General features: G+C 38.8%; 45 protein-coding genes. 24 read left to right on the plus strand and 21 right to left on the minus strand.

Translation table 11 applies throughout. The annotated features are described in order from the left end of the window. Nucleotides 1–106 precede the first annotated feature (106 nt). Genes ACY10D_RS01265 through ACY10D_RS01275 form a run of 3 tightly spaced genes read left to right on the plus strand, consistent with a single transcriptional unit; the run spans nt 107 to nt 1,371 of the window. Entirely contained in the window at nt 107–394 is a 288-nt protein-coding gene (locus ACY10D_RS01265) for a hypothetical protein (RefSeq protein WP_486999000.1), read from the plus strand. A gap of 20 nt (nt 395–414) precedes the next feature. Beyond that, a complete protein-coding gene (locus tag ACY10D_RS01270) occupies nt 415–882 on the plus strand; it encodes a hypothetical protein (RefSeq protein WP_486999001.1) in 468 nt (155 codons plus the stop codon). Nucleotides 883–924: 42 nt separating this feature from the next. Beyond that, nucleotides 925–1,371, plus strand: a complete 447-nt coding sequence (locus ACY10D_RS01275; protein ID WP_486999002.1) for a hypothetical protein — start codon at nt 925–927, stop codon at nt 1,369–1,371. Between the two features lie 163 nt (nt 1,372–1,534). Here ACY10D_RS01275 and ACY10D_RS01280 read toward each other — a convergent pair whose 3' ends face one another. From ACY10D_RS01280 to ACY10D_RS01320, 9 genes are all read right to left on the minus strand, one after another. Beyond that, nucleotides 1,535–2,332: an alpha/beta hydrolase gene (locus ACY10D_RS01280; RefSeq protein WP_486999003.1), complete on the minus strand. Its 798-nt coding sequence runs from the start codon at nt 2,330–2,332 to the stop codon at nt 1,535–1,537. Next, a complete protein-coding gene (locus ACY10D_RS01285) occupies nt 2,332–3,753 on the minus strand; it encodes an SGNH/GDSL hydrolase family protein (protein WP_486999004.1) in 1,422 nt (473 codons plus the stop codon). The genes ACY10D_RS01280 and ACY10D_RS01285 overlap by 1 nt, the downstream gene beginning before the upstream one ends. Before the next feature lie 36 nt (nt 3,754–3,789). Then, nucleotides 3,790–5,247, minus strand: coding sequence for a hypothetical protein (locus ACY10D_RS01290; protein ID WP_486999005.1), 1,458 nt, complete (start codon nt 5,245–5,247; stop codon nt 3,790–3,792). 26 nt (nt 5,248–5,273) lie between these two features. Beyond that, nucleotides 5,274–5,750 carry a hypothetical protein gene (locus ACY10D_RS01295; protein WP_486999006.1) on the minus strand — a complete coding sequence of 159 codons (477 nt, stop codon included), beginning with the start codon at nt 5,748–5,750 and terminating at the stop codon, nt 5,274–5,276. A gap of 80 nt (nt 5,751–5,830) precedes the next feature. Beyond that, nucleotides 5,831–7,225, minus strand: coding sequence for an alpha/beta fold hydrolase (locus ACY10D_RS01300; protein ID WP_486999007.1), 1,395 nt, complete (start codon nt 7,223–7,225; stop codon nt 5,831–5,833). A 17-nt stretch (nt 7,226–7,242) separates the two neighbouring features. Then, entirely contained in the window at nt 7,243–8,730 is a 1,488-nt protein-coding gene (locus tag ACY10D_RS01305; protein ID WP_486999008.1) for an RHS repeat domain-containing protein, read from the minus strand. A gap of 87 nt (nt 8,731–8,817) precedes the next feature. Beyond that, on the minus strand, nt 8,818–12,798 hold the full coding sequence (locus tag ACY10D_RS01310; protein WP_486999009.1) for an RHS repeat domain-containing protein: 3,981 nt from the start codon (nt 12,796–12,798) through the stop codon (nt 8,818–8,820). A gap of 112 nt (nt 12,799–12,910) precedes the next feature. Beyond that, the gene (locus ACY10D_RS01315) at nt 12,911–14,371 is read right to left on the minus strand and encodes an RHS repeat domain-containing protein (protein ID WP_486999010.1); all 1,461 of its coding nucleotides are present in this window, start codon (nt 14,369–14,371) and stop codon (nt 12,911–12,913) included. A 9-nt stretch (nt 14,372–14,380) separates the two neighbouring features. Then, a complete protein-coding gene (locus tag ACY10D_RS01320; protein ID WP_486999011.1) occupies nt 14,381–14,878 on the minus strand; it encodes a hypothetical protein in 498 nt (165 codons plus the stop codon). A gap of 283 nt (nt 14,879–15,161) precedes the next feature. Between ACY10D_RS01320 and ACY10D_RS01325 the strand changes: the two genes are divergently transcribed. Together ACY10D_RS01325 and ACY10D_RS01330 are read left to right on the plus strand one after the other, a co-directional pair. Then, on the plus strand, nt 15,162–15,545 hold the full coding sequence (locus tag ACY10D_RS01325) for a hypothetical protein (protein ID WP_486999012.1): 384 nt from the start codon (nt 15,162–15,164) through the stop codon (nt 15,543–15,545). Between the two features lie 209 nt (nt 15,546–15,754). Continuing rightward, nucleotides 15,755–17,524, plus strand: coding sequence for a glycosyltransferase family 2 protein (locus ACY10D_RS01330; protein ID WP_486999013.1), 1,770 nt, complete (start codon nt 15,755–15,757; stop codon nt 17,522–17,524). On the opposite strand, the gene ACY10D_RS01335 is transcribed toward ACY10D_RS01330, so the two are convergent. The 4 genes from ACY10D_RS01335 to ACY10D_RS01350 form a co-directional block, all read right to left on the minus strand. Continuing rightward, complete coding sequence (locus ACY10D_RS01335) at nt 17,521–18,684, minus strand: M20 metallopeptidase family protein (RefSeq protein ID WP_486999044.1); 1,164 nt, start codon at nt 18,682–18,684, stop codon at nt 17,521–17,523. The genes ACY10D_RS01330 and ACY10D_RS01335 overlap by 4 nt on opposite strands. Nucleotide 18,685: 1 nt before the next feature. After that, a complete protein-coding gene (locus tag ACY10D_RS01340; protein WP_486999014.1) occupies nt 18,686–19,900 on the minus strand; it encodes a cation:proton antiporter in 1,215 nt (404 codons plus the stop codon). Nucleotides 19,901–19,991: 91 nt separating this feature from the next. Next, nucleotides 19,992–20,720, minus strand: a complete 729-nt coding sequence (gene lolA / locus ACY10D_RS01345) for an outer membrane lipoprotein periplasmic chaperone LolA (RefSeq protein WP_486999015.1) — start codon at nt 20,718–20,720, stop codon at nt 19,992–19,994. 5 nt (nt 20,721–20,725) lie between these two features. Then, on the minus strand, nt 20,726–23,116 hold the full coding sequence (locus tag ACY10D_RS01350) for a DNA translocase FtsK (RefSeq protein WP_486999045.1): 2,391 nt from the start codon (nt 23,114–23,116) through the stop codon (nt 20,726–20,728). 373 nt (nt 23,117–23,489) lie between these two features. Between ACY10D_RS01350 and ACY10D_RS01355 the strand changes: the two genes are divergently transcribed. The 3 genes from ACY10D_RS01355 (at nt 23,490) to ACY10D_RS01365 (ending at nt 27,434) form a co-directional block, all read left to right on the plus strand. After that, nucleotides 23,490–24,683 carry a glycine C-acetyltransferase gene (locus tag ACY10D_RS01355; protein WP_486999016.1) on the plus strand — a complete coding sequence of 398 codons (1,194 nt, stop codon included), beginning with the start codon at nt 23,490–23,492 and terminating at the stop codon, nt 24,681–24,683. Between the two features lie 13 nt (nt 24,684–24,696). Further along, nucleotides 24,697–25,746 carry an L-threonine 3-dehydrogenase gene (gene tdh / locus ACY10D_RS01360; protein WP_486999046.1) on the plus strand — a complete coding sequence of 350 codons (1,050 nt, stop codon included), beginning with the start codon at nt 24,697–24,699 and terminating at the stop codon, nt 25,744–25,746. Between the two features lie 275 nt (nt 25,747–26,021). After that, nucleotides 26,022–27,434 carry a peptide MFS transporter gene (locus ACY10D_RS01365; RefSeq protein WP_486999017.1) on the plus strand — a complete coding sequence of 471 codons (1,413 nt, stop codon included), beginning with the start codon at nt 26,022–26,024 and terminating at the stop codon, nt 27,432–27,434. Nucleotides 27,435–27,539: 105 nt separating this feature from the next. On the opposite strand, the gene ACY10D_RS01370 is transcribed toward ACY10D_RS01365, so the two are convergent. Together ACY10D_RS01370 and ACY10D_RS01375 are read right to left on the minus strand one after the other, a co-directional pair. After that, on the minus strand, nt 27,540–28,424 hold the full coding sequence (locus tag ACY10D_RS01370) for a DMT family transporter (RefSeq protein ID WP_486999018.1): 885 nt from the start codon (nt 28,422–28,424) through the stop codon (nt 27,540–27,542). Between the two features lie 78 nt (nt 28,425–28,502). After that, on the minus strand, nt 28,503–29,294 hold the full coding sequence (locus ACY10D_RS01375) for an SDR family NAD(P)-dependent oxidoreductase (protein WP_486999019.1): 792 nt from the start codon (nt 29,292–29,294) through the stop codon (nt 28,503–28,505). Between the two features lie 131 nt (nt 29,295–29,425). On the opposite strand from ACY10D_RS01375, the gene ACY10D_RS01380 reads away from it, so the two are divergent. Beyond that, entirely contained in the window at nt 29,426–31,249 is a 1,824-nt protein-coding gene (locus ACY10D_RS01380) for an RNB domain-containing ribonuclease (protein WP_486999020.1), read from the plus strand. On the opposite strand, the gene ACY10D_RS01385 is transcribed toward ACY10D_RS01380, so the two are convergent. The 4 genes from ACY10D_RS01385 to ACY10D_RS01400 form a co-directional block, all read right to left on the minus strand. Next, nucleotides 31,246–31,557: a helix-turn-helix domain-containing protein gene (locus ACY10D_RS01385; protein ID WP_486999021.1), complete on the minus strand. Its 312-nt coding sequence runs from the start codon at nt 31,555–31,557 to the stop codon at nt 31,246–31,248. The genes ACY10D_RS01380 and ACY10D_RS01385 overlap by 4 nt on opposite strands. Before the next feature lie 76 nt (nt 31,558–31,633). Continuing rightward, the gene (locus ACY10D_RS01390) at nt 31,634–31,840 is read right to left on the minus strand and encodes a type II toxin-antitoxin system RelE/ParE family toxin (RefSeq protein WP_486999022.1); all 207 of its coding nucleotides are present in this window, start codon (nt 31,838–31,840) and stop codon (nt 31,634–31,636) included. A 126-nt stretch (nt 31,841–31,966) separates the two neighbouring features. Continuing rightward, a complete protein-coding gene (locus tag ACY10D_RS01395; RefSeq protein WP_486999023.1) occupies nt 31,967–33,424 on the minus strand; it encodes a MetQ/NlpA family ABC transporter substrate-binding protein in 1,458 nt (485 codons plus the stop codon). After that, nucleotides 33,402–34,454 carry a methionine ABC transporter ATP-binding protein gene (locus tag ACY10D_RS01400; protein ID WP_486999024.1) on the minus strand — a complete coding sequence of 351 codons (1,053 nt, stop codon included), beginning with the start codon at nt 34,452–34,454 and terminating at the stop codon, nt 33,402–33,404. The genes ACY10D_RS01395 and ACY10D_RS01400 overlap by 23 nt, the downstream gene beginning before the upstream one ends. Before the next feature lie 195 nt (nt 34,455–34,649). Between ACY10D_RS01400 and ACY10D_RS01405 the strand changes: the two genes are divergently transcribed. The 4 genes from ACY10D_RS01405 (at nt 34,650) to radA (ending at nt 37,771) form a co-directional block, all read left to right on the plus strand. Then, on the plus strand, nt 34,650–35,291 hold the full coding sequence (locus ACY10D_RS01405; protein WP_486999025.1) for a LysE family translocator: 642 nt from the start codon (nt 34,650–34,652) through the stop codon (nt 35,289–35,291). A 145-nt stretch (nt 35,292–35,436) separates the two neighbouring features. Beyond that, nucleotides 35,437–36,072 carry a DedA family protein gene (locus ACY10D_RS01410; RefSeq protein WP_486999026.1) on the plus strand — a complete coding sequence of 212 codons (636 nt, stop codon included), beginning with the start codon at nt 35,437–35,439 and terminating at the stop codon, nt 36,070–36,072. Nucleotides 36,073–36,074: 2 nt separating this feature from the next. Further along, entirely contained in the window at nt 36,075–36,383 is a 309-nt protein-coding gene (locus ACY10D_RS01415; protein WP_486999027.1) for a PilZ domain-containing protein, read from the plus strand. A gap of 32 nt (nt 36,384–36,415) precedes the next feature. Next, nucleotides 36,416–37,771 (plus strand): DNA repair protein RadA, encoded by a 1,356-nt coding sequence (gene radA / locus ACY10D_RS01420; protein ID WP_486999028.1) that lies wholly within the window; start codon nt 36,416–36,418, stop codon nt 37,769–37,771. A 14-nt stretch (nt 37,772–37,785) separates the two neighbouring features. Here the strand turns inward: radA and gloA are convergent, their stop codons facing one another. Further along, complete coding sequence (gloA, locus tag ACY10D_RS01425) at nt 37,786–38,178, minus strand: lactoylglutathione lyase (protein WP_486999029.1); 393 nt, start codon at nt 38,176–38,178, stop codon at nt 37,786–37,788. A gap of 161 nt (nt 38,179–38,339) precedes the next feature. On the opposite strand from gloA, the gene pheS reads away from it, so the two are divergent. From pheS to ACY10D_RS01445, 4 genes are all read left to right on the plus strand, one after another. Then, nucleotides 38,340–39,353, plus strand: a complete 1,014-nt coding sequence (pheS, locus tag ACY10D_RS01430) for a phenylalanine--tRNA ligase subunit alpha (protein ID WP_486999030.1) — start codon at nt 38,340–38,342, stop codon at nt 39,351–39,353. An 81-nt stretch (nt 39,354–39,434) separates the two neighbouring features. Beyond that, a complete protein-coding gene (pheT, locus tag ACY10D_RS01435) occupies nt 39,435–41,816 on the plus strand; it encodes a phenylalanine--tRNA ligase subunit beta (RefSeq protein WP_486999031.1) in 2,382 nt (793 codons plus the stop codon). Between the two features lie 6 nt (nt 41,817–41,822). Beyond that, nucleotides 41,823–42,248, plus strand: coding sequence for a nucleotidyltransferase substrate binding protein (locus tag ACY10D_RS01440; RefSeq protein WP_486999032.1), 426 nt, complete (start codon nt 41,823–41,825; stop codon nt 42,246–42,248). Then, complete coding sequence (locus ACY10D_RS01445) at nt 42,232–42,540, plus strand: nucleotidyltransferase domain-containing protein (RefSeq protein ID WP_486999033.1); 309 nt, start codon at nt 42,232–42,234, stop codon at nt 42,538–42,540. The genes ACY10D_RS01440 and ACY10D_RS01445 overlap by 17 nt, the downstream gene beginning before the upstream one ends. Before the next feature lie 174 nt (nt 42,541–42,714). Here the strand turns inward: ACY10D_RS01445 and ACY10D_RS01450 are convergent, their stop codons facing one another. Further along, nucleotides 42,715–43,356, minus strand: coding sequence for a phosphatase PAP2 family protein (locus tag ACY10D_RS01450; RefSeq protein ID WP_486999034.1), 642 nt, complete (start codon nt 43,354–43,356; stop codon nt 42,715–42,717). Nucleotides 43,357–43,782: 426 nt separating this feature from the next. Between ACY10D_RS01450 and ACY10D_RS01455 the strand changes: the two genes are divergently transcribed. The 7 genes from ACY10D_RS01455 to ACY10D_RS01485 all read left to right on the plus strand — a co-directional run bounded on the left by ACY10D_RS01455 (nt 43,783) and on the right by ACY10D_RS01485 (nt 57,604). Beyond that, nucleotides 43,783–44,397, plus strand: coding sequence for a hypothetical protein (locus tag ACY10D_RS01455; RefSeq protein ID WP_486999035.1), 615 nt, complete (start codon nt 43,783–43,785; stop codon nt 44,395–44,397). A 34-nt stretch (nt 44,398–44,431) separates the two neighbouring features. Beyond that, nucleotides 44,432–45,025 (plus strand): hypothetical protein, encoded by a 594-nt coding sequence (locus tag ACY10D_RS01460; RefSeq protein ID WP_486999036.1) that lies wholly within the window; start codon nt 44,432–44,434, stop codon nt 45,023–45,025. Between the two features lie 119 nt (nt 45,026–45,144). Further along, a complete protein-coding gene (locus ACY10D_RS01465) occupies nt 45,145–45,726 on the plus strand; it encodes a hypothetical protein (protein WP_486999037.1) in 582 nt (193 codons plus the stop codon). Continuing rightward, nucleotides 45,726–46,334, plus strand: a complete 609-nt coding sequence (locus ACY10D_RS01470; protein ID WP_486999038.1) for a hypothetical protein — start codon at nt 45,726–45,728, stop codon at nt 46,332–46,334. The genes ACY10D_RS01465 and ACY10D_RS01470 overlap by 1 nt, the downstream gene beginning before the upstream one ends. Next, entirely contained in the window at nt 46,334–48,319 is a 1,986-nt protein-coding gene (locus tag ACY10D_RS01475; protein WP_486999039.1) for a hypothetical protein, read from the plus strand. Before ACY10D_RS01470 ends, ACY10D_RS01475 begins: the two co-directional genes overlap by 1 nt. A gap of 16 nt (nt 48,320–48,335) precedes the next feature. Continuing rightward, nucleotides 48,336–50,909, plus strand: coding sequence for a hypothetical protein (locus ACY10D_RS01480; protein WP_486999040.1), 2,574 nt, complete (start codon nt 48,336–48,338; stop codon nt 50,907–50,909). 98 nt (nt 50,910–51,007) lie between these two features. Further along, on the plus strand, nt 51,008–57,604 hold the full coding sequence (locus ACY10D_RS01485) for an RHS repeat domain-containing protein (RefSeq protein ID WP_486999041.1): 6,597 nt from the start codon (nt 51,008–51,010) through the stop codon (nt 57,602–57,604). The last annotated feature ends 67 nt before the right edge of the window (nt 57,605–57,671 follow it).

Below are 57,671 nucleotides of genomic sequence, written 5' to 3' on the forward strand. Positions count from 1 at the left end.
TTGGAAGGCTATGTGCAGCATTTGAGTTGCTGGCACAAAAATACTGTGCATAATTTAAACCTTGATTCACATTGTAGGACCACAAGACGCACAAGTGTCCAACTTTATGGATAAGAATGCCAGGACATGCTATAACGCCAATAAGCGTGCATCATGGGTTCTTAAAACAGCAGATGGTAGTGAGGCGATTATTACCTTCAAGCATGAAGCTGTGAGGAGGGGAGTGCCCCCTGAAGTTTCTTATGATGATTGGTTATTGGTTGATGGCATTCTAATAGCAATCAAAAACAGATTGGGGGAGAAAAATTATGCTATTGAGTTTGGTGATAAATACATCATTAAAGCATTAAGTACGCAGCATATAGTTGTGACAAACAAATTTACAATAAAGTAATCAATGAAATGAGGTTGATAATGAAATTTAAACAATTAAGTACTACAATGCTATTGTCCGCTAGCGGAGGATGCTTTGCAGCAGCTTCTCATCCAATAACCTTCCAAAATGATACGAATGATACAGGCTTATCGGTCAATTACATTACAGGGCACAAGTATTCAAAATGTGTGACTTTTGTTAGACCTCAAGCATTAATGATAGCGCCAGGCGATGCTGAAATTTCTATTTTTAGGGATAAAAACAGCAAAACATGTCGCAATGCAAATAAGCGAGCATCATGGATGTTGAAAGCTGCCAATGGCAGTGAGGTTGTGCTTACTTTTAAGCATGAACCTGAGTCGAAGGATATTTTTGATGTGCATGCTTGGAAAGATTCCCTTGTTATTAATGGCGAAAAAGTCAAAGAATACGACATCATTCCTTTTGGCAATTATCAACTTAAAATCAACCATATGAATTATGTAACACTAATCTCAAAAGAGTAAAGGTTTGATTGTTTAAAATACAACACATACAGAGAGGTGGTTATGCAGAATAAACATATATTAACAGGCGGGCTGCTATTGGCAGCAGCTTTTGGTTTTGCCGCGAGCTCACATCCCGTTAATTTCCATAATGATAGAAGAGATACGGGGATCAGTGTCCAGTATTTAACAGGACATAAATATTCAAAATGTGTCTCGTACGTTCGACCATCAGCGCTCATGATTAGTCCAGGGCAAATGCAAACTTCTACTTTTAGAGATAAGGATAGTCGAAGCTGTTGGAATGATGATAAGTATGCCTCATGGTTAATCCGCACAGCAGATGATGCATCAGTTCTCGTGAAATTAATGCACCATAAAAATGGTGATAATTGGCTAACATGGATAGAGGTCGATGGAAAGGAAACACTAGATGGAAATAGTGTACCTATTAACGGTGGCAAATATGCAGTACGTGTGGATAATGAGGAGAATATTGTACTTTATTGACTTATCATGGGGCATTGGCTCGTGATGGCAGCGTGGATGAGCGTAGGGGAGTGCGCTAGATACCGCCCATAAGGCACTTTGTGGCATTTATATCATTGAACTTTAACCCTTTTGAGCGATTGATATTTTAGCAATAGCGAATGTGTTAAGAAACAATGAGTAGTTAATTTAGTGTATGTTGTAGTGTGTTTATCAGCCAAGCAATTGGTTTTTGGCTTTGTTCATCTAAAGCCACTAAATGTGATCCTAAGTGTCCACCATTAAATGTTTTGGCGATCACTGGCACCTTAGCAAGTTGCAGTTTCTCACTATACAGTTGACCTTGCTCAAAAAGAGAATCCTCGTTGTTTAGCACAATAATGCTTGTCGGCATGTTCTCAAGCTGTGCATACAAAGGAGAGTATAATGTATTCTTCAAGTCATTAGGGTCATGAATATAAGCATCGCGAAAACTTAGATATTTTCCGGGATTAACCATGTCAATGATTGGATTAATTAATATTTGTGCTTGAAGCTCCAGTTGATTTACCTCTTTATCTAATAATGCGCACACGGTTGCAATATTTGCTCCCGCGCTATCCCCAATTAGTGCTAGCTTGCTTTCATGGTGGTGAATAAAGCATAGTGCTTTGTAACATGAGTTGATAACCATGTCACTTTTATACTCGGGTGCTAAGGGATACTCTATTGAAATCACTTTACACCCGACTTTTTGTGAAAGCATACGGCATAAATTATCATGTGAGTTAATGCTGCCTGCAACAAAGCCTCCACCATGAAAAAATATTAAGGTTGTCTCTTTTAGTAAACCTTCAGGTTGATAAAGCCGTGCATTCATATGTGTGATTTGTTTATCTAGGCTAAAAGCGTTGGTAATTTCCCCTGTAAAAGGATAAACAGGGGCGTTCATGCTTATGTTTTGCACTCTTTCTCGTAATTGCGTAACGCTAGGGACTGACATTAATTCTCCTTGGTTTTAGTTTTATCTGCAGTGTTAGTAATATTCATATTATTAAGTATATATTGATAAATCGCTTTTTGAATTTGATAAGTGGGGTGGACATGATCCCAGAAAATATAATGCTCGGGATCAGGGCATAGGTTGCCTGTTTCACTCGTTGCTAAACTTGCTGTGATATCCGCGGGAAGCGTGCTTCGATTGCTTAATGTTGCAAAATTTAAGGTTTTATTCTGTAAGTGGTTGTAACTGAAATATCCGCCATGCCAACAGGATATAGTATTATTTTTGGGGTCGATTACAGTATTAAACTGTGTATTGAAAGCTTGTGGATTGTTGAGCAATAGAGCAAACATTTTATCGATGTCAATAAATTTAATATTGGTATTGGAATTGGCAAATTCTTGTAGTTGCATGTTGTGTGCTGTGCTGAGTTTTGTTAGTACTGCTTCATTACCACGCTCATGAGATTCGGGAGTGAAGGATAAATCAGGTAGTCCAACAATTAAGGTGTTTTCTGCACCAACCTCACGGATGGTATTGATAATTTTATCGGTTACTTCGTGACTTATTTGTTGTATATCTTTGTCAGACAATGACTTATCAGCAGTTAAATAATCATTAGCGCCAATAAAAAATATTGCTAGTTTTTGCTCGTTTTTACGCCAGTTTTTTTGATCCAGCTGGTAGGCTTTAAGTTCAGCGTCAAGATTATAAGGTAGTCCTAAGCTTGCCCATTCTGGTTCAAAAACAACGGTAGCGCCACCTACGGCATAATTGCTTACTTCGATATTGAAGCTTTTAAGCGTATTTTTAAGTAGTACTGACCAAGGTGCGCCATTTGAAAACATACCACGATAATAAGGTGTAGATTTAGGAATCATGCCAGCGGAGTAGTGATATAGATTTCCTTGATCACTAATACTATCGCCAAAGATAACTATACGCTGAATATCTGCTACATCACTTTTTGAGATATCATATGTTTGTTTGCAAGCAGATACAGTAAAGCTTGGAATCTCTTGTTTACCAGAGAGCGTATAGCTATGCCATGTATAGGTATAGTCGGTAGTAAGTGGCATATGCTCAATCTTGATATCACCATCTGCCTTGGTAAAGGCGGCAGTATTATTTGTGAAACCATTGTCTAACAAATAGCTAACACGACCGCTATGTTTCAAACTGTTAAATTGAATTTGAATGTTTGAGGTGGTGTGCTCAAGCGTGTTGCTATTGACGTAACTCCCAGCAAAAACATATTGATTTGGGTCAAGCTGAACTGTATAGCTTTGACCCGCCTCGTCACCATTGATGCTAAATTGCACGGGCTCAGTACAGTTATTCTCAAATGTTAGTGTTGATCGGGCATCTGCATAAAGGTTATTGGCATAACCTAAAGCGAATAAAAGCGCTATTTTTTTCACAGTATACTCCTTTCTTGTTGGTAGGTGATATAACAACTAATGTATTGTGCATTGCTGCATGCTGGTGTTGCCATTAAGTTGGTTATAGTAAAGATTACCTGTTTTGCTTAAGATTATAGGGGTGCTAGTATTGATCGATTTAAAATTACCAAAATCATCATAAATAAACATCTGCACATCACCAGGATAGTTCTCAGGGCGAGCCCAGCCAAGATAAACAAGCTTATCGTTGCCGCCAACATCAAGCCCAACACTCGAAGCACCTTGTTTGGCAGCATCTGAGAGATTGTAATAAGCTTGGGTAAATTGATCCATTGTTGGGTGAATTAATACACTGCTACAAGCAAACTTAGCGGCTTTGATATAAGTAACTAGTTTATTTCTATTATCACCTTGACATTGATTATCGCCCAGTGGGCATGTGGTATAAATACCAGTGTTATCATAGTCAAAATAATTATAGTTATTAGGATCTGTTAGATTAACGCCATTGGCATTGGTGCCAATATTTTGGGTTTGTGATGCGGTAAACGGTTCTTGACAGCCGTACATCCCAAAGTCTAGCTTGGAGACCGTTTGCCCCATGGTGTTTTTGTTGACGCGAGCGTAGACAATGTGACCAGCGCTAAGCATATTATTATGCATAATTTGATATCCCAGTGCGATATGTAAATCAAGAGAATCACTGTTGTTTTGTGGTAGTGGCAGATTAGTCTGAGTAAAGCAAGGAGCTCCACTCATCACATCACTTGGTGGCAGATTGCTATTTAATACGGCATATTGGCTAGTACTCACCGGTACGTCACCTTGCAAATCTATGCCATAGATATTCATTTGAGGCAGTTGTTGTTGCCCACGAAGTTGCACATAAAAAATCCGACTAATCGAGGTTGGAGTATCACCTAAAGCACTACGGCTAAAAAACATCATATTTTGATTGCTTGGATGCTCATAAGTACCTGTTTTAAGGTTTTGGTTTTGAATGCTGGTGACACATAGGCTTGCTTGACCATTATTGATGTTAAGCCATTGATCTGGCGTCCAGTCAATATGTAACTTAGCACTGGCGTCAGTATAGCTGCCATCTAAGAAGCTTACTCCTTCGCGCCAAGGAAAATTGTTTAAATTGCTATCTTGTAACTTACCAAAGAGATCCTGTTGGCATGCCATATTAGTGCCATTAGCATCATGTGTTAGAGACAAGTGGTATGGATTTTGCTGGTCAATGCCTTGTACATTAGTGACATATAAACCGATGCGATCCCAGATGTGCTGTTGAGTTTCTTCATCGGGCTGTCCGTCAAAGTTGAGTGTAACCAAAACTGGAAATTGCTGTAAGCCATTAGTATATCCGTAAATATTGGTACCTGTTTGCTGGTTTATGTCACTAACCGCAATACCCGTTAGATTAACATTATTAGCTTGTGCTGCGAAGCTTGTATTTGCTAAGGATAATGCTGAGATGAGGGATAATGATAATAATTTAAGTTTCATAAATTGATCCTTTGTGATTTCATCGACTAGTTGGTTGTGAAGTCAGTAATTTGACAAGCTGGGGTATTTGCCGCATCAATGCCTTGCTTGAGATTGTTATAGCAATCCTGAGGATTGCTAACAAGCAATTGTCGTGGAAAGCTACTTTTGCTGATATAGGATTTAGCAACACCATAAGGATTATCCTTTGTGAAGATGCGTACCTCAACTTGAACGGTCTTCCCGCGAGAGCCATTATATTTTTTGCAGGCAGGGACATAAATATTAAAGCTATTACTGTTCGTGATGCTCAAAATTTGACTCATATCATTATGGTTATAATGCGAGGTTCTTTTGCAGGTTCTATGGAGGTAAATGCCAGTGACCCCCAGCTCGGCAAAGGTGAAGTTGCGTACAACACCATTATTATCGGTATAATTGGGTGGTGAGATGGTAATATTTTCCCCCGCATTAGCTATGCCAAGAATAAATAAACTGCTGCAAATAAGTGTTTTTTTTAACATGGTTGTATAAGCCTCGTGTGCTGTGATTTAATGCACGGTCATCATACTTAATGTTTTTATTTTTCAAGAGTGACGTGAGGTTATTTGAGAAGATAATCGTCTGCATTTTGATCAATGGGTTTGTCTTGCGTCAAGCGGTAACTACAGTGCCCACCGCCATGATAACTCACCAATGTTGAGTGTGGAATAAGCGCATGCATGGCTTTAGCATCAACATAGGGAGTTTGCGGATCATAGTGATTAGCAAGCATTAGTATCTTAGGCGTATCACCATCAAAGCTCAGTTTCGTCGGTGCTTTCATTAAGTTTTGCCAAAGTCCGGTGCAAGGTAATGAGAAATCAATCGCCATATGTTTGGTAATGTCGTCAAAGATTGGTTGGTTTAAAAACGCTAGAAATGAATTAAAGTTAAGGTGATATGAATCCTGACAAATAACGGCAGAATAAGCCGCTTGAATGGCAAGTTGATCATTGCGACTAAAGTCAAATAGGTCATCAATGTCTTGTTTTTGCATGATTTTATCAATCAGCAGATAGATTTTGTCATAATCCTTTTCATTATTAATAAAATCCATGACTCGATAGAGAAAATCGCTTTCTAACACTTGGCGCTTGTGAGCATAAACCTCGCCAAACTTTACACGTGTCAATGCTTGGTAAAACCTTATCCATGGATTGGGATAGATAGGACAGTGTGTGTCTTTGGCACAAAGATCAAAAGCATAATCAAAGCTTTCTTTATCAGCGATAGCCAGTGTTTTATTTGCCTCATATAAATTGCGATCAGCGCCCATCACTCCATCAAGCACAAGCTTATTAACATGTTGTGGGTATTTTGCCAGATAATATTCAGCTAAATAGGTACCATAGGATTGTGCAAGAAAGTTGATCTTGCCAAGATTTAACTGTTGGCGAATTTTCTCTAGATCTTGTAGCGTGTACTCTGTGCCCATACGTGTAAACAGCTTGTTATCATGTTTTTGGCAGCTAAGGTAGATTTGATTGCGTAAATCAATAAGTCCTGTGATGGCTTGTGGTAATGCTTCAACTTTGGCAAATTGATCATAAATACGCTCATTGATGTGGCAGTTAAGCCGTGTGCTTTGTCCGAAACCACGTGGATCAAAGCCTAAAATGGCATAGTCTTTTAATAGCCGTTGGCTAAACAGTGGTTGTAGATCCAATTCACTGACGGGCAACCAAGGACCACCTGGGTTATATAATAGAACCTTTTGCGCATGATAAGGGTTGTAAAGCGTAAGATAAATATCAATATCCCCAAGCTCAGGTTGCTTATATTCCAATGGTAACTTAAGCGTTGCACAGAGATAGTCCTTTGAATTTTGATGATTGCTGCAGGCTTGCCAGTGAATGGGTGAGTCTAAGCTTTTATGATTATTACTTGCTGATAGTGATGTTAACGTAAAGCATGATAGTAATAATCCGCTCGCTAGTGAAGTGGTATGTTTTAGCATATATTAATATTACCTTGTTATGCAGTAATTAAACCAAAGGGCTTGTGAAGTGGTTGTTGTTCTGGTTTTTCACTACTTTCTACAGTTAGGTTATGGTCACCATTAATGCGCTTGAATTGTTTGTTAGGCGTTGGCACAGATCTTGGTGGTGCTGGAGGCGGGGGAGCATTTAATGCTCGAGGACTAGGCACCGGCATCGAGGTGTTGATAGCTGTTGCCGAAGCTGTATTTTTAGCTGCGTAGTAAGCTTTGAGATTATTAATATTCTTCCCGACACTCATGCTTGCTGCATTTTTAACAACTGAAATGGCATAGTTCTCCCAATTCCATTTGCTCTGATAACCAGCGCCAATCATAATACCTTGTTCTATGGCAGGTTCAGCAAATATCATACCGATGTCATATGAAAATTTTGTTTGCGTGGAAGCGCTGCTAACACCAACGGCACCGCCTGCTGCTCCAAGTGTTGTTCCTATCGCCACGCCAACATAACCGCCATTACGCATTTGTTTGGCAAAATTTTGTTTATTTAAGCCAGCATTTGTCGCTTGTGCAGCAACGGAAGCAGAGCCCCCAGCGATAGCACCACTGATGGCTGCCATCATCATCGGGTGTGCAGTGGCAGTAGTGGGTGCTAATGCACCACCACTAGCAGCGATTGCCATGCCCATCGCTGTAGCTGTGGTAACGCCAACCCCCCAAACGATAACATGTTTTGCCCAATCGGGGATATGCCCTGAAGGATCAAACGCCATAACTGGATTGTTATCACTATAGGCATAACCATGTATACCTCCTTCACTAAAAGGGGATAAGCTGTCATATTGCAGAAAGATACCTAAGCGAGGATTATACGCGCGATAGCCATTGCCTAAAAATTGATTGCCACTTATTGTATCGGTTGATATGCCATTGAAACCTTTTAGATGTTGATCTAACTCAGGTGTATGCATTAAATCATTGTTTTTATCGATATCGCTGATGAAACCAAAGGGTAGGTAACGATAATAATGATTGAGTTTTTTATCTGGGGTGATATGACTGATAATGCTGCCTAGATTATCGCTTATGTAATGCTGAGTCTCAAACATGTTACTTTGACGGCTTAATTTAAACTCCCCTCCATCAAAGTAGGATTTAAGCAAATGATGTTGCTCACTACCAATGAGTTTATTATTGACATAATAATGGTAAATAGGACTTTGGTGTTGGTGTGTTTGCGCAGTTTGTTGCCCTTTAGCATCGTAGCGATAATGGATTATTTTGCCATTGGACTGGATTGACTTGGTTAATTCATTGTTGCTGTTATAGTTAAATTGCGTGGCTTGATCATCAAGCAGTAAGTTTCCACCTTGATCATAGTTGAGCATGTTGCTTACGCCATCTTCAATGATATGAGTTAATTGCGTTGGATGTGTTGCCTTGGCGACAAAAGGGATGCTTAGCGCTACTCCGATGAGTAATATGCCAAGCCTTCGTGTAGTAATATCTGTTATGTGTTCCATTTAAGCTATCCTTCCCGATTAATTAACACATCCGACACAGTAACAATATTAAGCATTCTTTAAAGTAACCACAGGTTATTTTTGTTGTTATGCACCATAGACATATTCGGTTTTATGCTCAATGGGCTTGTTATTTGCATCATGACCTTGGGTTGTGACTAAATCAAGTCGGTTTAACGCTTTGTTGTAGCGATAACTGGCATGATTGACAATATCACCATGGCTATCTGCAGGGCAATAGAACGTATCAGTTGATGCGGCATCTTTTTCTTGACAGTCAAACGCCAATAGCTGTTGGGTATCTTTGTCATATTGATATTGATTAATCGTATGTGGTGTGATGGTTTTGATGATATTGCCATCATCATTATAGGTCATTGTATAGTCATAACGCACACTGTTATCGGGTGTTACTTGACTGAAGTAAGACAGCTGAGGTAAGCCATTGTGTCCGTTGTACTCATAGCGTTTGATCAACACTGCATTACGTGATTCAACTACTTGCCCACGATCATCGTAGCGATAGCTGCTTTTACCTGCTAGGCTGTTGGTTTTGGCAATAACCCGACCAAGATTATCGTATTCGTAATCAGTGGTTGTATGCGCCAGTGAATCCGCTGTTTGTGTCAATACCCCATAGTTATTGAGCACTTCTGTATAGGTGACTGGGATCAAATTGTCTAACGTCGTTGTTGTTTGATAAACCGAGCCATCAGGATAGTAGCTGTAATTGATTTTGCTGTTTTCGTCAGAAACTTCAGTGACTTGTGCTGGGATCGCTGGGTTATCATAGCGATAGTTGATCGTTTTATCGGGTCGAGTAATTGTAATCAGTGAACCCAGTTCATTATAACTATAGTTAAAGACATCACCTTTTGCTGTTGTTTTGGTCAGCAGATCACCTTGCGGATTGTAGGTGTAAGTAGTTGTAGCACCTTGGACGGTTTCGCTAATCAATTGTCCTAATGCATTATATTGACGTGATCCTAGGAGATAGGTGACATCATTATTCGCATGATCAATGACTGAAAGATTGGTTACCTTGCCATAAAGGGGATCATATTGATAGATAAGACTACTTTGTGTGGCTTGTTGATCTTTTTGAGTCACCTCTCCTTTATTATTGTAGTGATACGTCGTTTTGTTGCCATGTTCATCTGTAGTGTTCGCAGTGCGTCCTAGACCATCATAGTTCTCAATAGTAGTTTTATAGGTTTCATTTTGCGTAATAATGCTATCTATCGTGGTTGATAAGGTATTTGCATTTGGCGTATTGCCGTTGGCAAGCGCGCTTAATGCATTCATTAACTGTGTTTTGGTTTGTGCATTATAAAGTGCTTTGCCGTTGTCAAATTGCGCATCAGATTTAGTTAAAATGACATAGCTGTGTTTGCCTAAAAACAGAGATTGTGTTTGGTTGTTTACTTTTGTTGCAACGACATTTTGTTCACTAACATTAATTAAGTCAGCTTGGCAGCCGGTAGGTTGCCCTATGGCGTTATGGCAAGGACTATTTGGCACGTCAATCACTTGACTATTGCTATAAAGCTTAAGGCTAATGCTACGATTACGGATACGATCGTTGATAGAATAATCAGCACTGCCGTCGGGGTTGATGGTCAGATCATTATTACCTGCCACATCATAGTGATAATAAGTGGTTAACGCTTTGTTTTGGTCGATATAATTGGTTTTATCGCTTATTTGCCCAAGTGCATCATAGTGTTGCGATGCAAGCGGGCGAATACCTGCGGGCAAATCCACTGCATAACTTGTCGTGCTGTGATTTGTGTCACTGCCAGCGCGTCCAATCTCACGACCTAAACTATCGTAATATACAAAGTCAATATCACCAGTGGCAGCATTGGTTTGCTTCACAGATAAAAGCCCACGTGTTGGATCAATATGGTACTCATAGTTATTAATGATTGGATTGACGCGATTAGCAAAGGCGATGCTTTGGATCGCTCGCCCAAGTAGGTCATACTTGTAGGTCATAACATTGCCATAAGCATCTGATTCACTAATCATTTGCCCTGTATAGGCGCTAATTGTTTTTGTTTTACCCTGAACGTGCTCTTTGCCATTAGTAATAGCTTCTTGAACAGTAATGGGTGCAAATGGTGTGCTATTGTCTTGATGGTAACTTGTCGTCATGGTAGCAGCTGAGTTATTGTCATCATTGAAGCTTTTTATCTTGTATAGCGTATTTAAATTCGTTGAAGTTGTAACGGTTTCGGCTGTAGTCAACCCAAAGTCAATCGCTGTTGGATCACTACTAGACACCGTTTTTTGCACATTTAATAATGGCTGACTAGCAGATAATTGGGCGTGGCTGTTAGTAGTCGCAGTATGAATTTCTTTGCCACTGACATAAGAGCTGCTATAGCTTTGAGCGCCATTTTCACGATTAATATTGGCAATTGGATAATTGGTTGTGATGGCATTAGGGGTTGTCATACCCTGAATGGTTGCAGGTGTTGTCGTTTCACTTGAAACAATATGGTCAAAAGGACCAGCAACACTGGCAGGATAATACTGATAATCGGTACGAATGCTATTTTGATCAATCTTAAAATTCATGAGTCCAGTATTTTGATCAAAGCCTGCGTAGCTGTATAAAGTGGCACCTGCTTGTCCGCCTTGACCATTGATACCAAAGCTTCTCTCTTGCATTGCAATAGGCTGTAAGTAGCCAGCGCTAAGTCCACTGAAGTAGCCATTGCTACTTTGCTCATACGTCTGTGAGGTTTGTTTAATGAGTTGTCCATTCGCATAGATTTCGGTTTTTATCGGGCGATGAAAATGGTCATAAGTTGTTGTCGTGGTTTGTGTATTGCCATTATCATCCTTTATTGTCTGACTTGATTGATAGGTATAGCCACTTTTAACATTAACCAGCATTGGATCTTCTTGGCTTGATGGTTTTGCCCCTGAGCCAAACCCAAGATAGTTGTGTCCGCTTGGGTCGTAACTGTATTCGATAACTTGTGCAGGCTCCATCATGGTTTGACCATTTGACATCCAACTTGGATATTGGGTATTGGAATGAATAACTTGTTTAGAAACAACAGGAAGCGTTTGTCCTGTTAGGGTTTTAAGTGAGGCGTTGTAATCAACATGAAACGTTGCACCAGTAGGCAGCGTCAAATCACTAACAAAACCTAACGGATTATAGCCGATAATGGTTGTGGCTTGCTCACCATCATCGATAGGCGTTGTCATGGATATAAGTTGCTTTCCTTGGATATTAAGCGTCACATTTCTAGGTGTACCATCGATGCCTAGCGATTGTATGTTTACGGTGCTTGTTTGATAGTTTATTTTGATGCTGCGCACATTTTTGCTATTCTCATCACCGTCAGTTATGGCAACAAGCTGGTTTCCTTGATAGCTATAATTGGTGGCGTAACCTAACGCACTGACTGTCTTAACAAGATAGCCCTTTTGGTTAAAATAGCTGACATTACCATTGGCATCGGTAAAACGATAACTGCCATCTTTAGCTTGTTGGAAAGCAAATTGAGAACCTTGGAGTTTAGCATACTGTAGTTGATTCCCTGGAAGCATGCGATAACGTCCGCCACCAGGTAATAGGAAAGTCGCTGTTTGCATATCGACATAAGGGAGACTAAAGCTCCAACTAGGCGCTACAGGATAGGCACTAAAGGCATTTGCCCCTGTGTACTCAATACTTAAATCAACTTGCCCACCTTGTAGTGCGTTTGCCCATAAAGAACCGACTTTGAATGAAACGCCAAGGCTGCCGGTGCGTGGGTCAACCTCAAATCCGCCCATGCTTTTTAAGTTGTAGGCATTGGAGACAATATCATTGTTGATATCAGTAGCCGTTAAGTTAAACTCGGCATGGTTAGATGCTTTTGTTGTGGTAATGTTTGATTCAGCTAGATCATTAGTGATCTGAGGAGTTTCTAAAGATCCTGTATCAGGTGCAGTGACGATGCTACTATGATCTGTGCTAACATCTGCATAAATGGGTGAGCTCAGTAAGGTGCTTAATAATAAGCAGCTGATTTTTTTTAGTTTGAAGGTGTGTCTATCTTTCATAAGTTTCCTTGATATTAGTAGGGGTATTGGGGTGAGTAATTCAACTTTAGCAAAGGCAGGAAATGCGTGTAGTGACTTCAAGTTATTTTTAATCCGCCACTTTGTCTTGTGATTATATCAATGAGGAATAAGAAAATATGTCAAAGAGTGTAGGAGGATTTCCATTATCAATTTTATGCGCTGTCGGTATTTTTAAGCTATCTCCTTTGCGTTCATTGAGTAAATTTAGACTTTTACTATTAGGCTTTCTAGAGCTATTTTGCTGTGATGAATCTCCTTTGAGAGCATCTTCAAGTGTTGGTAATCCTGATTTTGTAGTGGCTGTTGTGATGGCTATCCCACTGTGAACAGCCGCATTAGCCGCAAAATTCATGCCAAAATTCTGTAAATTAACCCCTTTTTGTAATCCGGTAGCGATGCTTAGGCTTTCTTGAGCAATAGCGCTTGCAGCAGACTTAGCTACAACATGAGTAACAACATTTGAGGTTACTTTGCCGATGCCATATCCTGCAGCTTCTCCTGCGGCAAGGGTGCCAAGACCAACGACCACATTTTTCCAACCGGTAGAGCGCATTTGATGCGTCCAATTTTTGTGTGCCTCTGCATCGGCAATTGAGTCTGCTATAACAGGTGTAGTGACTGATAACCCTATGGCTGCTGTAGACATAAAACTTGTATAACTAGTGAGAACCATTGGGGTGGCTGCTCCTCCTGTTGCCATAATAGCTAAGCCAGAAGCAACTGCTGTAAGAGTGAGTCCAGCAATCATGTCAACTCGTTGCCATTTGCTCATATGTCCTGAGGGGGCAAATGCCATAATGGGGTTATTATCACTGTAGGCATAGCCATTAATGCCCCCTTGATCAAATGGCGATAAACTATCGTATTTCATAAATAATCGTAGTCTTGGATTATAAGCTCGATAGCCATTACCTAGAAATTGATTACCCGTGATCTGATCTGTAAGCATATCGTTGTAGCCCTTACTTGAGTCAGCTAAGTCAAACACATCAAATGTTGCGCTATCTGACTTCATGTCACTTTGATAACCAAAGGGTAAATAGCGATAGAAGTGAGCAAGTTGCTGAGATTGATCAATAAGAGTAATGATGCTACCAAAATTATTCTGCAAGTAATATGAGGCTTTTATTTGATTGTTTGTGACAGACAACTGTCCATGTTCAAGGTAGTGCGTGATATCATTAACTTGCACGTCATCCAGCAGTCGTCGATCCTGATAAAAATGGTAAAGTGGTTCACTTTGATTGAAGGATTCTACCATTTGTTGATTAAGCGCATTATAGCGGTACTTAATAGTATTGCCATTGGTTTGCAGTACTTTTATGAGCTCGTTATCGCTGTCGTAGATTAGGAGATTGGCTTGATCATCGAACGAGATATTACCATTTTGATCATATTGAATGGTTTTAACAATGCCATCTTCTATAATGCTGCGCAATTGGTCTGGATTACTGGGATAATTTAACGTGGCATATGCGTGCCCGTAAGTGTAAAGCAATAATAAAGGCGCTAAACTGAAATAGCTCAATGGTATGTGGCAATAATTTCGCATGCTATGTCCTTATCTACTTACTAGCCTCACCTTGCTGAAACTATCAAATACTAATTGGTAGTGACTGCCAAAGTTATAAGGTACGGGAAAACCGGTTGAGAAATTGTTTGAAATGTTTCTTAAAGCTATTACCTTGCCATCGACAACAATCGTGTCGACGTATGGTATATGAGTAGTCCCATCTTGCACAGCCTCATGTTTAAAAGTAAGGATAGCAGAACTGCCATCTGCTGTTTTTAATACCCAAGAAGCACGTTTATTAGCCTGATTACAGGTTCTAGCATCTTTGTCCATAAAAATAGAAAGCTCGGCATCTTGTGGATTGATATTAAGCGTTTGTGGTCTCACATACGACACACATTTAGAATATTTATGTCCGGTAATGTAGTTGACTGATAGCTGTGTGTCATTGGCATTATTTTGAAAAATCATGGGATGTGAGCCAGAAGCAAAAGCATTCATACTGCTTAGCAGTCCTAGTGTGATGCATAATTTAATGGTTCGCATAAGAAAACTCCTTGGGTTTATAAAAAACATTAAACTTGTTAATGCTCGTATTAGGCTAAAGCATAGGGATATCATAACGAGATAATGGATATACAACAGTAACCTAAGGTTCTTTGTGATTGAGTTTGGTTGGATTGCTGTTTATTTAAGAAGCATCAATGTAAAAATCCCAGATATTAACACAAACCAACTAGCCAAAGATCAGGTTTTTAGGCTACACTTTGGGTGGAAATTAAATTACAAAGATATTTCAATAATCAACCTTTAAAAGGAGTTTACATTTATGAATAAAGTAATTAGGCCAAAACGTGTGTATGCTGCCATTTGGATGCTTTATGGTGCAAGTATTTTAGGACTGCTAGATTTGCTGACCTCATCAACATTGGTTATGGTTCCAATGGAACATGTTTGGCTTGATGTGGTTGCTTATATTGTGCTCATTGCAGTTGCATTTGTTATTAGCTTAGGGGTTAAGGCGGCAAAATGGATTTATATAATCCTTGCGATTATCTGGTATGCGTTTTTAATCTTTTATTTGCCAGAGCACGCCAGTCATCCGCTTAATTTCTGGTTAGTGTTTATTGAAATTATTTTAATCATTGCCGCATTTTATATTTTGTATCAGCCAAAAGCCATGCGTTGGTTTAATAAAGCGCAAAAAATCTAAATTCTCAATCTTTAATAATTCTTTTCTCTACTTAAGTTTCACTTAATTTGATCTTGATATCGTCACGAATATTGTTTTTCTAATCCTATGCATTATTAATTATTCAGCTTTTGTTCGAAAAATAATTGCTTGATAATACATGTTTTTAACAAAACAGAATGGATATTAAGTGTAAATAATTAAGATTTAACGAAATTAAGGGGGCTTATGTGACTTACAGTAAGTGTGCACTTTTTGTGGCATTGTTAAGTGCGATTGGTTATTTTGTGGTGATCAATTCGTCTGCCATTTTATTGCCCATGCTATTTATTATGATGCTAATCGTATCGTTATTAGTATCTTTACGGTTGGCCTCTAGATCTGAGACAAGATTTAAGCAGCGTTACCAATATTTATTTGTTGTATTAAGCGCGCTGATGACAGGGGCTGTTTTATATGGGCTTCTAAAGTCATTGAATAACCCTGAGACAATATCATTCTTGATTGGCAAGATAATGATTTTTGTATCTATTCCTTTTATTTACCAGTTGATGTATAAGAGCATACTGTGCATTCATTACTTGCTGTTTCGCCCAAAGCTACCAATAGATGAGTCAGTTAATGCGACTGAACTGCCAAGTTGTAGTATTTTAATCGCGACCAGAAATGAGCCGTTTGATGTCTGTAAATTAACGTTTGATTCAGCAAATGCACTGATTTATCAAGAGGATAAAAAAGAAATCATAGTCGTTGATAATAGTGATCTGGATCATCCGGATCTTCTAAAATGGCAAAGCTATGTTGAAGAACATGCGCAAAATGGTTCGCTAACCAATTATAAATTTATTCACAGACAAGGTACGGACGGCTTTAAACCAAAGAATTTAGATATTGGTATGGCGCATATCACCAAAGATCATGTGCTATTGCTAGATGCTGATTCGACGTTAAAAGAGGATACTTTGCTTAAAACAATGCCAGAGTTTGTAAAAGACCCTAATCTGGGGTTTGCGTCACTCTTGATCAAAGGAACCAATCAATCATGTAACTTCTTTGCTAAAATCGGCTGTATTTCACAAAATATGTTGCGCTATAGCATGAGCTTAATTGGGCAGGCAGGTTTTGTGATCTTTCAAGGACATAATTCGATATGGTCTATGCAGGCATTGCAAAAAGTCGGTAACTGGCTTGAAGAGTTTCGTGGTGAACCAATGATTGTCGAAGATGTGGCTGCAGCCGTTCGCTGTTATTTTAAAGGGTCATATGGTAAAACAATATGGGTAGAGTCTGGTGAATGGGTTCCGACTTCTTTAAAAGAATGTCAATCGATGTGGATGCGCTGGACATATGGCAATATGCAAATTACGCATAAATACATTGGTAAAATTTGCCGCTCAAGATATATCAGCGTCAAAGAGAAGCTTGATATTCTTAATCAGATGTTTTCTTTTTTTACTGTGCTTACGCCGTTTATCGCGCTTTTGAGCATCTTTTTCCCAGCGCAATCAGTGATATGGCTAAGCATGTTGGCACTTAGCTTTATTCCTTCCGTGCTCTATGCCATCGGCTATGGACTTAAAAATAAATCCGAGCATAAGCAATCTATCTTTGCACGTGTTTGGGAGCTTTATTTAGGCTTCTTTGTGATGAATTCCTTTATCACCTGGGTGTCAATGAAAGCCGTTTATAATTATCTTATGGGGATATCGCAAGGTTGGAAACCAACGGGCAAAACGGCAGAAAGTGCCCAAAGTTGGGCAAGTGTATTGACAAATTATAAGAGCATTTTATTTTATTGTGCTTTTGCCATGGGGGCATTTGTAACAAAGACGACGCTTGAAATTTATAACGGTCACGAGATGATTGTGCCGCTTATTTCTCAGCTTGGTGGTTTGAGTTTTGTATTAAGTTTAGGGCTTGCTTTGCCTGTGTTTGGTCAAGAGCGCATGCAGGAAGTCGAGGAAATTAATAAAATGAGCATTGCATTTGAGATGCGTTAGTCGGCGCACGCTAAGCATAGCGCTAAGTAATACTTCACACCATAGACCATGGCATTCACAGATAAGTCAAAGGTTGGTTCATGCACCATCGAGGTGAAGCCTAAAGTTTCATTACGCACACCTAAAAATGCATAACATGCCGGAATTTCTTTGGCAAAGTAGGAGAAGTCCTCTGATGCCATCCATGGGATATGAGATAGCAGCGTGTTTTTCTCACCGACCACGTGATTGGCTGCAACAATGGATTTTTGTACGCAATTGGCATCATTTTGCGTTTCAGGATAACCAGGCAGATAATCGATATCAACCGATCCGGCATAAGTGTGGGCGATACCATTGGCTATTTCATATAAGCGCTTTTTAACAAGCTCGCGCGCAGCTTGGCTAAGATAGCGAATACAGCCCTTAAGTTTGGCTTTATCGGCAATCACATTATAAGCACTGCCAATATTAAGTGCAGTGATAGATACCACTGCAGGATCAAAGCTTGAAAGGTTTCTTGAGGCAATCGTCTGCACAGCATTGACAAATTGCGTTGCCATAATCATCGGATCATTGGTCGTGCATGGCGTACTGGCATGCCCACCTTTGCCGATAAAGGTAAGATCAAATAGATCGACACCGGCTAAGGCGACAGGTTGGCAAATTTGCATTTTTCCTTCATCAATTGAGGGTAAGACATGGATACCATAAATCGCACTAACACCTGCTAATGCACCATCTTTGATCATCGCTGGTGCGCCACCGGGTAAAACCTCTTCAGAAGGTTGAAATAAGAAGCGTACATTAATTTTTAATTGAGCTTTTTGAGTAACCAATGTATGCGCTGTGGTGAGCACCATCGCACAATGCGCATCATGCCCGCACATATGTGCTTTGCCATCGATGGTTGACTTGTAATCACACGTGTTTTGCTCGTGTATTGGTAACGCGTCCATATCAGCACGCAATGCAATCATTGGATAATCAGGGTTGACAATCAAATCAGCGATAAGTCCTGTTTTGCCAATATTACGCTTAATCGTTAACCCAAGCGTTTGTAGCTTGCCTGCGATAAAATCGGCAGTATTCTCAACATCAAAGCCAAGCTCAGGGTGGCGGTGAATATGCTCACGCACTTCACGTAAATAGTTTTGGTCAATCGTTAAGTCATCAATGATATTAGCCACCGTGAGTCTCCTTTTTTGACAAATGTTTCAGTGTGTTTGCTGTAACCAATGAGGCAGTTAAGCAGCTGATTAAAATCAGCAAAATGGTACTATTTAAAACCGCATTACTTAAAATACCCGTTTTATAGCCGACCAAAATAATCGCTAAAGTTGCAGCGGCGTGCGCGCTACTTAAACCAAAGATTAAACGACCATCAAGGGGGGACAGTTTAAGTGTAAGTTGGGTAAATTTAGCGGCAAGCCATTTACTTAAAAGCGCAACAATGATTAAAGTAATCGCGATACCTAAGACATGATGAATATCAACAAGCACATGTAAGTTCACAATTATACCAACGCTAATCAGGAAAACCGGAATAAACAAGGTATCACCAATAAAGTGAATTTCAGCCTTTAATTTTTTCTTTTTGGCAACAAAGCGATTTAAGGCAAGGCCTGCAAAAAACGCACCAATAATCGCATCAACACCAATGATCTCAGCAAGTAATGCCAACAGAAAAACGACCAATAATACAAAGGTATAGTGCAGACTTTTTTTGCGTGCAAAAAGATAAAAAAAGCCTCTAGCAATATAAGGAATAACAACAAAGGCAATAAGACTGAAAAGGATAAAACCAATGACAAGACTTATCAGCATCATCATACTACTACCTTCTTGATGAAGCCCAGTAACCAACGCCAGAATAAGTAGCACTAGCGTATCGGTAATAATGGTGCCTCCCACGGCGATGGCAACTGCTTGGCGTTTGGCATGTCCTTTTTTACTGACCATCGGGTAAGCAATCAAGGTGTGCGTTGAAAACATAATCGCAACCAAAATAGTTGCATTAACTTGAAAACCAAAGCCATAATGAAACACGGGGAAACCTATGGCAAAAGGAATAATAAAGGTCAGTATACCAAAGAGTATGCTTTTGCGTTTATGTAGTTTAAATTCTTTCATCTCAAGCTCAAGACCAGCTAGAAACATAATATAAAGAAGCCCCGTGGTAGCAAAAATCGTTACCGCAAGGTTTTGATCTAAAATATTTAAGGCATGGGGGCCGACGATAATACCGGTGATAATCAATCCGATAATGCTCGGTATTTTACTGTAATGACAAATCACTTTAGCCGCAAGAATAAGGGCTAAAACAACGGCAAAAATGCTCACAGGATTATCGAGTGGTAGGGCAAATAGGTGTTTAAGCGTTTCAAGCGTATGCATGAATAATCCTTGTTAATTATGTTTTGAAAGGCGTATGCAATACGCCCCTACGTCATCATTATTATCGGCAAAGATATTGCCAAAGTTATTTCTATCCTAATACATCAACTCCTTCAGGTGGCGTGAAGTTGTAGGTTTTAGCGGGGATCTTTGCAGTGGAGATATCATAAAACTCAATATGCGTGGACTGCCCAACTTCTGTTTGGATAAGCATGGACTTTGGTGTGATGTCAGCGAAAGTAATATCGATATATTTAATCAAAGATTGATCATTTACTTTTGGTGTTAATCGATAAGTATGCTCGCCATTTTGCGTGATACTAAAGAGTTTTTGCAATACTTTGCTATCACCGGTTAATAGTAGCAAATAAGGTGCTTGAGAGATGTTTTTAGGCACCTCACTAATTGTCACTTGCTCTAAATCTTCATCATAGTTCCAAAGTTTTTGCCCATTAGATAACAGCATTTGTTTTTGTGGGGACTCAACCTGCCATTTAAAAAAGCTTGGTTTGCTCACCCATAGTTCACCCATACTCGTTTCTTTAATGCCTTGCTGTGGATTAACTAGACTTTGACGAAATTTGGCATGCATGTTTTTAAGGTTGGTTAATAACGTAAACAATGTATTATTAGCATCATTATTTTTGATATTTTCAATATTCTTAGAATTCTCAAGGGTGGCAGTTTTCGTTGGTATTGGTGTGCTGCTTTTATCTGCTGCAAACGCAGGCTTTAATAGTGTGCTAGAGAGTAGCGTAATGGCGGTGAAACCTAAAAGACTATATTTAATCAACGGCTTTATTTTTTGTATATTGTTCATTGTTGTTACCTTTTTACCAGTACTTCACGCATACCATTGCTTTGCATTTCACTCACAAGACCAGCTGCTTCCATTTCCTCAATTAAACGTGCTGAGCGGTTATAACCAATACGCAAGCGGCGTTGAATGTTTGAAATTGATGCGCGCTGTGTTTCAAGTACGATTTTAACGGCTTCATCATATAGTGGGTCAGTGCTATCAGCACCTCCTTCACTATCACCTCCTTCTTCATCTTCACTAGCGGTGATGCTATCGATATACTCAGGTTCGCCCATTTCTTTCCATGCGGCAACCACGCGATGCACTTCATCATCATCGACAAAAGCACCATGCACACGTGTCGGTACACCTGAACCAGGCGGTAGATAAAGCATATCACCATGACCTAAGAGCTGTTCAGCACCTTGCTGATCTAAAATGGTGCGTGAGTCAATCTTTGATGACACTTGAAAGGCGATACGTGTTGGAATATTGGCTTTAATCAATCCCGTAACAACATCAACCGATGGGCGTTGTGTTGCAAGGATTAAGTGGATGCCTGCGGCTCGTGCTTTTTGTGCTAAACGTGCAATTAGCTCTTCCACCTTTTTACCCACGACCATCATCATATCAGCAAACTCATCAGCAATGACAACGATGTAAGGTAGCTTCTCTAATAATGGTGCATCTTCATCGTGCCCTGGACGCAGCTTAAGCCAAAGTGGATCTTTCATTGGCTCGCCTGATTTTTCAGCCTCAAGGATTTTCTCATTTAATCCGGCAATGTTGCGGACACCCGCAGCTGCCATAAGCTCATAACGTCGATCCATTTCTTTGACACACCAACGTAGCGCGTTAGCAGCCTCATTCATATCAGTAACAACCGGTGTCAAAAGATGAGGTATCCCTTCATAGATAGATAACTCAAGCATTTTTGGATCAATCATAATAAGGCGTAGATCATCCGGTGCTGACTTATACAGCATACTGATAATCATCGCATTGACACCAACTGATTTACCAGAACCAGTCGTTCCTGCAACCAGTAAATGTGGCATTTTGGCAAGATTAGCTGTTTCAGGTGTGCCTGCAATATCAACGCCAAGTCCCATGGTCAAAGGGGAGCTAGATTCGATAAATTTCTTATGCGCCAATACTTCTTTTAAACGCACCATTTCACGCTTTTGGTTTGGTAGCTCAAGGCCTACATAAGGTTTGCCTGGAATGACTTCTACAACACGAACACGTGCCGCTGATAGAGAACGTGCTAAATCTTGCGCCAAACCACTTAATTTACTGACCTTAACTCCTGGGGCGAGTTCCACTTCAAAACGCGTGATAACAGGTCCTGGATAACTGCCAACAACTTTAACTTGCACACCAAAATCAGCAAGCTTCTCTTCCACCAATAACGCCATCTTTTGTAAGAACTCTTTAGAGATAAGCTCTTTTTTTGCTTCAGGATCATCTAATAGATCTAATGATGGCAAGCCCGTGATTTTATCAGTCTTATTTTTAGGTTTTACTGACTTATTTATAGGTGTTGGTAAAGGGATATCCTCGATCTCAGGTAATACCTCATCATCCAGCGCTTTTGTCAGTGATTTTGGTGTGAATTCATCATCAAAAGGCTCAAAAGAGATCTCGCGATCATCTATGCGTTGATTGATGTCTGGATCATTGTAGTGTAAGTGATCAAGTGTGTCATGCTCAGGGATAAAGTTATCTTGCTGTTGCTGTTCTTGTTCATTTTTCGCATTCTTTATCAGTAATTTTTGCTCTTTTAATTGTGCCTTTTCATCCTTTTTCTGCTGCTTTAATGCTTCTTTTTGTGCTTTTTGCTCAGCGCGCTTTAGTGCTCTTTGCTCTTTTTCTTCGTCAGAGTTTGTGAAAAAGTCTTTTAGCGTCATTACAATAAAACGAATAAGAGCAGCAAGGCAGCGAATCCAAAAACCACCTGAGAACAAGGTTAAACCTAAAGCAAAAGCAACAATAAGTACCAAAATGCTACCAGCAGTGCTTAAGTATAAAATGGCATATTTAGCAACTTCTTGCCCTAGAATGCCACCGGCACCTTCAGGCATGTAAACGCTAAAAACAGATAGTGCAATTTGTGCAAGTCCACTACCTGAGAAGATGAGTAAAATAGCACCGGCAAAACGCATAAGCATCAGCAGAATACTACTTTCAGCAAAGGTTTTACGCTCAAGGAAAAGCTGCCAGATGCCATAGACCAATAAAAAGGGAATCAAAAAACCAAAGACGCCACAGATGCTCAAAATGATGTTCGCAGTATAAGCGCCGACAATGCCGGCGTAGTTGTAGACCTTATCTTGCGATTGAGCGATCGTCCAGCCTGGATCATTACTGTTATATGAAAAAAGTGATAACAATAAAAACAAGGCAATCGCACCCATTAATACAAGCCAAGTAATCCGTAAGCGATCAACCAACAGTGGATGAAGCTCCTTTTTAACGGTTGCTTGATTGGCAGATTGTTTTGCTGTTTTAGCTGTTTTGTCGGCTCTTGTTTTCTTGGAATCCGCTTTTTGTGATGTGTTTTTCTTACTTTTACGCAGCAGCGCCACTCTTTATTCCTCATATTCATCGAGATTAAACGCATCTATCATACCAAGGGCAAAACAAAGCAGGCAACTCGTTTTGCCAGAATTAATAGAATGTTAACAGATTAATGATGTTCGCCTTTCTCTGCTTGTCGCTAGTAGGTCTTCTCAGGTAGAATGGCACAAGTTCATTTGCGATAAAAAACTAACATAAGGAAACTTAAAGATGAATAACGCATTTTATGACCATCTACGTCAAGGGATTAATGAGATCAAAGAAGCAGGAACGTACAAAGGTGAGCGAGTTATCAATTCACCGCAATCCTCAGATATTACCCTTAAAAATGGGGCGAACGTTATTAACTTTTGCGCGAATAATTATTTAGGACTTGCCGATAATAAGGACTTAGTCGAAACTGCTAAAAAAGCACTGGATCAATATGGTTATGGCGCGGCATCTGTACGCTTTATTTGTGGCACACAAACGCCACACAGAGAGCTTGAAGATTTGATTAGTCAATATCTGAAAATGGAAGAAACCATTGTGTTCCCATCATGTTTTGATGCTAATGGTGGGGTGTTTGAATCTATCTTGACTGCTGAAGATGCGGTGATTAGTGATGCATTAAATCACGCCAGTATTATCGATGGTGTGCGTTTGTGTAAAGCAATGCGTTTTCGCTATAAAAATAATGATATGAGTGATCTTGAAGCGCAATTGCAAGCGGCTGATGAGAAAGGTGCGCGCTTTAAGCTTATCGTTACTGATGGTGTTTTCTCAATGGATGGTATTATTGCCAATTTACAAGGTGTCTGCGATTTGGCGGATAAATATAATGCCATCGTGATGGTTGACGACTCTCATGCCACAGGATTTATTGGTGAAGAGGGGCGTGGTACACCAAGTTATTGTGGTGTTGAGGGCCGAGTTGATATTATCACCAGTACGTTGGGTAAAGCACTAGGTGGTGCTTCAGGTGGCTTTGTTGCAGCGCGTGCGCCAATTGCTGAGATGTTAAAACAAAAAGCACGTCCTTATTTATTTTCAAATGCCTTAGCACCAATGATTGCAGCAACATCAATGGCAGCGATTAAATTGGCAATGAGCTCAGATGAAAGACGTGATGTGTTGCAACGCAACCAAAAACATTTCAGACAAAAAATGACAGCAGCAGGTTTTGACTTAATTCCTGGTGAGCACCCGATTATACCGGTGATGTTATATGAAGAGAAAAAAGCCGCCGAAATGGCAGAGAAGTTACTTGAAAAAGGTATTTATGTGATTGCATTTTCCTATCCTGTGGTTCCTAAAGGTTTAGCGCGTATTCGTACACAAATGTCAGCTGCACATACGCTTGAGCAAATTGATAGAACCGTTCAGGCATTTACTGAGGTTGGTAAGGAAATGGGGATTATTTAAAATGCATAAAACAATGAAAGCATTATCTAAGCTCAAAGCTGAGCCCGGTATTTGGATGACTGAGCTACCTATTCCTGAAGTCGGGCATAATGATGTATTGATCAAAGTTAAAAAAACAGCAATTTGTGGTACGGACTTGCATATTTATTTATGGGATGAATGGTCGCAAAAAACAATCCCAGTACCGATGGCAGTTGGGCATGAGTTTGTTGGTGAGATTGTTGACGTAGGTTGTGAGGTTAAGGGTTTTAAAATTGGTGATCGCGTTTCAGGGGAAGGGCATATCACCTGTGGATTTTGTCGCAATTGCCGTGCCGGTAAGCGTCATCTATGCCGCAATACTGTCGGTGTTGGTGTTAATCGTCAAGGTGCATTTGCTGAATATCTAGCAATTCCTGCGGAGAATACCTTTAAAGTGCCTGATTATGTGAGTGATGATATTGCCAGTATGTTTGATCCTTTTGGTAATGCCGTACATACCGCGCTATCTTTTGATCTTACCGGTGAAGATGTACTGATTACAGGTGCGGGTCCTATTGGCATTATGGCAGTAGCGATTGCGCGTCACGTCGGTGCTAAGCATATTGTGATTACTGATATTAATGATTATCGCTTAGAGATGGCAAGGCAAATGGGCGCGAGTGTTGCCCTAAATGTCAAAGATTATAAAACAGCAGCTGAACAAGCTAATGCGTTAACAGAGACGATGAATAAGCTTGGCATGACCGAAGGCTTTGATGTTGGTCTTGAGATGTCGGGGCATCAAGCAGCAATTAATGCAATGATTCAGACAATGAATAATGGTGGCAACATTGCTTTGTTAGGTATTGGTGGTGCTGAAGTCACTGTGCCGTGGAATGATATTGTTTTTAAAGGTTTGCACTTAAAGGGTATCTATGGTCGTGAGATCTATGAAACTTGGTACAAGATGGCGAGTATGGTGGGCTCAGGCTTAAATGTAAACCCTGTAATCACACATCAGTTTCATGTTGATAATTTCTTAGAAGGATTTGAGCTGATGAAGTCAGGGCAGTGCGGTAAAGTTATTTTGAACTGGGCATAATTCGGCTATGACCATATTCCAGCTCACTTTGATTGTGTAAGTGCTGGCTGAGCGTAAGTCGAAGCCTCTATGAAGTGTGATTTTGCCAAGCTTACCCACTTCGACCGATGCTCAGCGCACCGCTTCGACTTACGCTCAGGGTACGGTGAGCACTTGTGGACGAATATTTAGTCTTAGCCCATTAAGTCCAATAATTTATATCTTATATTCCTTGCCTTTTACTTACTTTTGGTATCGAATGTTACCCTTTCTAGGGAAAACAATTAGAGAAATATATGAACGTATTAAAAGGGCAAGGTAGTGTCCTAACCATCGCAAGCTTAACTGAATTTGGTGAGCGCTATAGCTACTATGTGATTCAGTCATTATTAATCTTCTTTTTGATTCATAAATTTAATTTACCTGAGGCAAAGGGTGCCTCTCTTGTTGGTACGGTGCTTAGCATGGTATATATCTCAGCACTCGTTGGTGGGTATATTGCCGATAAGCTCATCAGCTATTACCGTGCGGCAACACTTGGTGTGATGTTTATGATTGCTGGCAGCTTAGTGTTAGCCATTGCAAGCTCTGAAAATTTACTTTTTCTGGGTCTTTCATTTATTTCAATTAGTACGGGATTGATTAAATCAAATATAAGCTCATTTATCGGACGCTTTTATGATAAGACCAATGCGACAGAAGGGCAGCGTGATTTTGGCTTTAATATCTTTTATGTTGGGATCAATTTAGGGGGCTTTGCCGCATTATTTGTTGCCTCTTACTTAAGTGAAACCTATGGCTTTGCCGCACCTTTTTATTCGAGCTTGATCGTATCGGTGTTGGTGCTGATCAATTTGATCGTCGGTTTTTTTATTTTGGCAAAGCATATCAAAGAAGTGAGAATCAATTTAGCCATTGTTGCTAAAACCATTTTAATCTTGGCAGTGTATTTTGTGGTGGTCTTTCTGGTGTTGAAGAATCCAATCATTGCCAATGTTGCCATTACAGTTGCAGGACTAGGCTGCTTTATCGTTATGCTTGTCTCAGCGCAAAAAAAATATTGGCGCAATGTCATTGTTGCTTTTATCTTTTTTGTGTTGTCAATCTTGTATTGGGCGCTATTTTTTCAGATCTTTATTTCAGTGCTGTTGTTTATTTCAAAAGGAGTAAGTAATGACTTTTTTGGTTGGCATATTTTAGACTCGCAGTTTTTAAGCTTTGAGTCAGCAGGTGTCTTAATCTTTGGCTTCTTTATGGGAAAACTGTGGTTGTCATTAGAACGCAAAGGCAAAGCAGTGCAGGATATTGATAAATTTAATATTGGCTTTATCTTACTCGCCGTTGTTTTCTTAGTTATTTGGGTTGGTATTCAGTTAACACCTAAAGGTCAAGGCGTTCCCGCAGTATACATGATCATTGCCTTTTTGATTATGGCAATCAGTGAGCTATCACTATCAGCAATTGGTTTGTCGCTTATCACGAAATTAGCACCACCTAATTATGTCTCTTTATACATGGGGATCTGGTTGGTAACCCTTGGCATTGGCGGCAAACTTGCCGGTGTCATTGCTCAGTGGGCACCTGTGACTGGTGATATCCATAGTATTAAAACTGGAATGTCTGAAGGTTTGCAGTTGTTTATTGTCTTAACGATAGTCGGCGCTTTTTTGTGTTTATTGTTAAGACGTTTTGTGATTGCTAAGCGATGAATCAAGAATAACTTGTGTTTTAATTTCCCCCTCACCCGTGCAGCTTAAGCAGCACGAGCGATCCTGCAAGGGGAGCTAGCTAGTGCAATTTATTTGTAGCGATCATTAACCTTTTCTGGCACCAAATACGATAGATAGTAAAATCAGCACAGTACCAATACCTTGTACTAAGGTAATATGCTCGCCTAAGAAAATAAATGAAAATGCTAGTGTTGAGATAGGCATCGCCGCAGTAACAAGGCCTGCGGTACTTGAACTGACCTGATCGCATCCCATAAACCAAAACAGATAGAATAAAGCAGAGGCAACGGATACTAAGAGTAAAACAAAATAAGCATTGAAACTCAAACCAATGAGCTCGTGCCAATTAGCGAAAAACAACAGTGGAATCATTGCAATCGCATTAATGAGGTTCATCAAAAATGCCGATTTAACTGCGGGTAATTGAGCGTTTTTAAATTTGCTAATGACATAATAAAGTGCTTCAGGAATCATCGCTAAAAAGATGATCATATCTCCAATAATTGATAATGCTGAAAAGTCTTGATTTGATAGACTTGAGCCATTAATCGCAATTAAGCCAATGGTAGCAAATAGGATGCACAATGCTTTAAAGCGGGTAATGCGTTGGCGGAAAATAATAAAAGATAAGATAATGATCATCGCCGGCAATGTGCTGCTGATAAGTCCTGCCATACTGGCACTAGTGAATTGAATCCCTGAGAGCATCAAAAGATTAAAAAACATGCCTGCACACAGCGCTTGTGCAATCAAAATCAGCCAATCTTTCTTGTTAAGCGATGAAATGGTGCTTTGTGCATTATTGGTTTTTTTGATAAAGGGAATACATGCCAAAAGAACAAGGCTGCCAACAACAAAGCGTATTTCAAGTAAGGCAATAATCGATAAGTGTGACACCAAAAATTTAGAGCCGGTGATGTTGATCCCTGTCACCATTTGCGCAACGATTAATGATAAGATGCTCCACATAAATTCTTTTCCCGTGCCCGTTGTAAATATTATAGAAAATAAGTATAAACCTCAAAAAGAGCGTAATACTAGCGATTGTTATGATCTAGTGATATTTAGTGGCGCCCAACTTTGGCAGGTTGGCATCACCTCAAGTGTGTTGATGTTGATATGTTGAGGCAATGATGTCGTGAAATAAACAATCTCAGCAATATCATGTGCAAGCAATGGTTCAGTTTGGTCGTACACTTGATTGGCTTTTTGAGCATCTCCCTTAAAGCGCACTACGGAAAATTCCGTTTGCGCAAGTCCAGGTTCAATATCAGTGACACGAATATTTTTGCCTTGAAGATCAGAGCGCAACGCACGTGAAAACTGTTGAACAAATGCTTTGCTGGCACAATAGACATGTCCACCAGGATAGGGCCAATTTGCAGCAATCGAGCCGATGTTAACAATATGACCACGATTGTTATCAAGCATCAATGGCAATATGCGCTTGGTAACATATAACAGACCATTAATATTGGTATTAATCATGGTTTCAAAATCAAGCTCATCGGCGTCTTGGAAAGAAGATAATCCCAATGCCAAACCTGCATTATTAATCAAAATGCCGATATTTTCCATCTGTTTAGGTAGTGCACCAATGAGTTGATCAATGGCATCCTTATCGGTGACATTCAGCTCGGCAATATGAATGGGGTAGTCTTGATTGAGTGATTTAGCTAATGCTTGCAAATGCCCAAAGCGACGAGCGCTTAAAATCACTGGATAACCGTTGGCATTATACTTGCGTGCCATTTCAGCACCGAAGCCTGAGCTTGCTCCTGTGATAAACACAACGGGTTTAATGTTGTTAATAGGTGATTTAGTAGGTTTGTCATACATGATGTGTCGACCTTGGTTTATCGGTGAGTAGAGATAAAGTGTACGAAAAAAAAGTGCAACAATCATCCCTGTTGATCAGCTTTTTTGATACCATAGCGAGAATGAATCATTAGCTTTGTTTAGTCGTATTAATGCAGCTTGATAGTTTAGTAATTTTTAAAAATCGCCCAGCACGTGTCATTGGGTTTGTTGATAAGAAAGTTGAAATTCAATTAGAAGATGAAAAAACCGTTAAATTACCTGAGAAAAATTTATTGCTACTACATGATGGTGGCTTTAAGAAATTTGAGGTATTAACAACGGATTTAGGTGAAGGTGAGCTCATTGATGCTTGGGGCTTATTGCAAGGTACCAAAACTAATTATGGTGAGTTGAGTGAGCTTATTTATGGTGAGTATAATTGCTCAACAGTTTATAGCGCGTGGCAAATTGTGCAAAAAGGCCTGCATTTCTTCGCGCTTGAAGATGAGATCGGTGTTAATACGCCTGAGGCGGTAGATGACATCATCAAACAAGCACAAGAGAAAGCACAAAAAGCGCAAGCATTAGAAAACTTTATCACGCGCTTAAAGCAAAAAACTTATGCCCAAGAGGATGAACCTTTTGTTAAAGAGCTTGAGTCATATGCTTTAGGACAAGCCACAGGCTGTCGTTTTTTTAAATTAATTGACAAAGAAGAGACGCAAGTTAATGCCCATGCATTGCTGCTTGATATCGGCTATTGGGATGAGTTTATCAACCCTTATCCCATGCGTTTAGATGCGGCTTTACAAGCGCCTGTTTTTGATTTGCCTGAAATGCAATCTGAGTCACGTGTTGACTTAACGCATTTAGCCAGTTATGCGATTGATGATGAGGGCAGTCATGATCCGGATGATGCATTAAGTTTTGATGAATCAACGCAAAAACTATGGGTGCATGTTGCTGATCCTGCAAGTTTAGTAGATGTTGATGGTGAGATTGACAAAGAAGCTCGCGCTCGAGGGAGCAATCTTTACTTACCTGAAGGCGTCATTCCAATGTTGCCACATCAGATCACTGAGGACTTGGCACTGGGCCTTCATCCGACATCTCCGGCTTTATCAATTGGTTTTAAGCTAATCGATGGTGAGGTTAAAGGTATTGAAATCGTGTTATCAACCATCAAGGTAACACGCTTAAGTTATCAAGAAGCCGAGCACAAATTAACTGAGGCGCCATTTAGTCATTTTGTACGTTTTTCTAATGAATTTAGCAGCTATCGTCGAATGCATGGTGCTGTTGAGCTGCAGTTTTCAGAGGTGAAGCTCAAATTGCGTGATAAGAAAGTTGATATCATTCCTTTGGCAACATTACAAAGTCGCAATATCGTACGCGATGCGATGTTAATGGCCGGTGTGGCAGTTGCCATTTTTGCTGATCAGCATGAGATCCCATTGCATTTTTCAACACAGCCAGAGCATGATCTAAGCGAAGAAGAACAAACACCTCAATTGATGTCAGAAATGTTTGCCACTAGAAGACGCTTACAAAAAGGGCAATACAAAAGTAGTGCCGATAGACATGCAGGCATGGGACTTAATGCCTATGTACAAGTAACTAGTCCATTAAGGCGCTATTTGGATATGGTGGTACACCAGCAGTTAAGACGATTTTTAAAATCTGAAGCCTTATTTTCAGGTGAGGAGATCCTCATGCGCATTGGTGAAAGTGAATCGGGCATTAAAGCCGCGCGCCAAGCAGAAAGCTTTAGTAACAATCACTGGAAATGTGTTTATTTAATGCAAAATCCTAACTGGCAAGGCGAGGCGGTAGTGATTGAGAAACAACAAGGCAATCGCGTCACGGTGTTTATCCCCGGATTGTCATTGATCAAGAAATTAACACTGGCGGAGTCTGCAGAACTAGATACAACGATCACTGTGACCTTAAGCGATGTAAAGCTTGCAACACAGGATATTTATTTTCGGGTTTAAAATATTTTTAAGGTAAGTTCCTTTTTGCCAATAATACGACAAATCCTATAGATAGTTTCCAAGCTATAGGATGCTTCTGCCTTTAAAATTCGATTGGCTTGAGATTTACTAGTCCCTAGTTTTTCTGCTAAGCCTTCAAGCGTTAAACCTTGCGAATTTTTGTATTTCATAACATCACTAGCAAGCTCTTGACGGGCAATAATTGCTTGACTTTCAATAGTGGTATTTATTTCAATTGCTGCAATTTCTTCTTTTGAAAGGAGTTCTTTTTTTAGGGTTTCTGAATCAATAAAGTCATATTTACTCATTTTAGCCTCCAATTAAATCGTTAAGAATGCGTTTTGCCTTCTCGATATCTTTTGTCTGTGTTTTCTTGTTACCAGCTCATATGCAACGGCAAGTTTTGCCATCGAAGTAAAAATAGTAGATTCTAGTGCCTGTTGGAGTTCTCAACTCTTTTAAATGTTTATTACCTTGAATATCTTTTTTATAAGGTAAGCTTAGCTCATGTCCAAACATTCGTAGCAGGTCTATTACTTTGTAGGCTTTTATCAGCTCACTTTTGCTAAGTGCTTTACTGGAGTTACGCACTTTAGAAAAACTATAACTTTATAAACACCCCGTCAGCCTACGGCTGCCACCCTCTTTGCAAGATAGGTGCTTAAGCTTGCGAGACGGGGTGTTGAACTAGAAAAGTGCGTAATTTCAGTTTGCTATTTACCAAGCAGGAATAGCAGCATCATCAGGGTATAGTTTCTCAGCAAGTTTTGCCACTTGTGGTGATTGATATGCTTTGACAAACTTAAGTAATAATGGGTTATTTTTATCATTATCGCGAACAACGATGATATTGGCAAACGGTGAGTCTTTTGGCTCAACAAACAAAGCTTGTTTTAAGGTTAGATGTGCTTTAGGCAAGAAGTCATTATTAATCACCGCAAGGGTGACACTATCCAGATTATTAGGAATCTGATCTGCTTGTAGTGGAATGATTTGTAATTTAAGTGGATTACTAGCGATGTCGTTTAATGTCGCTTTCCAAGTGACCCCAGCTTTTAATTTTATCAAACCCGCGTCAGCTAAAATCATCAAAGCGCGCCCACGATTGGTAGGGTCATTGGGAATGGCAACTTTAGCACCGACTGGTGTTTCTTTAAGCGACTTAATCTTCGTTGAGAAAATCCCCATCGGGTAAATAAATGTCTTACCAATTTCCATAATCTTGTAGCCAAATTCTTTGATTTGGTTTTCTAAAAATGGAATATGTTGGAAAACATTGGCATCGATATCCCCATTGTTTAATGCGCGATTTGGCAGATTATAATCACCAAAGGAAACAAGCTTAACATTAAGGCCGTATTCCGCTTTGGCAACTTCCTGTGCCATTTGCATGATTTTTTGCTGTTCAGGCGATTGGGTATAACCCACGGTAATCATATTGGTATTTTGACTTGCTTTGTAGGCATTATACGTTACTTGAGCTGCAGACCCTGCTACTAAAATAACAACCAATGCCCAAATGCTAGTGATCTTTTTGCTGCCACTTAAATATTTACCATATGATTGGCATAGTTGTACCAAAATGATTAACAATACAACGCCACCGTAAAGTAGGAAGTAGTTGCCGTTGTTATAGCCTTGGAAGTAAGTCAGATCACCAAGACCGCCACCGCCAACGATACCGGCCATTGCTGAATAGCCAATAAGTCCGATGGTAGTTAAGGTTGCAGCATCCACCAATAACGTTTTGGCTTCAGGTAATAATACCTTAAATATAACCTGCCACTTGGTGGCACCCATGGCATTAGCTGCTTCAATTAGACCTTTATCAACTTCTGAAATCGCTGATTCCGCAAGACGCGCATAAAAAGGTAAAGCAGCAATGGCAAGTGGTACAATCGATGCTGTTGTGCCAATGGTTGTTCCTACAAGTATCTTGGTCAGCGGATAAAGCAAAATCAGCAAGATAATATAAGGAATAGATCGGGTGACATTGACAATAAAGCCAACAACCTGATTAAAAAGTCTTATGCCAGGATTCTTTTGGTTATGCGATAGATGTAGTAATACACCTAAGATTAGACCACCAATGACCGCGATCACTGTTGCGATAAATACCATGTAAATTGTTTGCCATGTAGCAAGCGCTAGATTAGAAAGCATCGATTGCAGCATAACCGATCACCTCAATTTTGATTTGTTGTTGATGTAAGAAGCTTAATGCTTTTTCCCAGTGTTCTTTCTCGCCAAGCATGTGACAAATGGTAACCCCAACGGATTGTGCCTGAATGCGCTCAATGTTAGCTTGGATAATATTGCAAGTTACTTTGAATTTGCTGTTAAGCTCAGCAATGACAGGTGTGGTAATGCTGTCCCCCAAAAAAGTCATTTTAATGACAGGGGTCAGGTGTGGTGCGGCATATGGATCTTTGTGCAATTTATCTTTTATTTCATCTGGTAGATTTAAATGCATGCTTTTTTCAGTAAAGCTTTTGGCAATGGCTGTTCTTGGATTTAAAAATAGTTCAGTGACGGTACCAGTTTCTTGGATCAAGCCATCATCGATAATCGCCACCTGATCACAGATCTTGCGAATTACATCCATTTCATGGGTGATCAAAACAATCGTCAGATTCAGTTTGTGATTAAGCTCTTTTAATAACTGCAATATTTGATCAGTGGTTTCAGGGTCAAGAGCAGATGTTGCCTCATCACACAGTAATGCCACAGGATCACACGCCAAAGCGCGCGCGATAGCGACACGCTGCTTTTGCCCGCCGCTTAATTCATCAGGATAAGCTTGTGCTTTTTGCTCTAATCCAACAAGGTTCAGTAGCTCATTGACTTTAGTGTGAATTTTAGCTTTGCTAGCATGTTGTAATTCCAGTGGGAAAGCAATGTTATCAAACACTGTACGCGATGAGAGTAAATTGAAATGCTGGAAAATCATACCAATTTTCTGGCGCGCCTTTCTTAGCTTGTCTTGCGAAAGCTTGGTAATATCCTCATCATTAATGAAAATATGCCCTTCGGTTGGCTGCTCTAGGAAATTAATGCAGCGAATAAGCGTACTTTTTCCCGCACCACTTTTGCCGATAATGCCAAAGATCTCACCATCTTTAATCGAAAGATTGACGTTCTTCAGCGCAATATGGCGAGCATGCTTTGATAGGTACTCTTTTTTGAGGTTCTGAATCTCAATCATATTATTGTTCCCACTCTTAGTGCAGTAATGCATCAGAAAAATATAGTAACAATATTTTCTGCCACTCGTAAATCACTTTGCGTAAGTTTCATTAGATTCAATTCAAACGTATGAAAAATCAATTCTTTAGTTTGCTTTTAAAGCCTATGTGATAGAATTTTTGTTCTATTTTCTATCAAGATGAGTTGTTGTTAAATGTTAATTGCTGCGTTGTTAAGTTTGTTATTATTGCAATTGTTAGGGTTGATGCTGCCTGGCCCTGATTTTTTTATGGTATTGAGATCCTCAATTCGTTATGGGCGGAATTCTGCAGTACTTGTCGCATTGGGTATTGCTACAGGTGTGCTGTTTTATGCAACCCTTGTGGTACTTTTATTGGATTATCTAAGTGATAACTTTTTGATTATTGTGCATTGGATTGCTTTGTTTGGTGGATGTTATTTATTATATATCGCTTATAATTGTTTCAAGGCATCCAGAGGTAAGCATTCGCTAGATACCAATGCAAGTGATGTGGTTAAAATATCAAAGCATCATCTATGGCTTACGGGTTTGTTGTGCAATTTATCTAATCCTAAAGTGATTATTTTCTTTGTTAGTTTATTGCCACTGTTTGTTTTGAAATCTTCAGCGCTTTGGTATCACTTAAGTATTCTGGTTGTGATGTTTTTAAGTACCTTGATTTGGTTTAGTTTTGTTGCTTATGTTATGGGTTCACAGCGCGTTAGAAATGTCTTTGTTAAACACATGGCAAAGCTTGAAATTATCTTCTCATTCATTTTAACCATTTTTGCCTTGTTGCTTATTTATTCGTTTGTGGAATCAGTGATTCTGTAGTGTTTATGCAATAAGCAAAGTAATGGCTTATTTAGCTTAATTCGGTTATTTAGCGGTTTCACTTTGCCATATATGGCGTTGATACGTTAGAATTTAGGCGTATTGAGTAAGTCACTCCAGTAAGTAAATAATAAATGAGGTTTGCATGTCACCAGAACATATTGCACTAATTCAACAATGGGGCTATTGGCTTATGCTTGGTGCGGCAATTATCGAAGGTGAAACCTTTCTAATACTAGGTGGTGTTGCTGCGGCTGCTGGCATGCTTAACTTAGGTTGGATTATCCTCTTATCGATTATCGGTTGCTTGATTCATGATTGTTTCTTGTTTTATTTAGGGCGTTATGTTGGCCCTAAAATATTAAAGCGTAAACCCAATTGGCAACCTAAGGTGGATCGCATTAGCTTGATGATTGATAAATATAATTTTTGGCTAATTTTGTGCTTTCGCTTTGCTTATGGTTTAAGAACGATTATTCCTTTTGCTTTGGGCATGAGTAAGATTAGCAATATCAAGTTTATGGTGTTTGATGCCATTGGTGCGATTGTCTGGGTGTTGGTGTTTTTATTAGCCGGGTATTATTTTGGTAATGCGCTTGAGATTATATTGCATAAACTATCACTGACCCATTTAGTTAAAGAGTATTGGCATATTTCAATTATCATTTTATTCTTAGTCATATTTACAGTGAGCTTTTTACTGGTAAGGTTAAGAAAAAGACGTGCACGCAAGAAGCAAGAAAAGCAAAGTAAGCAGTTAAACCTCGATATGGAAGTATAAATATGGCAGTAATTGAAATTACCCTAGCATCAAAGCAAGCAGCATTGGAAAGCTATTTGCCTTTTGTTAAACAAGGTGCGCTAACCGTGTATCATAGTGATGCACTCAATTTTGGTCAGGAGGTTGAGCTTGTGGTGTGTTTACCTGAGCTAAAACAGGAGCTAAATTGCCAATCAAAGGTGATCTGGATTTCTTCTGATGACTATCAAAATGACAAGAAATATGGCTTTCAACTCTTAGGAGATGGGGGCTTTGAAATCAACCAAATACTTGAAAATTATTTGGTGGGCATGATAAAGCATGATGAATAAGGCGAGTAAGATAAATCAATAAAGGTGTGTGCATGGCAAAACCAAAATCAAATTATGTCTGCCAATCATGTGGTGCAATATCACCAAAGTGGCAAGGACAATGCCCTGATTGCTTAGAATGGAATACCTTAGTTGAAACTCAAATAAGCGTTACTAAATCAACAACAAACAAAATAGGATATGCTGCTGCTGAGGCAAAAGTACAAAAGCTCAATGAAGTTGCTTTAGCGGATTATCCACGCATTCATAGTCCATTTGCCGAGTTCGATCGGGTGATGGGTGGCGGTATTGTGCCAGGCTCAGTAACGCTAATCGGTGGTGATCCAGGAATTGGCAAATCATCAATTTTATTGCAGATTATGACTGTGCTATCACAAACTCACACAGCACTTTATATCACTGGTGAAGAATCACTAGAGCAAGTTGCATTGCGTGCGCAACGTATGCAATTACCTAATGATAAATTATTGTTAATGAGTGAAACCAATGTTGAAGCGATTTGTCAGTATATTGAGACACATCGACCACAATTAGTTGTTGTTGACTCGATTCAAACAATGCAGATCGAAGCCTTGCAATCAGCCGCAGGAGGTGTCGCTCAAGTGCGCGAATCAGCCAGTTTATTAACACAAACGGCTAAGCGCTTAAATTGTGCCGTTTTTCTTGTTGGACATGTAACTAAGTCCGGTGAGGTCGCAGGTCCTCGTGTGCTTGAGCATATTGTTGATAGTGTGATCTTTATTGAAGGGCAAACCGATGGTCGTTATCGCATGGTTAGAGCGATGAAAAATCGTTTTGGTGCGGTGAATGAACTGGGTGTTTTTGCAATGACTGATAAGGGTATGCGTGAGGTTAAAAACCCATCAGCAATTTTTCTTAATCGTGCGGAAGATGATATCTCAGGCAGTGTTATTATCGCGGTATGGGAGGGCACGCGCCCGATACTTGTCGAGGTTCAGGCATTGGTGAGTGAAAACGGCTATGCTCAACCCAAGCGCTTGGCATTAGGGCTTGATCCTAATCGCTTAGCGATGTTATTGGCAATTATGCAGCGCCATTTAAGCGTGCAATTAAGTGATCATGATGTCTTTATTAATATCGTTGGTGGCATTAAGGTTAATGAGCCTAGTATTGATTTGGCAATTATTGCCGTCATTCTCTCAAGTTTATACAGCCGACCGATTGCCAAAGACTGGATTATCTTAGGCGAAGTAGGGCTCTCAGGTGAGATACGCGCGATTCCCTATGGACAAGAGCGTTTAAGTGAAGCACAAAAACATGGCTTTAAACAAGCGATTGTGCCACAGGGCAATATGCCAAAAAAGGATATTGGAATTCAAGTGCAAGCCATTAAGAAGCTTGATGAATTAAAAACACTGCTTTTGTGATTAGGCAGTAAAGTTTAGCGAATTTTCTTATTAATCAACTCAATCTGATAACCATTAGGGTCTTTGACAAAGGCAATGACACTGGTGCCACCTTTGACAGGGCCCGCTTCACGGGTGACAACTCCACCTTGCTTTTTAATCTCCTCACAGCTTTGATAAACATCCTCTACTTCAATGCATAAATGTCCAAAAGCATTGCCATGATCATAACTATCGGTATCCCAGTTATAGGTCAGTTCAATGGCTGTGATGGCATTGATATCATTACCATATCCCATAAAAGCTAATGTATAGCGATAAGCTTCGTTATCCATCTTTTTAAGTAAGTTCATGCCAAAAATGTTTTGATAAAAATTAATTGATTCCTCAAGGTTGTTAACACGAATCATAATGTGAGCTAGACGCATAATATTATCCTTTGTTCTTATTGTATAAAGTTGTCAAGGATGTTAATAAAACAACACTGGCATGACAAGGAAAATCATACCAAGCTCAAAGCAATAAATTCTGTAAAATGGCCTGCACTCTGTATATAATGTTCGCCATTATTTGAGTAAAGGTAACATGCATGCAAATCGTAGATGAAATCTGTTTGAAAGCATTAACAGACGTCGAAAATACAAAAAACAAACAAGATTTAGATCATATTCGCGTTCAGTATTTGGGTAAAAAAGGTGAGCTTACCGAGATTATGAAGCAGTTAGGTAGTTTGCCAAACGAAGAAAAGCCAAAGCTTGGGCAAGCAGTCAATGAAGCGAAGAATAAATTACAAATGGCAATTAGCGCACGTTTAGATGTATTAAATGCGATTGAGTTGGCACAAAAATTAGCAGCTGAAAAAATTGATGTAACCCTTTCAGGTATTGGGCATGAACAAGGTACATTGCATCCGGTGTCAACCAGTATGCAACGTATTGAAGACTTTTTTAGTAAGATGGGCTTTGCGATTGAATATGGTCCTGAGGTTGAGGATGACTATCATAACTTTGAAGCATTAAATATTCCTGATCATCATCCGGCACGTGCTATGCATGATACTTTTTACTTTAACCCTAATGCTGTATTAAGAACACATACTTCCGGTGTGCAAATCAGAACAATGGAAAAACAACAGCCACCGATTCGCATGATCGCACCTGGGCGTGTTTATCGTTGTGATTCTGATATGACACATACGCCAATGTTTCATCAGGTGGAAGGTTTGTGGATTGATGAAAAGGCATCATTTGCTGATCTAAAAGGCTTGTTAAATACCTTTTTAAATGCCTTTTTCGAGAAAGATCTAAAGATGCGTTTTCGCCCTTCATATTTTCCATTTACCGAGCCATCAGCAGAAGCCGATATGGAATGTGTGATGTGCGAGGGGAAAGGTTGTCGTGTGTGCAAGCAAACCGGTTGGCTTGAGGTGTTAGGTTGTGGCATGGTGCATCCTAATGTGTTAAAAGCCGGAGGCATTAATAGTGAGAAGTATCGTGGGTTTGCTTTTGGTATGGGTGTTGAGCGCTTGACTATGTTGCGTTATGGCATCAATGATTTACGGTTATTTTTTGAGAATGATTTACGGTTTTTAAAACAGTTTTAATTAGTTTATATCGTACATAATATATCAGAGGTAGCGTTAGCTCTTGAGCTAACGCTACCTCAAACATTATAGGATAACAAAATGAAATTTAGTCATCGTTGGTTAGAAAATTATTTAGATAAAAATCTTGAGGTAAATACCTTAAGTGAGAAGCTTACGGCTGCAGGTTTGGAGGTAGACTCAATTGAGCCTGTTGCATCCCCATTTACACAGGTTGTTGTCGGGCAAATTAAAAAAATTGATAAGCATCCCGATGCTGATAAATTAAATATTTGTGAAGTCGATGTTGGCGATGATGAACTAGTTACCATTGTCTGTGGTGCGCCAAATGTCTATGCAGGAATGAAAGCGCCTGTTGCTAAGATTGGTGCGTGCTTGCCTGGTGACTTTAAGATAAAGAAAAGTAAACTGCGCGGTCAACCATCGCATGGCATGATGTGCTCGCAAAAAGAACTCGGATTGAGTGATGAAAGCGAAGGCTTGATGGATTTGCCAGTGGATGCACCTGTTGGTGTCGATATTCGTGAATATCTGCAATTGGATGATCATATTGTTGAAGTGGATTTGACACCAAATCGCGCGGATTGTTTAAGTGTCTATGGAGTGGCAAGAGAGGTTGCTGCCTTAACTGATGCTAAGCTTAAATCTCTTGATGATATTAAACTTGATATTGCTAAAGGTGCGCAAAAGCAAGTTGAATCAGAGGCCCCAGAGGCGTGTACACGATACTTTGGGCGTATGATTTATAATATTGATGCAAAAGCGCACACGCCCCTTTGGATGAAAGAGCGTTTGCGTCGTTCAGGACTAAGATCAATCTCAGCAATTGTTGATATTACCAATTATGTGTTACTTGAACTGGGGCAGCCACTGCATGCCTTTGATGCTGATAAAGTCGGCAGCACTGTCTATGCACGCATGGCAGAAGATAATGAGAAGATTACCTTATTAGATGAAACTGAGGTCACCCTTAAATCAAATACTTTAGTGATTGCTGATGAACATAAAGCGTTAGCGATTGCCGGTGTGATGGGTGGATTGGATTCGTCAGTAACTGATAATACACAGAATATCTTCCTAGAGAGTGCTTATTTTGCGCCTAAGTCAATTGCAGGTAAGGCGCGTCAATATGGATTGCACACAGATTCGTCACATCGCTTTGAACGCGGTGTTGATCCAAAGCTATGCCAATATGCGATTGATTATGCTGTAAGTCTTATTGTCGGTATTGCTGGTGGTGAAGTCGGCGAGATCGTTAAAGCAGATCATTATAATGAAACAACGACTCAAATTCCATTGCGCTTAAATAAGCTAAACTCAATTCTTGGTATGGATTTCAGTGCTGCATTTGTTGAAGACGTATTAACAGCGCTTAATATCACACTTACACCAGTTAAAGGTGCCAGTAATGAGATTAAGTGGTTGGCAACTGCCCCGAGTTATCGCTTTGATATGGCAATTGAAGAGGACCTAATAGAAGAAGTCGGACGTGTATATGGTTATCAAAATCTGCCGATGACCTTACCTGAGGTAACATTATCTCAGCAACAAGTTTCTGAACATATTATTTCTTTAAGTGCATTAAAAAATACATTGATGAATCGTGGCTACCATGAAGTAATTAACTATAGCTTTATTGATCCTAAATTAGATGAATTGTTTTTTGATAGTAAAGGTTTAGCCTTGCAAAACCCGATCTCACAAGATATGTCTGTGATGCGTCAAGGCTTAATTCCTGGACTTGTATCAACATTTAAAGCTAATTTGAATCGTCAGCAATCGCGTATTCGTATTTTTGAAGAAGGTGTTTGCTTTCAGCCAGCTGAAACATTGGCGCATGAGTATTCACATTTCGCCGGTCTTGTTTATGGTGATATTAATCCACTGAATTGGCAGGAAAAAACAGCAAGTGATTTTTATTCAGTTAAAGCAGATGTTGAGGCGCTGCTGCAATTAAATAAAAAGTCAGTCAATTATGTAGCCTGTGAAGATATCGATTGGCTGCACCCAGGACAATCCGCTTATATTTATCAAAATGGTGAAAAGGTTGGTGTTATTGGTGTCTTGCATCCAAGTGTAATGAAAGTGTTGCAAATCAAAGGCAAATCACCGGTAGTATTTGAGCTGCAAATCAGTAAAATCTCAAACAAAGATATTGCTAAATTTATGGCAATTTCTAAGTATCCATCGGTTTCACGCGATATTGCAGTTATTGTTGATTGTAATATCAGTGCACAAAGCTTGATTGATGCAGTCAATAAAGCAGATGTGAGCTTGTTAAATCAAGTTGATTTATTTGATGTTTATCAAGGTGAAAATTTGCCAGAGAATAAAAAGAGTATCGCTTTGAATCTCACTTTTCAAGATAACACGCAGACCTTGACGGATGAGCTGATGAATGATGCAATGGCTAAAATTCTTAAGTCTCTGAAAGAAAACACTAATGCCAATCTGCGAGAGTAGTTATTTATGTTAGATGTACAGTTTTTAGAGCGTTGTAATGCAACGTTAACAGAAGCCTATCGCTTACTTGGTGAGACTGAGGTAAACAGTGTTCATTATGACTTATATCGCTCGGCAATTATCAAAGAGTTTGAGGTTATACTTGAGCAGTCAGGGAAGTTGCTAAAAAAGGTGCTATTACCTTATTTTTCCTCTAAAAACGCATTAGATAAGTTAACTTTTAAAGATATTTTTCGTTATGCCTTAAATCATGGTCTATTGACTTTGGGTGAGGTCGAGCGTTGGTTGCTATATCGTGATAATCGCAACTTAACTGCGCATGATTATGGTTTTGATCTGGCAGAGGAAACTTTACCAATTATCCCAGAGTTTATAATGGATGTGGCGAGATTAATTCAGGTGATTAAGGAAAGCAATGCTACTAAGAGATAAAGATCATAAGTTGCTCATGATGTTAGCAAACAAAACAATCAAAACACCTTGTGAAATATGGGCATATGGTAGTCGTGTAGATGGTTCAGCGCATGAGGCAAGTGATCTGGATCTCGTGATTAGAAGTCATGATTTGAAACCATTACATACTTCTGAACTGCAGGCTTTTAAGGAAGCAATACAGATATCAAATATTCCTATTCTGGTGCAAGTATTGGATTGGGCAAGAATCCCTGAGGTTTTTCATGAAAGTATTCTAGAGAGCTATGCTATTTTGAAACCTTTGAACTAAAGCTTTTGTATGACCATATCCCAGCCCACTTTGATTGTGCAAACGCTAGCTGAGCGTAAGTCGAAGCCTCTATGAAGTGTGATTTTTCCACGCTTACACACTTCGACTAATGCTCAGTGCATCGCTTCGACTTATGCTCAGGGTGCGGTGAGCACTTTTGGGTGAATATTTATCTTAGCCGTTTTTGGTTTCTATATACTGTGTCACAAGGGTTTTTGCCCACAAATAACTAAAGACGCCAATATAAACACCTCCTAAAACATCACTTAGGTAGTGTTGTGAGCTTAAGATTCGACTAATCGTGATAATAAGCGCGATAACAATGCATAATACCGTAAACTTCTTATTTTGTATTAAATAGGCTAAACCGAGGAGTCCTGCAAACCCAAGTGTTGCGTGTCCTGATGGGAAGCTATTAAACAAACGTTTATGTGATAACCAGTGAAAGCCATATAAGCCTTCTTGTAAGAACAGCTCAGGGCGATAGCGTGCAAGTGTTACTTTAATGATCGCTGCAGCACCAATTGAGATAAATAAACTCATCGTCCATACCAGTAAACGAGGATTCAATTTAGTGCGTGTCTTTTGCCAAATACAAATAATTACCAAAATGACAAAAAGCACAAACCAATTATTAGGATCAAAAATAATAGATAAAATGTATGAGAGTTTAATTAGAATGTTATGTTGAAGCTGTTCACTAATAGAGAGAACTAATAAGCGATCAAGATAAATGTAGCTTACAGCACATATAATAAATGTAATGAAGCCATAGAGTATGGTGCATTTGATAAGGCGTTTAAAATTATCGGTCATGGTGAAAGATAGTTTATTGTTAAGATGAGCAAGAGCGTAACTTTTTTTATGAGATAAATCAAAGTGTAGTTTGGCGATTTGCACATTTTATTGAGAGGCCGTATAAGTTGAGGTGATTTTGCTATAATTTATCCTTATATTTCAAGATGCTCTTAATAGTTAAAAATATGATAATCAAGAGTTTTTTATAATTTTTTCATTGTTACTTATTTGTTTTTGATCCCGATAGATAAAGGGTTTTCGTTGATTCATTTAAAACATTAATGACGATATATTTTTCTTAAATTGCATATTAAATGACAATGTGACTTGATGACGATAATATGGATCGCAAATAAGGCATCCTTATTTTGAAGCTTGATTTTGATGTTATTTATCTTTATCGAAATCAGCATAACTTTTTAACAACTTAATAGGAGAAATACTATGAAAAAATTAATGATCGCAATCTCAGCTACTTCTGCTTTAGCAGGTTCTATGGCATATGCTGCTTCATCAAGTGTTGATGTCACGATGGAAGTAAGTACAACGGCTGCACAACTACTTATATCAGATGTGCCAGTGTCTTCATCACTTCTTCAAGGTGAAACTGAAACGGTTGTTTCACCTGGCTTGTCAATCACAGGCGGCACAGCTCCTGTTAATGGTTATAACGTAAGAGTGCAACTAGCTGGCGGTTCTGTTGAAGATATTAGCGCTACAAAAGGTATCAAAGGTGCTCTTTTATATGCTAATGGTGATTATAACAATCCACAAGGTGCGGTTCAGTCATTAACATTCAAAGACTCAGCAGGTGCTGCAGTTGCCTTAACTAATGGTGCGGGTAACTGTGATGTGATCGATGCTGAAGGGAAAGTTAACTTCTCAACAGTGGGTGGTACAGGCAATGAGTGTTCATTTACATTAACTCAAGCAGAAGCAAATAAATTAACGACTTTGGCAACACCGGGTATGACAGAGTTTGAATTTGCTGCCGCGACTGATGCGCCAGAAGGTAATTATACCAATACATTCAACATTACCTTATCTACTACACCATAGTTGATATTGATAGATAAAAGCAAAGGAGCTACTTATGAAAGGAACGAATTTGTTTTTAATGAGTTGCGGCATGATCTCGATGGCTTATGCCGCTAGCGAATCTTTTGAGATCGAGGTGATTGTGGGAGAAAGATCTGTCAAGTTTGATATGACACATATCCCTCTGTCAGTGACTACCTTAGCCGGTGAGACAACAACAAACTTTGAGCATGTTGGCTTATCGGTCCATCATATTGATCCTGCTAAAGACTATTCTTTCAACATTACAGCGGAAGGGTCATCTATTGGTAGTATTAATACTTTGCAAGGTGTGCACTTGGTCGGGCGAAATACGAATGAGAAAAGCGTTGCATTAAAGTCAATTTTATTAAAATCAGCGGATGGGCAACCGATTAATATTAAAACAACAACACACAATTGTCGTTTGCAAGGCAATGCGCTTTATTTTGGTACAGAGAATGATAGCAACTTGTGTGAGATTGAAATTGATGGGCAAAATTTATCACGTATTGATGTGAGTCAATCAAAATCACCAGGAAGTACTGTGTTGAATTTCAATATTGCTAAAGATGCTAAGCAAGACAGTTATATAACACAACTTAATATCAAGATGGAGCAGAGTATGTAATACATTGCTTAAGCTATAAAACGCATCAATATGGTGATAAATAGTTTAAATGGGGTATATCAAGCTTAAGTCGTGATGATTAAGTATATTAGGAGCAAACCCTACACAGGAGGATAAAAATGAAACAACTACAATTTATTTTATTCTCACTGATGTTGTGGGGAACCCTTCAAGCTGAAGAAGCTATTTTAGACTTAACAGCAACGATTGAGAATAAAAATGCGAATTTTATATTAACAGAAGAGCCGATTGTTGCTGAAATCTTTAAAGGTACTGCAGATTATGAAAAAACAGTTGCGGGTTTAAAAACAACTGAAGTCAGTCCCGATCTGCAATATCGATTAGTGATTAAATCTTCCAGTGGTATGGGAAGTGATCCTGAGAGTGGTTTACAAGGGATCTATTTGAAAAAAGATGATACAGTGGGTGCCGTGATTAAGTCACTCACATTCTTTTATGCTGATGAAACAACAGCGCTTAATATTACTCAAGCGCAGGTCAATTGTCAGTTAAATGGTAATGAGATTGTTTTTGGGCAAGCACAGCCACTTTTCCCATGCGTTTTAACCTTTGCCGGAGATCAATTAACGCCGCTTATGAGTAAAAACGGTTTTACCAAAATGAAATTTGCGTCGGCTGAAAATGCACAAGCCGGTACTTACAGCACCACTTTGGAACTTGAATTATCCGAGGTGTTGTAATGAGCTTTATACGTATTAGCGTGTGGTTTTTACTAATCACCATAGGACTAAATGCCTATACAGCACAGCTGCCAATAACCATTATTAATGCAGATAAGATAGCAAAGCGTTCCTTGCCAATGGCAATGAATTTTAGTGGCGTTGATGTCACCATGGAAAAAGGCAATAGTAATATTCAGTCAAACCCAGCAAATTACTCGTTTAGTAATATTGATGAAGAAAAACGTTATCAACTGCAGTTTCAAACAGGGGTGTTAGTTTCCGTTAATGCCGATGATCGAGCATATACAGGTATCGCACTAAAACATCAAACAACACAAGATGAATCGGTTGTTGTCAATAACTTACGTTTTGTCAATCAAACGGGGCAAGGTCTAGTGCCATGGGATGTCCGGCAAGGTAATTGTTATGCATTACCAGACGGACAAATTGATTTTGACACAGCAGAGGGTGGTGAAACATGTTATGTGCAATATGAAGGTTCAGAACTTGTCAACATAACATCATCAACACCAGGTAAGGTAACAGGTTATTTTTCAGCGGATAGTCTTGCGGCGTCTGGCTCCTACAATAAGCAGATGACAATTATAATTAGTGAGGTAATATAATGAAGTTTTTTATCATTCTAATGACCTGCCTATTTGCTCAGATTCACACTATCTATGCTGCTGATAATAATAAATATCTTAGAGCCGCAGGCAGTCATTCAATTGTATTGAGTGTCGAACATAAACCAATTAGTTACTATCAGGTAAGTGAGATGACGATCGATAATCCAAATTTCACTGTTGTAGATAGTGCATCATGTCAGTTTCTAGAGAAGCAGTGCATGATTCATATTGATGTGGCAGTTGAAGCTGCAGATCAAGTTGCTAATGTAAGCTATCACTTGACGGATTTACTTACAGGTGAGATTAGCCAAGAGAGTATTGTGCTAGAAACTGCACCCGTAATGAGCTATATTTCAAGTGTTAATGCCTATTATGACAATAACACAGAGCATTATTTATTAGCTCGTGGTAATCAGGTGACCTTTAATATTGAGATTGTTGGTGGTTTTCCATGGATTGATGCCGATGTGTCATTATCGGATAACGAGGCAATGCAGATTATTGATCATAACTGTACAGGGACAATTGAAGTTAATAATTCGTGTCAAGTTATGATAGAGGTTAGTGAAACAACTGAAGCCTTACATGCTGATTTAAATATCATCAATAGTTTGCCCCAAAAGAAAACCTTAGACATTGAGCATGGTTCGGGTTTGCAAAGCCGTGTGAAGAGATTATCTACGGGGATGCTCAAAATTGACTTTATTGCATTGCAAGCCACCAGTAGCATTGACATAGGTAATTTATATAATGATAAATGGACTATTGATGTTAACCACCAAGGAAGTTGCAATGTTGATTCAGTAACCAAAGCATTTACGCTAAGCCAAGGGGAAGAATGCTCTGTGTATTTGTTGCAACACCCAAATTATCGTTATTTCACCACAGGACTTTACCAAAAAGAAATTACCATTCCAACGTCAATTGGTAATTTTTCAATGGCAGTTGATTTGGAAGGACAATTAGCGATTCCGGATAAGCAAACAAATCATTTATTTATGTATAAAGTCAACGGCTATGCGCTTAGTTTTTTTCGTGAGATTCCGCTGAGTGTGCCAGTTGGGCATATGTTGACTAATGCCTTTGGCTATTTGTATGTCACTGATGCTGGGAGTGGTGATATTTATCGTTATAACCTTTTGCATGACAATATTGAGAAAATTTACACCAGTGTGAATGGCTCCAGTAGTCTTGCATTAAGAGAAAATATATTTCTCAATAATGCCCATAATCTACATATAGTCTATAAAGATGGAACATTGCTACAATTGCGTGACAGTGTTAATTTGGCAGACTCTGTTATTAGTACGTATGATTTGGGAAATGCAGAGAGCTTTTATCATATCTCAAAGCGCAGTAATAGAGATACATTATATCTGACCAAAGGTGGTATGGCTGAAAATACGATCATTCAAACGATCAATTTAACGAGTCCTCTGACCGATACAACGGATGATGTACTTGCTACAAATTTGGAAAGTAATACTGCGATGTTTTATATAAATAACAGAGTATTTGCCATTGATTCGAGTAATGCACCATTTTATAAAAAAGATAAGGTCGTTGAACAATGGACAGGTGGTAAGGCAACGAATAGTCTATCAGTTTTGGCAAGAGATATTCAGTTAGTATTTGAAAGTGTTAGTAATACTGAGGTAATGATTAGCCCAGGAGCCAATGGAGGCATTGCATTTGCTCGTGAAAGTGGAGTAAATCTTTCACATCTTAAACCATCAGATCTAGAGAGAGTCTTAGGTGATACATTAAGTGTGTTACCAAGTGATAATGCTAAGTTTTTTGCAATAAGTAATTCTGAGATAACTTCAGCAATATATGTTGGTCGCTGTTTGTACTACGGTTGTAACGGTTATAGTTTATACCGTTCGATGGATGAATTTTATATGCCCAATAACATCAATTATGATGCGATTACTGTAATTCAATTTTTATCAGCAACTGAGTTAAGACCAGTAATAAATTAAGTAAAGGAGGTAAGCTATGTTAAAACAAAAAATTCTAACGCAATGCCTAGCAATGACTTGTTTAAGTTTCTTTGGTATTAATGTTTATGCAGAAGACTTCTATTTTACCAAGCCAAGTGTAGAAAAAATCACATTGGAACATCAAGGATACTTTGGAGTCTCAAATATTAATATAAGTGACGCAACACATTTTGAAATACATGCTAATCAATGTGATGGTTTTTTTAATGAAAATCAATGTACTATTGATGTGCTTGTTAAGGATTTAGCAGCTTCACATACAGCAACTTTAAATTATCAAGTGACTGATCTGATCAGTGGTCAAGTAGAGTCGATTTCAAAAACATTTGAAGCGGCACCGGTGATGTATCGTCTTAAAAGTACTGAGGTTGAATATAATGAAGAGAGTAAACGTTATCAACTAGGTGCAGGGGATAATGCTTTTGTCGTGGAGGTCATTGGTGGCTTTCCATGGATTAATCCAAATATTAGTATTGATACAGACGTTGCAGGTGTTCAAGATGATTGTGCAGATGTGGTTCAACCTGGTCAAAGTTGCAACTTAACTATGACGCCTAATCCAACAGCAAATAATATTATCGGTAATGTTAATGCAGTCAATGCGCTAAGTTATGCTCCAATTACTGTTGAAGTGCTAAATGAGATCGATAAACCAGAAGTGCTAAAAATTGCACCAGCACTAACGCGCATTACACTTGGCGCGTCCAAAGGCAAAGTCGAAAATATTGATATTAGTGAATTTATGAACTCAGATTTTATCGAGTTTAGTGATGACTTAAGTACATGTGCACCTGATGAAACGGGTATGTTTACATTGAATGCTACTGAGTCTTGCCATATATTTGTTCATCAGAAGCCAGTAACATTTCAACGCACCATTGGTTTACACGCTGAGCGTCTGGCAATTAAGACACCAAAGACATCTTACATTACTGAAATGTCTTATAGTGGCTATCTATTGTTAGGAGATAATGATGGTGATAAATCCAGTGGTGATAATAATGCAAGCGTACTTTTTTATACTGCAGCGGATGGTGAGATGAAATATGCTAAAGAGAAAATGTTGAGTAGCATTGTCGGTAAAAATATTAATGAAATTAACCAGATGACAGCCAATTTATATGGTGAGTTTTATTTTGCTAATAATCGTGGTACGAGAAAGAAGTTATATCGTATTAACTTTGAAAATGATCAATCTCACGAATTGACGAATGATGCTGGTTCTGACTTCTGGGGAGTTGCAACGGCAACGGATCATCATCGGATTTCTAGCCGTGATTCACTGTCTACTTTTTTCCTTTCAACAAAAGGTTTGGTTGTCCAAGAATACCGTTATCTTAATACAGATAAAGATCAACTATTAGACTCAGAGAGTGAGCTTGATTTACAGGGTAATGATTTTTACGCTGCGGGTTTTTCAGCTTATCACAATACCTTCTATGCAGTTGAAGATGGTGAAAGCAGTCAACCTGCGCAGTATGCTGTAGTCGACATTTCGTCCAATAATAAAATTTCCAGTGGAACAAAGACGGTTAAAGATAGTAAAGGCAATGGTCAAACCAATTTTATTACTCTGTATGACACAGTAAGTAAACGTGAAAATGGTATCATGATGGCATCAGAAGATACAAGATACTCGACAAGAAAGCTATTTTATAGTCAAGATAGTGGTCTTTCACCAAACTTATGGCAAGCAATCGATTCTCCCACAGCCTCACAGTTAGGCACAGGACAAATTCCTTTGGCTCAAGTTAGTAATCAGCACATTGCTGTCGGTGGTCTTGCTGGACGACTTTGGCTATATAATAGGGACTTAAATTCATCTGAATATGGTTTTCATGCAACATTAGGTGATACGCAAACTGTAATTTCGGCAAAAATCAAAGGCTTAATCAATCAAGGTGTTATTGCTTTTAATGAAGATTTTGGTTTGTCTTTATTTGAAAAAGACAATGATGGCTTGGTACATAAAAGTAGCTATACGACAACCTCAAGGCTGCCAAGCAAAGCAAATAAGAATCAGATGGTGGTAACAGCTGAAATTGAATTTAGTACATTTAATGATGCTGATCGTTATGTTTTTATTACGAACAAATATGGTTCAGGAGATCTTTCAAGTTGGGCAGATGCCGGTGGAGCAAGTGGTATTGATGCAGGCAATAATATCTGTCAGGCAGATGCTGATGGTAGAGGCTTGTCAGGTAACTATCATGCATGGTTAAGTAATGAGAGCATTGATGCCATCGACAATGTCAAATCACATTTAGAAATTGTTTATTATAACTTGGATAACTCAATCTTTGCCTATAGTGATAAGCTCATTACGGACCCATTATCAGTTGAGATTGAGAACCCTATTTCAGATAGGTCCAATTTGGATATGTGGACAGGAACCTATGCGCTAGGGACGTTACGCACACCAAATTGTAATAATTGGACAAGTTCAAACAGTGCTAATCAAGGTAATTATGGTGATATTGATCTATATAATTGGAACCCATGGAAGTGGACAGAATTTGCAGCACAGGGATGTGACCGAATAGCTAAATTATATTGTTTTGAGGTTTGATAAAAAGAATCTGTTCATAAAATATTAATTTCACGTGGTCAAGTTATATTTCTGTTCTATCTTTAATCATAGAGATTTCATTTGCATTTGAGGTTAATATGAATCACATAATAAAATCGTTGTTATACATAGCGATGCTCCCTTTTTTGCTGACGATGAGTTTTGCGCAAGAGCAATCATCGATAGAGGAAAGTAAAAAAGAGCAAGTAAGCACTTCGTTTGAGAAGCTTGCTGATGAAGCTAAAGGTTTGGTTAAAACGCCCAATAGCCAACAAGAGCAAAACAAAGCATTAAAAACTAAAGTGTTACTTGGGAAGAGTCAATCTAGCGCCAATTATAATGCCACCAATGGTACAAGCCCTGTTAGTTTATCTATTGATGCATTAACATTAACACCTAAATTTAATGTTGCTATTGGTAAGATTATTGTTAACCCGATTACGCAACAAGGTCTTGAGTTGAGTTTAACTTCACGACCTGATTTATCAGCAGAAAATTCAGATGCAGCAAGAGATCAGAGCTTAGCTTATAACATTGGTGGTACACCATTTTATCTGAATATTCCTACCGTTGTTGTCAATATGGTGGGACCTAGAGTTAAGTTGGCTGCGATGTTGATGGGATCGTCTTTTGTTGACTTTACGGGCTCCAGTGATATTAGTGTCGTAAAACAAGACCCAAGCTTTCCCCTCAAAAAAGTAAACATCTTAACCATTGAACGTGATAATCGCTGGCATCAGATTAATATTGATTACACACCACACAATAATCAAACAAGCTCTATCGAATATATCGCTACAACTGAATCTGATGAAGTTTATCAAAAGCCGTTTAATCAATTTAGATATATCGATGCTTCTGGAACCGTGTTTTTGTTTAAATATGATGGATTTGAACAATATAACGCAGGTTATACCAATGCTTTTTATCGTCTAGATAGTGCAACATTTACCAATGGTGTCAAATTAACATTTCATCGCAAGATGAGTTTTCCAAACCAAAATGACCCTGAGGATCGCCCCGTTCGTAGAGGGGCTAATAAGTTGACTTCAATAGAAGCGACTTACCCTGATTCAAATTTAGGTACAAAGCAAATGGTTTTATTTACAGAAGTAAATTACAGGAAAACAAAAATTGATTTTTTACCTTTAAATCAACAGTTGACGTTGGACTTTGGCAATACAATTGAACTTGAAGTGCTTACAAGCAAGAATGAAAAAACAGTGTTTACCACCCAATTATGGGGTGATGGTATTATTTATCCTAATGGTTATAGACAAGATATTGAACGCCCTAGTAGTCATGCTGTTGATCTTATTACTAAAGATTATGATAATAATATCATACAAAAAGAAAGTTATGGCTTTGCTGCTTATGGTTATGATCCAGATAAACTAGGTGGTAATTATTACTACCATCCAACATTTAGCAATAAACCTGCTTTATCTAGTAGTACCTTGCAGAAAGATTTTAATCAATGTTTTGAACTAGCGAAATTGCAGCACAATGATCCAACATTAGCATGCGCTGAGTACTATATCCAAAGAACAGGTCAGCATAAACAGTACCATAATGACTTCTTTGGACTTGTTAAACACTTGGATACTGATCTATCGTATATTACCAAGCGTTATAATTTTAGCTATGGTACCTATCATTCAGTTAAAAAAGCCGCAGATGACTTTATTAGTGTCACTGCCAGCTATTATTCACTGGGTAGGATGACTCAGCAAGTTACTGGCACCATTGACGATGAGATAGGGTTCGACGAGGATAAAGGAACGGTATTCAATCTTGACGATCAAAACTTTCTAACACTTCAACTAAAGGATAATAAAGGCAAGCCTTTTTATTTGAAAAACCTTACATACACGCTTAATTATTATGGGATTGAAGATGAGTTATATAAACCTAGTGATGAGCGTTCATTACCGTATCGGCAACTATTACAGAAAAACGTCAACTTTCAACAGCCTAAATTAAGCTACACATTTCAATTTACACCACGTAATAGTGATAATAAAATCAGCCCTTATTCTGTGAGTCGAAGCTATTTTCGTTATGATAAATACGGTGCACAGCTAACCAAAGAAACTAATATTTATACGATTAATCCGCAGAGCAAGCAAAGGACCGATCTTGCACACTCATTGACGGAAAATAGCTATGATTATCGCTATTACCAACCTGAAAACTATCAGTTCGTCCGCCCACTCAAAAGCTCTCGATTAATTAATAAATTGGCACAATTGCATAATGAGTCAACCATCGGTAAACAAACCGAATCAACTGCTATTAGAACCTATAAAGCGTTAAGTCCAATTAAGCTGCGTGATCGAGATGATGCTCATTATATTGTTATTCCCTATGCTGCTAATAAAATAGAAAGTGTGATTAGTGCAAGCGGACGTGAGCATTTTATTAGTCGAAGTGATACCGTTGCAGTTGGGCAAAGTTGGTTTACGCATGGAGCCCCCATTTCAACTATTGATTATATTTATGATGCCAATAATCGTGGTATTCAAAACACACAAACTGATAAAACAATAAATCTCATTACCAAATTTGATATAGCATCAAACAAAGCAGCAATTAAAGTGCAATCAACAGTTAAAGAGCTACGACATGAACCTAATAGCAACACGCCAAGATCATTGCCTTCAGTCATTGAATACTTTGATTTTTTTAATAATGACAAAATTCTCTCTGAAGATCCCAATTCAGGCGCTTTTACACATTATTCTTATAATGGCTTGGGGCAATTAACTGAGCAAATTACTGCATTACCCAATGCGCCTCCTTTAAATCACCAGCAAACTTACTATGATTATAGTCAATATAATATCAATAAAAATCTAGCTTTAACCGTTGAAGAAACGATTAATGGTTTTACGACAAGCAAAATAGTTTATGATGCACTTAATCGCCCTAAAGAGAAATATCGGCGCAATCATTCAGATGCGGAGTGGTTTAAAATAGCAGATTACAACTATGACATTGTAAGTAATAAGGTAACTAAAAACGAGTATTTACGATCAGTTGATCTAAGTAATCGTGTTTATACACAGGCAACAAAGACTATCAATTTAACCTCTCCAAGCGGCTTAACAACAGTGAGTGTAGTAGATTCTCAAAATGGACTAGTTCAAACCAATATCGAAACACGCAGACCTAATCCAGTACTTGTTTCATTGAATAAAGAGCATATGGTATATGCTAATATCTCCACAGATTATGTAAGTAATTATCACAGAGATTTTAATACTGTACTTCATACTGGCTTGAAAATTATCATAACCCCCATTACAGGAAACTATGCAAATACACAAATAGTCATAGAGATTAATGGGAATCCAACATATGTAGCATACGATAAGAATAAACAAATTTCAGTTAATGAGAAAATATTGCCACACATTCACTTACTGAATTCTTATTTTTATTCAGTGTGCAATTTCCATCTAGGAATACCTCGTTGTGATTTTAGTTCCTTAGAATCTTTTTTTAAACAAGCAAATAGAAGTATATTTGAACAATTAATGCAAAGAAACTACAACGTATCATATCTATCTCATAACTATTCAGGCAAGCCACAACAAAGCATTAGCAAACAGTGTGCAGATGATCTAAGTCTTTGCTGGTATCAATATGGCGTTAATCATTATAATAATCGTGGAAAATTGCAATCCCATGAAAGCTTCAATGCTGATACAATTGTTAGTCCTGATAGGACAGTGTTACAGAAAAAGGACTTACGCACAAAGCACTATACTTATCAGCAGCAAAATATTCAAAAGCTTGACAATATTCGCGTTGAATCATCTAAAGGCAAACAGCATATATTCAAAAACCAAACCAAAGACTCGCCACTTGGCTTTGTCTATCAAGATCAAGAAGGGACTTATAGCTATTGTTTAGATAATAAAAATGCTTGTTATCTAGGCAAAGTGAGACGCTTTACCCGCTTAGGGGATAATGCACAATTTATTGACTATACATACAATCCTTTTGGTATGCTCAAATCGGTTACAACAGACCACCATACCACTAACTATGAGTATGATGAGAATTCCTTTTATCAATTAAAAGAACAAACAAGATCAAATAATAGAGGTGTTGTGACGTCTAAATTCACGATTGATCAACGTTATCTAAATCATCAAATACAAAAACAGACAGTGACAAATACGGTGGATAATGCACTGGTTAATGTTAACCAAACGATCAGCTTAAACAAAATAGATGATGTTTCTTACATTACCTACACAAGCAACCCAAACAAATATAAGCGTTTAAGAATTGAGCTTTCTTATGAGGCTGATCCTACAAATTTACTGTTTTCTCAAGCTAAGACAGTGAAGTATCTTATTGACAGTGTTTATCAGTATGAACGCCAGTCTTCGCTTAAGGTGTCTCATGATAAGCTTAGCAAGCGCTATACCAAAATCAGTGAGAATACTTATAGAAGCTATGCCCAAGGGCAATATATTAAGCATATAACAACCAAACCGTTTGGCGATAGTAAATTTATTAGCAGCACGATTTTTAAGAAAAACCAAGAAAATAACGTACTAACATCAACTCATCTTCACAACTTATATGGGAAGCTGGTGTACAAATACAGTCACTTTGATTTGACTGTCTTTGGCGGCGATAAACATAGCAAACAAGAACAATATCAGTATTCATATAAAACGGGTGCATTAACCCAATACGATTGTATTAGTGATAAACTCTGTCCGTATGATGAGCATGGGCATGTGATTAATCAAATTAAATATACGCATGATGATAGTGTTGGCAATTTAACCAATCTTACGATTTTTTCACCTGACACTAAGACGCCAACAACTGTCGGTTATGAATATGACAATAGTACTTATCCAGGACAAGTTACTGCTATTAATGATAGTTTTGGCTTGTTTGATGAAAAAAGTCTTAAGCTTAATTATGATAATGAAGGGCGCTTAACAGCTATAGCACAAGGTGGTTGGGCGTGGTCACCCAAGCAGTTTATTAACAAAACCTATCATGCAGATAATAGCATTGCTTCAATCATTGACCCACAAAATAAGCTCCATAGTGAATATTATTATGATGTGTTTAAGAATGTCACACAAATTGACATCAATAACGCACCTTTTGCAAGCTACTTTTACACAGGTGCTGGCAGTTTACTGTTTCATAAAAACAAGCAAGGTCAAACGGTCTATCCATTAACGGGGGCTGCAGTTGTTGTTGATAAGCAGTTAGCATCAAAAATTGCGTTAAACCTTGATGATGGAGGTAATCATTTAGGCAGTATTGTAGATGGAAAGCTCACAAGTTTTATGGTGTACTCACCTTTTGGTATTGAAAAGGATATTTTGATAACACTCATACCAAATGCAAATAGTGACTTAGCCGGCATATCACCTTATGGCTATAATCAGCAATTAAGTATTCGATTAAACGAAGGTGGTAAAGCATTGCCAACATGGCAGTTCTTAGGTAACTATCGTGCTTACACACCGATAATAAGGCACTTCACCTTGCATGATAACTGGTCTCCTTTGGGTAAAGCAGGATTAAATGGCTATGCATATGCTGGTAATGATCCCATTAATCGCTTTGATCCAAATGGTCATATGTGGAGCTATAAAAGCTACATGTCACCGGCGGCAATGATTGGACAAGCCGTTGGCTTATTTGTCTTTAGTGCGTTGACTTCAGCGGTGACTTTTGGCATGAGTGGACTAGTTGCAGGGTCAATCGCTATGGCGATTACAGGCGCAACTTTTATTAATAATATGGCAATGGCGGCGAACCCAAGCTATCGCGAGTCTGTTGCCGGGCAGGTGGTTGATTGGGGGTTGAATGTAATTGATGTTGTGACAAGTGTATACGAGTTTGGTGTGTATTCTAATAAGCTATATAAGCTCAATAAGTTTGATAAAACAGTAGGTGTTAACCTCAATAAAAGACTTTCTAAGCTACGTAGTCAAGGTGAATTTGAGATGTTTATGCAGCAAAGTGGAGCAGAGCACTTAGGAGCTGGTACCTATGGATCAGCTTACAAATTAAAAACTGATCATGGCGATAGAGTGTTTAAATTCTCAATAGATGCTAAAGATCCATACTCTAACCCTAAAAGGATTGCTCGGAAATGGAATCATATATATGGGGTTATACATGATGGGAAATTTAGAAACTATGCAAGTGCAAAAGCACATAGCAATACAATCTTAGAGACCCCATTTATTGGAGGGAGAGATGCCTCTTATGTAGAAGCACGCAACTTTAATTATCAATTACTTAGCCCGAAATCAGATGGCTCTCGACATATAATGCTAGATGCTACTGTAAATGGTAATGTGAAAATTGTTGGTCTAAATGGTCAAGAGTACGCACTTCCCGTGGACTTAGATCAAATGGCAACTTTACCTAGAAAGTATCGACGACAATCATTTATATCAAAAGATATAACTACTGATACTGCATTCATAAATCCTAAGAATCCCCTTGATTATGAGTTAAGGCAAGGGGCAGAGATGACTATGATCAATCGTAATGTCAATCCAGCAGGTCTACCTGAACACAATGATATAGTTAGGTTTTTTCGTGATAACCCTAATGCTCATAATGAAATGTGGAACACATATGCTGGAAATTATGAAAATTCATATAAGAATATTGAGGTTATGAATCTGGATTAGCATCAGGGTTGATAATAAGTTACATGATGCCAAGACAGTTTGGAGATTGAGGGAAATCTGAAAATAA

It is taken from the genome of Cysteiniphilum sp. (assembly GCF_057495195.1).

What these genes read in the sequence shown, in the direction of transcription:
- ACY10D_RS01290 (WP_486999005.1), bottom strand. Translation starts at nt 5,247, where the DNA reads ATGAAACTTAAATTATTATCATTATCCCTCATCTCAGCATTATCCTTA.
- ACY10D_RS01480 (WP_486999040.1), top strand. Translation starts at nt 48,336, where the DNA reads ATGTTAAAACAAAAAATTCTAACGCAATGCCTAGCAATGACTTGTTTA.
- ACY10D_RS01265 (WP_486999000.1), top strand. Translation starts at nt 107, where the DNA reads ATGGATAAGAATGCCAGGACATGCTATAACGCCAATAAGCGTGCATCA.
- ACY10D_RS01470 (WP_486999038.1), top strand. Translation starts at nt 45,726, where the DNA reads ATGAGCTTTATACGTATTAGCGTGTGGTTTTTACTAATCACCATAGGA.
- ACY10D_RS01450 (WP_486999034.1), bottom strand. Translation starts at nt 43,356, where the DNA reads ATGACCGATAATTTTAAACGCCTTATCAAATGCACCATACTCTATGGC.
- ACY10D_RS01280 (WP_486999003.1), bottom strand. Translation starts at nt 2,332, where the DNA reads ATGTCAGTCCCTAGCGTTACGCAATTACGAGAAAGAGTGCAAAACATA.
- ACY10D_RS01385 (WP_486999021.1), bottom strand. Translation starts at nt 31,557, where the DNA reads ATGAGTAAATATGACTTTATTGATTCAGAAACCCTAAAAAAAGAACTC.
- ACY10D_RS01325 (WP_486999012.1), top strand. Translation starts at nt 15,162, where the DNA reads ATGAATAAAGTAATTAGGCCAAAACGTGTGTATGCTGCCATTTGGATG.
- ACY10D_RS01370 (WP_486999018.1), bottom strand. Translation starts at nt 28,424, where the DNA reads ATGTGGAGCATCTTATCATTAATCGTTGCGCAAATGGTGACAGGGATC.
- ACY10D_RS01395 (WP_486999023.1), bottom strand. Translation starts at nt 33,424, where the DNA reads ATGCTGCAATCGATGCTTTCTAATCTAGCGCTTGCTACATGGCAAACA.
- ACY10D_RS01375 (WP_486999019.1), bottom strand. Translation starts at nt 29,294, where the DNA reads ATGTATGACAAACCTACTAAATCACCTATTAACAACATTAAACCCGTT.
- ACY10D_RS01320 (WP_486999011.1), bottom strand. Translation starts at nt 14,878, where the DNA reads ATGCGAACCATTAAATTATGCATCACACTAGGACTGCTAAGCAGTATG.
- gloA (WP_486999029.1), bottom strand. Translation starts at nt 38,178, where the DNA reads ATGCGTCTAGCTCACATTATGATTCGTGTTAACAACCTTGAGGAATCA.
- ACY10D_RS01340 (WP_486999014.1), bottom strand. Translation starts at nt 19,900, where the DNA reads ATGCATACGCTTGAAACGCTTAAACACCTATTTGCCCTACCACTCGAT.
- ACY10D_RS01410 (WP_486999026.1), top strand. Translation starts at nt 35,437, where the DNA reads ATGTCACCAGAACATATTGCACTAATTCAACAATGGGGCTATTGGCTT.
- ACY10D_RS01315 (WP_486999010.1), bottom strand. Translation starts at nt 14,371, where the DNA reads ATGCGAAATTATTGCCACATACCATTGAGCTATTTCAGTTTAGCGCCT.
- ACY10D_RS01275 (WP_486999002.1), top strand. Translation starts at nt 925, where the DNA reads ATGCAGAATAAACATATATTAACAGGCGGGCTGCTATTGGCAGCAGCT.
- tdh (WP_486999046.1), top strand. Translation starts at nt 24,697, where the DNA reads ATGAAAGCATTATCTAAGCTCAAAGCTGAGCCCGGTATTTGGATGACT.
- ACY10D_RS01485 (WP_486999041.1), top strand. Translation starts at nt 51,008, where the DNA reads ATGAATCACATAATAAAATCGTTGTTATACATAGCGATGCTCCCTTTT.
- ACY10D_RS01350 (WP_486999045.1), bottom strand. Translation starts at nt 23,116, where the DNA reads ATGGGTGCGATTGCCTTGTTTTTATTGTTATCACTTTTTTCATATAAC.
- ACY10D_RS01270 (WP_486999001.1), top strand. Translation starts at nt 415, where the DNA reads ATGAAATTTAAACAATTAAGTACTACAATGCTATTGTCCGCTAGCGGA.
- pheT (WP_486999031.1), top strand. Translation starts at nt 39,435, where the DNA reads ATGAAATTTAGTCATCGTTGGTTAGAAAATTATTTAGATAAAAATCTT.
- ACY10D_RS01295 (WP_486999006.1), bottom strand. Translation starts at nt 5,750, where the DNA reads ATGTTAAAAAAAACACTTATTTGCAGCAGTTTATTTATTCTTGGCATA.
- ACY10D_RS01415 (WP_486999027.1), top strand. Translation starts at nt 36,075, where the DNA reads ATGGCAGTAATTGAAATTACCCTAGCATCAAAGCAAGCAGCATTGGAA.
- ACY10D_RS01305 (WP_486999008.1), bottom strand. Translation starts at nt 8,730, where the DNA reads ATGGAACACATAACAGATATTACTACACGAAGGCTTGGCATATTACTC.
- ACY10D_RS01455 (WP_486999035.1), top strand. Translation starts at nt 43,783, where the DNA reads ATGAAAAAATTAATGATCGCAATCTCAGCTACTTCTGCTTTAGCAGGT.
- pheS (WP_486999030.1), top strand. Translation starts at nt 38,340, where the DNA reads ATGCAAATCGTAGATGAAATCTGTTTGAAAGCATTAACAGACGTCGAA.
- ACY10D_RS01300 (WP_486999007.1), bottom strand. Translation starts at nt 7,225, where the DNA reads ATGCTAAAACATACCACTTCACTAGCGAGCGGATTATTACTATCATGC.
- ACY10D_RS01405 (WP_486999025.1), top strand. Translation starts at nt 34,650, where the DNA reads ATGTTAATTGCTGCGTTGTTAAGTTTGTTATTATTGCAATTGTTAGGG.
- ACY10D_RS01400 (WP_486999024.1), bottom strand. Translation starts at nt 34,454, where the DNA reads ATGATTGAGATTCAGAACCTCAAAAAAGAGTACCTATCAAAGCATGCT.
- radA (WP_486999028.1), top strand. Translation starts at nt 36,416, where the DNA reads ATGGCAAAACCAAAATCAAATTATGTCTGCCAATCATGTGGTGCAATA.
- ACY10D_RS01460 (WP_486999036.1), top strand. Translation starts at nt 44,432, where the DNA reads ATGAAAGGAACGAATTTGTTTTTAATGAGTTGCGGCATGATCTCGATG.
- ACY10D_RS01310 (WP_486999009.1), bottom strand. Translation starts at nt 12,798, where the DNA reads ATGAAAGATAGACACACCTTCAAACTAAAAAAAATCAGCTGCTTATTA.
- ACY10D_RS01365 (WP_486999017.1), top strand. Translation starts at nt 26,022, where the DNA reads ATGAACGTATTAAAAGGGCAAGGTAGTGTCCTAACCATCGCAAGCTTA.
- ACY10D_RS01475 (WP_486999039.1), top strand. Translation starts at nt 46,334, where the DNA reads ATGAAGTTTTTTATCATTCTAATGACCTGCCTATTTGCTCAGATTCAC.
- ACY10D_RS01380 (WP_486999020.1), top strand. Translation starts at nt 29,426, where the DNA reads ATGCAGCTTGATAGTTTAGTAATTTTTAAAAATCGCCCAGCACGTGTC.
- lolA (WP_486999015.1), bottom strand. Translation starts at nt 20,720, where the DNA reads ATGAACAATATACAAAAAATAAAGCCGTTGATTAAATATAGTCTTTTA.
- ACY10D_RS01355 (WP_486999016.1), top strand. Translation starts at nt 23,490, where the DNA reads ATGAATAACGCATTTTATGACCATCTACGTCAAGGGATTAATGAGATC.
- ACY10D_RS01465 (WP_486999037.1), top strand. Translation starts at nt 45,145, where the DNA reads ATGAAACAACTACAATTTATTTTATTCTCACTGATGTTGTGGGGAACC.
- ACY10D_RS01440 (WP_486999032.1), top strand. Translation starts at nt 41,823, where the DNA reads ATGTTAGATGTACAGTTTTTAGAGCGTTGTAATGCAACGTTAACAGAA.
- ACY10D_RS01445 (WP_486999033.1), top strand. Translation starts at nt 42,232, where the DNA reads ATGCTACTAAGAGATAAAGATCATAAGTTGCTCATGATGTTAGCAAAC.